Annotated in this window: 42 protein-coding genes and 5 pseudogenes (1 of these 47 running past the window's edge); 37 read left to right on the forward strand and 10 right to left on the reverse strand. The window is 67.7% G+C overall.

Annotated elements, in window-relative coordinates:
* The first annotated feature begins 97 nt into the window (after positions 1-97).
* Positions 98-1,034: pseudogene (rsmI, locus tag IMZ29_RS08885) on the forward strand (16S rRNA (cytidine(1402)-2'-O)-methyltransferase).
* A 276-nt stretch (positions 1,035-1,310) separates the two neighbouring features.
* Positions 1,311-2,813 carry an exopolyphosphatase gene (gene ppx, locus IMZ29_RS08890; RefSeq protein WP_216183090.1) on the forward strand — a complete coding sequence of 501 codons (1,503 nt, stop codon included), beginning with the start codon at positions 1,311-1,313 and terminating at the stop codon, positions 2,811-2,813.
* A gap of 31 nt (positions 2,814-2,844) precedes the next feature.
* Here the strand turns inward: ppx and IMZ29_RS08895 are convergent, their stop codons facing one another.
* The gene (locus IMZ29_RS08895) at positions 2,845-3,303 is read right to left on the reverse strand and encodes a SixA phosphatase family protein (protein ID WP_216182928.1); all 459 of its coding nucleotides are present in this window, start codon (positions 3,301-3,303) and stop codon (positions 2,845-2,847) included.
* 188 nt (positions 3,304-3,491) lie between these two features.
* Between IMZ29_RS08895 and queA the strand changes: the two genes are divergently transcribed.
* The 5 genes from queA (at position 3,492) to secF (ending at position 9,115) form a co-directional block, all read left to right on the forward strand.
* The gene (gene queA, locus IMZ29_RS08900) at positions 3,492-4,559 is read left to right on the forward strand and encodes a tRNA preQ1(34) S-adenosylmethionine ribosyltransferase-isomerase QueA (RefSeq protein WP_253206987.1); all 1,068 of its coding nucleotides are present in this window, start codon (positions 3,492-3,494) and stop codon (positions 4,557-4,559) included.
* 61 nt (positions 4,560-4,620) lie between these two features.
* Positions 4,621-5,781 carry a tRNA guanosine(34) transglycosylase Tgt gene (gene tgt, locus IMZ29_RS08905; protein WP_216182932.1) on the forward strand — a complete coding sequence of 387 codons (1,161 nt, stop codon included), beginning with the start codon at positions 4,621-4,623 and terminating at the stop codon, positions 5,779-5,781.
* A gap of 59 nt (positions 5,782-5,840) precedes the next feature.
* A complete protein-coding gene (yajC, locus tag IMZ29_RS08910) occupies positions 5,841-6,182 on the forward strand; it encodes a preprotein translocase subunit YajC (protein ID WP_216182934.1) in 342 nt (113 codons plus the stop codon).
* A gap of 124 nt (positions 6,183-6,306) precedes the next feature.
* Positions 6,307-8,172, forward strand: coding sequence for a protein translocase subunit SecD (gene secD, locus IMZ29_RS08915; RefSeq protein ID WP_216182936.1), 1,866 nt, complete (start codon positions 6,307-6,309; stop codon positions 8,170-8,172).
* Between the two features lies 1 nt (position 8,173).
* Entirely contained in the window at positions 8,174-9,115 is a 942-nt protein-coding gene (gene secF / locus IMZ29_RS08920) for a protein translocase subunit SecF (RefSeq protein ID WP_216182938.1), read from the forward strand.
* An 85-nt stretch (positions 9,116-9,200) separates the two neighbouring features.
* Here the strand turns inward: secF and cml are convergent, their stop codons facing one another.
* Both cml and IMZ29_RS08930 read right to left on the reverse strand, forming a co-directional pair.
* Positions 9,201-10,394: a CmlA/FloR family chloramphenicol efflux MFS transporter gene (gene cml / locus IMZ29_RS08925; protein WP_216182940.1), complete on the reverse strand. Its 1,194-nt coding sequence runs from the start codon at positions 10,392-10,394 to the stop codon at positions 9,201-9,203.
* Between the two features lie 176 nt (positions 10,395-10,570).
* The gene (locus IMZ29_RS08930) at positions 10,571-13,120 is read right to left on the reverse strand and encodes an MFS transporter (RefSeq protein WP_216182942.1); all 2,550 of its coding nucleotides are present in this window, start codon (positions 13,118-13,120) and stop codon (positions 10,571-10,573) included.
* 132 nt (positions 13,121-13,252) lie between these two features.
* Between IMZ29_RS08930 and IMZ29_RS08935 the strand changes: the two genes are divergently transcribed.
* From IMZ29_RS08935 to IMZ29_RS08945, 3 genes are read left to right on the forward strand one after another with little or no spacing between them, the layout of a single operon-like run.
* On the forward strand, positions 13,253-15,247 hold the full coding sequence (locus IMZ29_RS08935; protein ID WP_216182944.1) for a SpoIIE family protein phosphatase: 1,995 nt from the start codon (positions 13,253-13,255) through the stop codon (positions 15,245-15,247).
* Positions 15,244-16,437, forward strand: coding sequence for an ABC transporter substrate binding protein (locus IMZ29_RS08940; RefSeq protein WP_216182946.1), 1,194 nt, complete (start codon positions 15,244-15,246; stop codon positions 16,435-16,437). Before IMZ29_RS08935 ends, IMZ29_RS08940 begins: the two co-directional genes overlap by 4 nt.
* A gap of 15 nt (positions 16,438-16,452) precedes the next feature.
* Complete coding sequence (locus IMZ29_RS08945; protein WP_216182948.1) at positions 16,453-16,992, forward strand: DUF2799 domain-containing protein; 540 nt, start codon at positions 16,453-16,455, stop codon at positions 16,990-16,992.
* A gap of 33 nt (positions 16,993-17,025) precedes the next feature.
* Here IMZ29_RS08945 and IMZ29_RS08950 read toward each other — a convergent pair whose 3' ends face one another.
* A complete protein-coding gene (locus tag IMZ29_RS08950; RefSeq protein ID WP_216182951.1) occupies positions 17,026-18,522 on the reverse strand; it encodes a glutamate-cysteine ligase family protein in 1,497 nt (498 codons plus the stop codon).
* A gap of 258 nt (positions 18,523-18,780) precedes the next feature.
* On the opposite strand from IMZ29_RS08950, the pseudogene IMZ29_RS08955 reads away from it, so the two are divergent.
* From IMZ29_RS08955 to IMZ29_RS09010, 12 genes and pseudogenes are all read left to right on the forward strand, one after another.
* Positions 18,781-20,871: pseudogene (locus IMZ29_RS08955) on the forward strand (3-hydroxyacyl-CoA dehydrogenase NAD-binding domain-containing protein).
* A 43-nt stretch (positions 20,872-20,914) separates the two neighbouring features.
* Entirely contained in the window at positions 20,915-22,093 is a 1,179-nt protein-coding gene (locus tag IMZ29_RS08960; RefSeq protein ID WP_216182953.1) for an acyl-CoA dehydrogenase family protein, read from the forward strand.
* Between the two features lie 13 nt (positions 22,094-22,106).
* Positions 22,107-23,258 carry an acyl-CoA dehydrogenase family protein gene (locus tag IMZ29_RS08965; protein WP_216182954.1) on the forward strand — a complete coding sequence of 384 codons (1,152 nt, stop codon included), beginning with the start codon at positions 22,107-22,109 and terminating at the stop codon, positions 23,256-23,258.
* A gap of 429 nt (positions 23,259-23,687) precedes the next feature.
* Complete coding sequence (locus IMZ29_RS08970; RefSeq protein ID WP_216182956.1) at positions 23,688-24,644, forward strand: ABC transporter permease; 957 nt, start codon at positions 23,688-23,690, stop codon at positions 24,642-24,644.
* Positions 24,644-25,540: an ABC transporter permease gene (locus IMZ29_RS08975; protein WP_216182957.1), complete on the forward strand. Its 897-nt coding sequence runs from the start codon at positions 24,644-24,646 to the stop codon at positions 25,538-25,540. Before IMZ29_RS08970 ends, IMZ29_RS08975 begins: the two co-directional genes overlap by 1 nt.
* Before the next feature lie 32 nt (positions 25,541-25,572).
* Positions 25,573-27,273, forward strand: coding sequence for an ABC transporter substrate-binding protein (locus IMZ29_RS08980; RefSeq protein WP_216182958.1), 1,701 nt, complete (start codon positions 25,573-25,575; stop codon positions 27,271-27,273).
* A gap of 2 nt (positions 27,274-27,275) precedes the next feature.
* Positions 27,276-28,361: an ABC transporter ATP-binding protein gene (locus tag IMZ29_RS08985; RefSeq protein ID WP_216182960.1), complete on the forward strand. Its 1,086-nt coding sequence runs from the start codon at positions 27,276-27,278 to the stop codon at positions 28,359-28,361.
* On the forward strand, positions 28,354-29,391 hold the full coding sequence (locus tag IMZ29_RS08990) for an ABC transporter ATP-binding protein (RefSeq protein WP_216182962.1): 1,038 nt from the start codon (positions 28,354-28,356) through the stop codon (positions 29,389-29,391). Before IMZ29_RS08985 ends, IMZ29_RS08990 begins: the two co-directional genes overlap by 8 nt.
* A 7-nt stretch (positions 29,392-29,398) precedes the next feature.
* Complete coding sequence (locus IMZ29_RS08995) at positions 29,399-30,322, forward strand: alpha/beta fold hydrolase (protein ID WP_216182965.1); 924 nt, start codon at positions 29,399-29,401, stop codon at positions 30,320-30,322.
* On the forward strand, positions 30,319-30,984 hold the full coding sequence (locus tag IMZ29_RS09000) for an alpha/beta hydrolase (protein ID WP_216182967.1): 666 nt from the start codon (positions 30,319-30,321) through the stop codon (positions 30,982-30,984). Before IMZ29_RS08995 ends, IMZ29_RS09000 begins: the two co-directional genes overlap by 4 nt.
* Positions 30,981-32,285, forward strand: coding sequence for an MFS transporter (locus IMZ29_RS09005; RefSeq protein WP_216182969.1), 1,305 nt, complete (start codon positions 30,981-30,983; stop codon positions 32,283-32,285). Before IMZ29_RS09000 ends, IMZ29_RS09005 begins: the two co-directional genes overlap by 4 nt.
* A 20-nt stretch (positions 32,286-32,305) precedes the next feature.
* Positions 32,306-34,078: a long-chain-fatty-acid--CoA ligase gene (locus IMZ29_RS09010; protein ID WP_216182971.1), complete on the forward strand. Its 1,773-nt coding sequence runs from the start codon at positions 32,306-32,308 to the stop codon at positions 34,076-34,078.
* Here IMZ29_RS09010 and IMZ29_RS09015 read toward each other — a convergent pair.
* On the reverse strand, positions 34,068-34,832 hold the full coding sequence (locus IMZ29_RS09015) for an SDR family oxidoreductase (RefSeq protein ID WP_216182973.1): 765 nt from the start codon (positions 34,830-34,832) through the stop codon (positions 34,068-34,070). The two genes, IMZ29_RS09010 and IMZ29_RS09015, sit on opposite strands and share 11 nt — an antisense overlap.
* Positions 34,833-34,972: 140 nt before the next feature.
* Between IMZ29_RS09015 and IMZ29_RS09020 the strand changes: the two genes are divergently transcribed.
* Together IMZ29_RS09020 and IMZ29_RS09025 are read left to right on the forward strand one after the other, a co-directional pair.
* Positions 34,973-36,220 carry a TetR/AcrR family transcriptional regulator gene (locus IMZ29_RS09020; RefSeq protein WP_371820186.1) on the forward strand — a complete coding sequence of 416 codons (1,248 nt, stop codon included), beginning with the start codon at positions 34,973-34,975 and terminating at the stop codon, positions 36,218-36,220.
* An 85-nt stretch (positions 36,221-36,305) separates the two neighbouring features.
* The gene (locus IMZ29_RS09025) at positions 36,306-38,471 is read left to right on the forward strand and encodes a TonB-dependent receptor domain-containing protein (protein WP_216182974.1); all 2,166 of its coding nucleotides are present in this window, start codon (positions 36,306-36,308) and stop codon (positions 38,469-38,471) included.
* A gap of 64 nt (positions 38,472-38,535) precedes the next feature.
* On the opposite strand, the gene IMZ29_RS09030 is transcribed toward IMZ29_RS09025, so the two are convergent.
* Together IMZ29_RS09030 and gabT are read right to left on the reverse strand one after the other, a co-directional pair.
* Complete coding sequence (locus tag IMZ29_RS09030; RefSeq protein WP_216182977.1) at positions 38,536-39,996, reverse strand: NAD-dependent succinate-semialdehyde dehydrogenase; 1,461 nt, start codon at positions 39,994-39,996, stop codon at positions 38,536-38,538.
* A 10-nt stretch (positions 39,997-40,006) separates the two neighbouring features.
* Positions 40,007-41,277 (reverse strand): annotated as a pseudogene (gene gabT / locus IMZ29_RS09035) (4-aminobutyrate--2-oxoglutarate transaminase).
* A 240-nt stretch (positions 41,278-41,517) separates the two neighbouring features.
* Here gabT and pdxR point away from each other — a divergent pair.
* Positions 41,518-42,879, forward strand: coding sequence for a MocR-like pyridoxine biosynthesis transcription factor PdxR (pdxR, locus tag IMZ29_RS09040; protein ID WP_443083795.1), 1,362 nt, complete (start codon positions 41,518-41,520; stop codon positions 42,877-42,879).
* A 114-nt stretch (positions 42,880-42,993) separates the two neighbouring features.
* Here the strand turns inward: pdxR and IMZ29_RS09045 are convergent, their stop codons facing one another.
* A complete protein-coding gene (locus IMZ29_RS09045) occupies positions 42,994-43,626 on the reverse strand; it encodes a LysR substrate-binding domain-containing protein (RefSeq protein WP_371820187.1) in 633 nt (210 codons plus the stop codon).
* Between the two features lie 170 nt (positions 43,627-43,796).
* Positions 43,797-44,027: pseudogene (locus tag IMZ29_RS23265) on the reverse strand (helix-turn-helix domain-containing protein); the annotation flags it as partial.
* Between the two features lie 133 nt (positions 44,028-44,160).
* On the opposite strand from IMZ29_RS23265, the gene hpaH reads away from it, so the two are divergent.
* From hpaH to IMZ29_RS22685, 10 genes and pseudogenes are all read left to right on the forward strand, one after another.
* Positions 44,161-44,964, forward strand: a complete 804-nt coding sequence (gene hpaH / locus IMZ29_RS09050) for a 2-oxo-hept-4-ene-1,7-dioate hydratase (protein WP_371820188.1) — start codon at positions 44,161-44,163, stop codon at positions 44,962-44,964.
* A complete protein-coding gene (hpaI, locus tag IMZ29_RS09055) occupies positions 44,964-45,749 on the forward strand; it encodes a 4-hydroxy-2-oxoheptanedioate aldolase (protein ID WP_216182982.1) in 786 nt (261 codons plus the stop codon). The genes hpaH and hpaI overlap by 1 nt, the downstream gene beginning before the upstream one ends.
* A 70-nt stretch (positions 45,750-45,819) precedes the next feature.
* Positions 45,820-47,298, forward strand: a complete 1,479-nt coding sequence (locus IMZ29_RS09060) for an aldehyde dehydrogenase family protein (RefSeq protein WP_216182984.1) — start codon at positions 45,820-45,822, stop codon at positions 47,296-47,298.
* 9 nt (positions 47,299-47,307) lie between these two features.
* Positions 47,308-48,234: a DODA-type extradiol aromatic ring-opening family dioxygenase gene (locus tag IMZ29_RS09065; RefSeq protein WP_216182986.1), complete on the forward strand. Its 927-nt coding sequence runs from the start codon at positions 47,308-47,310 to the stop codon at positions 48,232-48,234.
* Entirely contained in the window at positions 48,231-49,178 is a 948-nt protein-coding gene (locus IMZ29_RS09070) for a fumarylacetoacetate hydrolase family protein (protein WP_216182988.1), read from the forward strand. Before IMZ29_RS09065 ends, IMZ29_RS09070 begins: the two co-directional genes overlap by 4 nt.
* Positions 49,175-50,158 carry a 2-dehydropantoate 2-reductase gene (locus IMZ29_RS09075; RefSeq protein ID WP_216182990.1) on the forward strand — a complete coding sequence of 328 codons (984 nt, stop codon included), beginning with the start codon at positions 49,175-49,177 and terminating at the stop codon, positions 50,156-50,158. The genes IMZ29_RS09070 and IMZ29_RS09075 overlap by 4 nt, the downstream gene beginning before the upstream one ends.
* Before the next feature lie 2 nt (positions 50,159-50,160).
* Positions 50,161-51,606 carry an aldehyde dehydrogenase family protein gene (locus IMZ29_RS09080; protein WP_216183094.1) on the forward strand — a complete coding sequence of 482 codons (1,446 nt, stop codon included), beginning with the start codon at positions 50,161-50,163 and terminating at the stop codon, positions 51,604-51,606.
* Between the two features lie 110 nt (positions 51,607-51,716).
* Positions 51,717-52,160, forward strand: coding sequence for a MarR family winged helix-turn-helix transcriptional regulator (locus tag IMZ29_RS09085; protein WP_216182992.1), 444 nt, complete (start codon positions 51,717-51,719; stop codon positions 52,158-52,160).
* A gap of 552 nt (positions 52,161-52,712) precedes the next feature.
* A pseudogene (locus IMZ29_RS23270) lies at positions 52,713-52,886 on the forward strand (MBL fold metallo-hydrolase); the annotation flags it as partial.
* A gap of 23 nt (positions 52,887-52,909) precedes the next feature.
* Positions 52,910-53,677: an MBL fold metallo-hydrolase gene (locus IMZ29_RS22685; protein WP_253206989.1), complete on the forward strand. Its 768-nt coding sequence runs from the start codon at positions 52,910-52,912 to the stop codon at positions 53,675-53,677.
* A gap of 65 nt (positions 53,678-53,742) precedes the next feature.
* On the opposite strand, the gene IMZ29_RS09100 is transcribed toward IMZ29_RS22685, so the two are convergent.
* Positions 53,743-54,852, reverse strand: coding sequence for a hypothetical protein (locus IMZ29_RS09100; RefSeq protein WP_216182995.1), 1,110 nt, complete (start codon positions 54,850-54,852; stop codon positions 53,743-53,745).
* A gap of 469 nt (positions 54,853-55,321) precedes the next feature.
* On the opposite strand from IMZ29_RS09100, the gene IMZ29_RS09105 reads away from it, so the two are divergent.
* Both IMZ29_RS09105 and IMZ29_RS09110 read left to right on the forward strand, forming a co-directional pair.
* Positions 55,322-56,284 carry a Bug family tripartite tricarboxylate transporter substrate binding protein gene (locus IMZ29_RS09105; protein ID WP_253206990.1) on the forward strand — a complete coding sequence of 321 codons (963 nt, stop codon included), beginning with the start codon at positions 55,322-55,324 and terminating at the stop codon, positions 56,282-56,284.
* A gap of 66 nt (positions 56,285-56,350) precedes the next feature.
* A protein-coding gene (locus IMZ29_RS09110; RefSeq protein WP_216182996.1) for a sulfatase family protein crosses the window boundary here: on the forward strand, positions 56,351-57,671 show its 5' portion. The gene runs 14 nt beyond the window's last position; only the first 1,321 of its 1,335 coding nucleotides appear in the window; it begins with the start codon at positions 56,351-56,353; its stop codon lies beyond the right edge, outside the window.

Raw genomic sequence — 57,671 nt, forward strand, 5'->3', positions numbered from 1 at the left:
CGGCGCCGGCGCGTGCCTGCGCTGCCAGGGCGTAGAGCAAGGCCTCGCCCTCGGCCGGTGCCGGCGCGCGCTTGCGCGGCACGGTTATGCTCTGTCCATGACGACACACGACGCTTCCGATTCCGCACCGCCGCCGGCCGCGCAGGCGTGGGCGACGATGGCCCGCCAGGTGGCCGGGCAGGACTGGCCCGCCGCCGCGCTGTACGTGGTGGCCACCCCCATCGGCAACCTGGGCGATCTGGGGCTGCGCGCGCACCAGGCGCTCGCGCGCGCCGATGTGATTGCGGCCGAGGACACCCGCACCACGCGCGCCCTGCTCGACGCCTGGGGCATCGGCACGCCGCTCATGGCCGCGCACCGCCACAACGAGGCCACCGCCGCGCAGGCGATCGTCGCCCGGCTGGCCCAGGGCGAGCGCGTGGCGCTGGTGTCCGATGCCGGCGCCCCCCGCCGTGAGCGACCCGGGCGGACGCATCGTGCGAGCCGCCCTCGACGCCGGCCATCGCGTCGTGCCGATCCCGGGTGCGAGCGCGGTGATCACCGCCCTCATGGCCAGCGGCGTCACGTCGGACGAGAATCCGGCCTTTGCCTTCGCGGGCTTTCCGCCCGCCAAATCCGCGGCGCGCCAGGCGTGGCTCAAGCCGTGGGCGGCGCTGCCTGCGCCGGTGGTGATGTACGAATCGCCCCACCGGCTCACCGCCACGCTCGCGGACCTGCTTGCGCTCTGCGGGCCGACGCGCGCGGTGACGATCGCCCGCGAGCTCACCAAGCGATTCGAGGAGATCGCCACGGTGCCCCTGGGCGACGCGGCGGCCTGGCTTGCCGCGGAACCCCGTCGCGGACAGGGCGAGTTTGTGCTCATCCTGGCCGAGGCGCCGGCCGCCGATACCGAGGCCACGGACGCCGACGAGGTGCTCAGGGCCTTGCTGGAATCGGTCAGCGTGCGCGATGCGGCGCGCATCGCGGCCCGCATCACCGGGGCGCCGCGCGACACGCTGTATGCGCGCGCACTCGCCCTGCGAGACGCGGGGTGAGCTCGGCCCCGCGCGTTCGCCTGCGGCGCACCACGCGGCACGCGACACTGGCAGACACAAGGGTGCGGCGTGGTCCGCCTGGCCAACGGACTCGACATCAGCATTCGACAAGGCACGCGACAGCCTCCGGCAAGGGCAAGGTCTGGATCATGCCTTGGTGGCTCGACGCGTGCGCGCCCGGTGCGTGCTTCCTGTCACACCCATGCCGCGCCAGCTTGCCCTACACTTTCCCTTCAGCTTGTCCTCCGGCCTGACGGCCGGCCGTCTCTCATGCCCATGAAACACCTGCTCGCCGGGGTCGACCTCGGTTCCAACAGCTTTCGCCTGGCCATTGGCCGCGTCGTCACGGATGACGGCGCGCCCCAGATCTACCAGGTCGACCGCATGAAGGAAACCGTGCGTCTGGCCGCCGGTCTGGATGCCGACCAGAATCTGGACGAAGCCACCATCGCGCGCGCGGTCAGCGTGCTGGAGCGATTCGGCGAGCGACTGCGCAGCTTTCATCCGGACAGTGTGCGGGCAGTCGCCACCAACACGTTCCGGGTGGCGCGCAACGTGGCCGAGCTGCACGCGCGTGCCGAGGCGGCGCTGGGCTTTCCGATCGACGTCATCGCGGGGCGTGAAGAAGCCCGTCTCATCTTCGCCGGCGTCGCGCACTCCCTGCCGAGCGCGCCGGATCGCCGCCTCATCGTCGACATCGGCGGCGGCTCCACCGAATGCATCATCGGCGCGGGCTTTGAGCCTGAACTGCTGGAATCACTGCCTATCGGTTGCGTGAGCTACAGCCGGCGCTTCTTCCCGGACGGGCGTATCGACGCCGATCGCATGCAGCGCGCCGAGCTCGCCGCCCGCCGCGAAGTCCAGACCATCGCGCGCGCCTACCGGCGCCATGGCTGGCAACAGGCTTTCGGCTCCTCGGGCACGGCCAAGGCACTGGCGGCCATCCTGCCTGCCACTGGCCTGAACGAGGGCGGCATCACCGCGCACGGGCTGGCCGTGCTGCGCGAGCGCCTCATCACGGCGGGCACCGTCGATGCCGCCAAGCTCCTGGATCTGAAAGCGGATCGCGCTGCCGTCCTGCCCGGCGGGCTGGCCATCATGCGCGCGCTCTTCCAGGAACTCGACATCGAGACCATGCAGTCGGCGGACGGGGCACTGCGCGTTGGCGTTCTCTACGACCTCCTGGGCCGGGACGCCGAGCAGGACAAGCGGCACGACACCGTGCGCCAGTTCATGACCCGCTATGAGGTGGACAAGGCCCAGGCTGCGCGCGTGCGCGAGACGGCGCTGGCGCTGTATGCCGGCATTGCGGGCGAGGCACCCGCGGGCGCGGACCCCACGGTGGGCAACCTGACGCAGTTGCTCGGCTGGGCCGCCGATCTGCACGAGTGCGGACTCTCGATCTCGCACAGCGGCTTTCACAAGCACGCGGCCTACATCCTGGCCAACGCTGACATGCCGGGCTTCTCACGCTCCGAGCAGCGCCTGCTCGCCGCCTTCTGCCTGGGCCAGCAAGGCAAGCTCAGCAAGCCGGAGCTCGCGCTCACCACGGAATCGCAGTGGCGCGCCCTGCTCTGCCTGCGGCTGGCGTGCCTCTTGTGCCGGCGCCGGGAAGACCTGGCCGAGACGCCCGTGCGCCTGCATGGCAAGGGCAAGGCCTTCGAGATGCAGGCCGATGCGCAATGGCTGAACGAGCACCCGCTGACGGGCTACTGCCTTGCCGCCGAAGGCGACGAATGGAAGAAGGTGGGCCTGTCGCTGGGGCTGGCGGCCGCCTGAGGGCCGGCCGGCGGGCGCACGGCCCGAGTGCTCAGAGCAGATCCGGATCGACCACGGCGCGCACCACGGTGCTGCGCCCGTCGTCGTCTTCCGTGGGAGAGGCCAGCCACCAGATGCCGCCACGGCGCACGGACCAGTGCCGGGCTTCGCCCGTCATCAGCTGGGCCGCCACCCGGCCGAGCGTGGGCTGGTGGCCCACGACCAGCACCGTGCCTGTGCCCTCGGGCTGCCAGCCCGCCGCCTGCAGCAAGGACTGCGGCGTGGCGTTCGGCGCGAGCGCCTGCAACACGTCGTAGCGACGTCCGAGCGCGTCCACCGTCTCACAGGTGCGTACCGCCGGGCTCACGATGACCCGCGTATCGTTGGGCAAGCGCTCGCGCAACCAGGCACCGCCGCGTTCTGCCTGGGCACGGCCGCGGGGCGTGAGCCGCCGCAGCATGTCGTCGGTGCCGTGTTCGGCTTCGGCGTGGCGCCAGAGGATGAGGTTCATTGCAGCTCGCAGGTCAGAAGACATCGGTGGCCGCGGCGCGTGGCTGCGGGTCGTGTTTGGCCGGGATTGTATGCCGAGTGTCCGCGCGGGCCGCATACCCCGCGCCCACGTCGCCTCACGCTAAAATGGCAGGTTGCCCGCCCCGTTCCGCCATCCTTTGCCGGCGCCAGCCGCGCCCCTCCTCGCCCATGACCGACAGGCCCACGACCGACAGGCTCACCCTGGCCGACTTCCACTACGATCTGCCCGCCGAGCTGATCGCCCAGCATCCGCCCGCCCATCGCGGCGCAAGCCGGCTGCTGCACCTGGACACCACGGGCGCCCTGCACGACCGCCAGTTCGCCGACCTGTCCGGCCTCGTGCAGGCGCACGATCTTCTCGTCTTCAACGACACGCGCGTCATCAAGGCGCGCCTGCGCGGGCACAAGGCGAGCGGCGGCAAGGTCGAAGTGCTGGTCGAGCGCATCCTCGAAGACAACCGCGTGCTCGCGCATGTGCGCGCCAGCAAGTCGCCGCCCGCCACGAGCAAGATCCGGCTGGCCGACGCCTTTGACGTCACGGTAGTGGGCCGCCAGGGCGATCTCTATGAGCTGGCGTTCCCGTCGCCCGTGCTCGAACTGCTCGATGCACACGGCGCCACGCCACTGCCGCCCTACATCACGCACGCGGCCGACGAAGACGACGACGCCCGCTACCAGACGGTGTATGCCCGCGAGCCGGGCGCCGTGGCCGCCCCCACCGCAGGCCTGCATTTCGACGACGCCATGATGGCCGCGCTGGCCGCGCGCGGCGCCGAGCGCGCCTTCGTCACCCTGCACGTGGGCGCCGGCACCTTCCTGCCCGTGCGCGGCGGGGATCTCGCCACGCACGTCATGCACAGCGAGCGCTATACCGTCCCGGCCGAGACCGTGGACGCCATTGCGCGCGCGCGCACGGCCGGCGGGCGCGTCATTGCCGTGGGCACGACGAGCGTGCGCGCCCTGGAATCGGCCGCAGCCGCCGTTGGCGCCCCCGGGCGCGTCCCGGCGCGCGCCCACCAGGCCGACACCCAGCTCTTCATCACGCCGGGTTATCGCTTCCAGGTCGTCGACGCCCTCGTCACGAATTTCCACCTGCCCGAGTCCACGCTGATGATGCTCGTGTCCGCCTTCGCCGGCATGGAGCCCATCCGCCGCGCCTACGCCCACGCCGTCGCCCAGCGCTATCGATTCTTCAGCTACGGCGACGCCATGCTGCTCGAAGCACCGGCCGCCTGACCCCGGCCCAGAGCCCGCGCCCAGCGGCCTGCCTTTCGCGTCCCGACTTTCGCCCTCGCCCATGACCACCCCGATCGCCTCCTCCTCCCGCCCCGGCCTCGCCTTCGAGCTGCTCGCCACGGACGGCGCCGCCCGGCGCGGACGCATCACGCTGAACCACGGCGTGGCGCACACGCCGATGTTCATGCCCGTGGGCACGTACGGATCGGTCAAGGCCATGGACCCGACCGATCTGACGGCCATCGGCTCGCAGGTGATCCTGGGCAACACCTTCCACCTCTGGCTGCGGCCTGGCACCGAGATCCTCGACGCGCACGGCGGCCTGCATGGCTTCATGCAATGGTCGGGCAACATCCTCACGGATTCCGGCGGCTTCCAGGTCTTCAGCCTGCAGGGCATGCGCAAGATCACCGAGGAAGGCGTGAAGTTCGCCTCGCCCATCGACGGCGCGCGGCTCTTTCTCACGCCCGAGGGATCCATGCGGATCCAGCGTTCGCTCAATTCGGACATCGCGATGGTGTTCGACGAGTGCACGCCCTACATGATTGGCGATCGCCCGGCCAACACGGACGAAGCCGCGCGCTCCATGCGCATGTCGCTGCGCTGGGCGCAGCGCTCGCGCAACGCCTTCGAGGAACTCGGCAATCCGAACGCGCTCTTCGGCATCGTCCAGGGTGGCATGTTCGAGACGCTGCGCGACGAATCGCTCGCCGGCCTGACGGACATCGGCTTTCATGGCTACGCGATCGGCGGGCTCTCGGTGGGCGAACCCAAGGAAGACATGCTGCGCATCCTAGCGCACGTGGCGCCCAAGCTGCCCGTGGCTGCCCCGCGCTACCTCATGGGGGTGGGCACGCCGGAGGATCTGGTCGAAGGCGTGGCCAACGGCGTGGACATGTTCGACTGCGTCATGCCCACCCGCAACGCGCGCAATGGCTGGCTCTTCACCCGCTACGGCGACATCAAGATCCGCAACGCCCGCTATCGCGCCGACACCCGTCCGCTGGACGAAAGCTGCGCCTGCTCGACCTGCTCGCGCTATTCGCGCGCCTACCTGCATCACCTGCAGCGTTCCAACGAAATCCAGGGCGCGCACCTGAACACGTTGCACAACCTGCACTTCTATCTGCAGATCATGCGCGAGATGCGTGAGGCCATCGAGGCCGGCACGTTCGCGCAGTGGCGTGCGCAGTTCGCGAAGGACCGCGCGCGCGGGGTCTGAGGCGAGGGATTTACCCGCTACAATCGGCCGTTTGCGTCAACGATTCCAAGGATTTCCCGATGAGCCTTACCCAAGTTTCCCAGACCGTCATGGCCCAGGCTGCCGGCGGCGAGAGCGCGCTGATGGGCATGCTGCCCATCATCCTGATGTTCGTGATCCTCTACTTCCTGATGATCCGTCCGCAGATGAAGCGCCAGAAGGAACACCGCAACATGGTGGCGGCCCTCGGCAAGGGCGACGAAGTGATCACCGCGGGTGGCATCGTTGGCCGTGTCACGGACGTGAAGGACAACTACGTGACGCTGGAAATCGGTGGCGATGCTGCTCGCCCGGTCGAAGTGACGATGCAGAAGGTTGCCGTCCAGACGCTGCTCCCCAAGGGAACCATCAAGGCGCTGTAACGCACCAAGTGGACTCGGACAGACGCCCGCCGGGCGCCTGTCCCCGAGCCACTGTCCCGTCCCGCCCGGGACGGCTTTGCCTGGCTGACCTCTCGCCGGGCCAGTCGTTTGCAGGAACTCTTCTGTGAATCGTTATCCCCTCTGGAAGTACATCATGGTGGGCGTCGCCCTCGTGGTGGGCCTCATCTACACCCTGCCGAATTTCTTCGGTGAATCCCCCGCCGTCCAGGTCTCGAGCGCGAAGACCACGGTGCGCGTCGAAGCGCCCATGATGGACCGGGTGGAGCAACTCCTCACCCAGGCCGGCATCCCGCACACGGGCGTGCAGTTCGACCAGAACGGTCCGGTGGGCAGCGTGCGCGTGCGCTTCGAGAGCACGGACCTGCAACTGCAGGCGCGTGACGTCATCGAGCACGGCCTGAATCCGAATGCCGCCGACCCATCCTACACGGTGGCGCTGAACCTGCTGCCGGCCTCGCCAGCCTGGCTGTCCGCCCTTGGCGCCAACCCGATGTACCTGGGTCTGGACCTGCGCGGCGGCGTGCACTTCCTGCTGCAGGTGGACATGCGTGGCGCCCTTCAGGGCCGCTACGAGACCATCGCGAGCGACGTGCGCAATGCCCTGCGTACTGCCAACGTGCGTGCCGAGAACGTCGAGCGCGCCGGCAACGCCGTGAACATCACCGTGGCCTCAGGCGATGCGGCGCGCGTGCAGGATGCCCTGCGCACCCAGATCCCGGATCTGCAGCTGCAAGCCGCGCCCCAGGGCGAGCGTACGCAGTTCACCGGCACGCTGAGCGAAGCCGCGGTGCGCAGCGCCCAGGAAAACGCCCTGCGTCAGAACATCGCCACCCTGCACAACCGGATCAACGAACTCGGCGTGGCCGAGCCCGTCATCCAGCAACAGGGTGCCGACCGCATCGTGGTCCAGCTGCCGGGCGTGCAGGACGTGGCCCGTGCCAAGGAAATTCTCGGCCGCACGGCCACCCTGGAGATCCGTCTGGTGGACGACTCCCCGGCCGCCCAGGCTGCGCTTGCGGGCGGCACGGTGCCCTTCGGCCTGGAACGCTATGAAGACACCGGCGGCATGCCGCTGCTCGTGCGCCGCCAGGTCATCCTGACGGGCGAGAACCTGCAGGATGCGCAGGCCGGTTTCGATGATCGTCAGCAGGCCGCCGTGCACCTGACGCTGGACGCCAAGGGCGCGCGGATCTTCCGCGACGTCACGCGCGCCAACATTGATCGCCGCATGGCCATCATCCTGTTCGAGAAGGGCGTGGGCGAAGTCGTCACCGCCCCCGTCATCCGCACGGAAATCGGCGGTGGCCGCGTGCAGATCTCGGGCAGCATGAACACCCGCGAGGCCAATGACCTGGCCCTGCTGCTGCGGGCCGGCAGCCTGGCCGCCCCGATGGAAATCATCGAGGAGCGCACGATCGGCCCGAGCCTGGGCGCGGACAACATCAGCAAGGGCTTTGACGCCACGCTGTGGGGTTTCGTCGCGATCTCCGTCTTCATCATCGCCTACTACGCGCTCTTCGGCGTATTCTCCGTCATCGGCCTGACGGTGAACCTGCTCCTGCTCGTCGCGCTGCTCTCGATGCTGCAGGCCACGCTCACCTTGCCGGGTATCGCGGCCATCGCCCTCACGCTGGGCATGGCGATCGATGCGAACGTGCTCATCAACGAGCGCATCCGCGAAGAGCTACGCGCGGGGGCCACCCCCCAGCAGGCCATCCACCTGGGCTTCGAGCGAGCGTGGGGCACGATCCTCGATTCGAACGTCACCACGCTGATCGCAGGCGTCGCCCTGCTGGCCTTCGGTTCGGGCCCGGTGCGCGGCTTTGCCGTCGTGCACTGCCTGGGGATCCTGACCTCGATGTTCTCGGCCGTCGTCGGCGTTCGCGCCGTGGCCAACCTCTGGTATGGCCGCCAGCGCAAGCTCAGCAAGATCTCGATCGGCTCGGTCTGGAAGCCCAAAGGAAACTGACATGGAATTCTTTCGCTTTCACCGCTCGATTCCATTCATGCGGCATCGGCTGATCCTGAACCTGATCAGTCTGGCCGTTTTCGTGGTGGCCGTGTTCTTCATCGCCACGCGCGGCTTTCACCTGTCGATCGAATTCACCGGCGGCACGGTAATGGAGGTCAACTACCCGCAGGCCGCCCCCCTCGACGAAGTCCGCACGGTCATCTCGGGCATGGGCTATTCGGACTTCCAGGTGCAGAATTTCGGCACCTCGCGCGATGTGATGATCCGCCTGCCGGCCAACGCCGACGTGGGCGCGGCTGCGCAAAGCCAGCAGGTCATGGCCGAGCTGCAGAAGGCCAGCCCCGAGGTCGAGATGCGACGCGTCGAGTTCGTCGGCCCGCAGATCGGCCAGGAGCTCGCCTACGACGGGCTGCTCGCGCTGCTCTTCGTGGTCGTGGGCATCGTGATCTACCTGGGTCTGCGCTTCGAATGGAAGTTCGCAATCGCTGGCATCGTGGCCAACCTGCACGACGTGGTCATCATCCTGGGCTTCTTCGCGTTCTTTCAGTGGGAGTTCTCGCTGGCCGTGCTGGCCGGCGTGCTCGCCGTGCTGGGGTACTCGGTGAACGAGTCCGTCGTCATCATGGATCGGATCCGCGAGAACTTCCGCAAGCAGCGCACCGCCACGGTCGAGGAAACCATCGACAGCGCCATCACGCAGACGATGTCGCGCACCATCATCACGCACGCGTCCACGCAGCTGATGGTGCTCTCCATCCTCTTCTTCGGCGGCGCCTCGCTGCACTACTTCGCCCTGGCCCTGACCGTCGGCATCTGGTTCGGCATCTATTCGTCGATCTTCGTCGCCGCGGGCCTGGCCATGTGGATGGGCGTCAAGCGCGAAGACATGATCAAGCCGATCAAGAAGGACAACGAGGGCGCTCTGGCCGAAACGCCCTGAGCCACGTCCTGTCCTCCTGAAGAACGGCGCCTGCGGGCGCCGTTCTTTTTTGCGCGAACCCCTTTTGCGCGAGCCCGTGCGCGCCTCAGCCCGCGACGCGGCGCGATGCGGCCAGACCGGCCACGGCCAGCGCCGGCATGACGACGGCGTACGTGGCGAGCGGCCAGGGCGTGTCACCGCCCAGCCCCAGGGTCGCCGCCGTGCCGACCACCACCACGATCACGCTCTGCACGGCGTAATAGCACGCGACGGCCAGGCCTGCCGTCTCGTCGAAGGCGCGCAGCGCCCCGCTGGCGGTCACAGACACCATCAGCACGATACCCACGGCAATGACGCCCATCGGCAGCACGAAGCCAAGCCACGCGCCAGGCCACGACAAGGTGGTCACGGCCAGACAGCACGCACCGCCCATCATCGTCGCTGCACCGCGCACCAGGCAACCTGGAATGCCCCAGCGGGCAAGCGCACCGCCCGTGAAGCGGGTGGTCACGATCATGACACTGGCCACGGCGCCAAAGATGACGCTGAAGGCAAGCGGTGACAGCCCGGCCCCGCTGATCAGCACGCGCGGCGCAGTCGAGAAGAACACGAAGAATGCGCCCATCGCTGCGCTGAACCCCACGGTATAGATCCAGAAGTCGCCGTGGGACAGGACGGCGCGCAGGCTGGCGCGCGAAGCGCGGCAGCGCCGCTCGCGCGTCTCCGGCCAGTGCCGACCCGCCCGCCCGAGCGCGAGCACACCCAACAGGCCCAGCAGGCCGAACACGGCACGCCAACCCCAGGCCTGGATGACGAACGCCCCCAGGATCGGGCCCAGGGCGGGCACGAACGCCAGCATGGCGCTGAACAGCCCGTAGATCGTGGCGCTCTCAGGCAGGTCTGCATAGACATCGCGCACGGTCGCGAAGGTGGCCACCAACGCAGCCGACGCGCCCAGGGCCTGCACCACGCGCCACGCAAGGAATGCCGTCCCGGTCGTCACCAGCGCCAGGGCCAGGGAGGCGAGGACAAAGAGACTGCCACCCGCCAGCAACACGGGGCGCCGGCCGATCCGGTCTGACAGCGGACCGAACACCAGTTGCCCCAGACCCAGCATCAGGAGGTAGAGCGACAGGGTGAGCTGCACCGTGGCAGCCGAGGCGCCCAGCGCCTCCGGCATGACCGGCACGGCGGGAAGGTACACGTCCATGGCCAGGGAGGCCAGGAGATCGAAGGGTGCCATCAACACCACGGTCGATGACAGGGAATGCGCCCAGACAGGGCGGGAAGAGACAGACATGACGAAGCATCCGCACAGAGAAGGATTCTGGCGGCGATCTGCCTGGACAGTCAGTGATATCGAAGGCCATCGCCGCAACGACTTACAGCACAGCGTCGTTGCGGCTCAGCGTTCTGCGGAAGGCCCGGCTCCCATGGGTGGCGACTCGCGGTTCGGAATGTGTCCGACAGCTTACCTCAGGCCTCCACCCGTTGCGGTTTGCCCGGGGCCACGGCCACGAACACGAGCGTGGCCAGCAGGTAGAAGACACCCGTGATCGCCAGGCCATGGGCCGTGCCCACCACAGTAAAGAGAAAGCCCACGAAGAGCGGCCCCACCATCTGGCCGAACTTGTCGGCCGCGCGCATCACGCTGGTGGCCGAGCCCGGCCCGTAGCGCTGCACGTTGGGCAGTGACAGCATCCAGACCGTCTGCGCCGCGCCGCTCCAGCAACTGCCCAGCGCCAGCAGGAACACAGCCAGCGAGACGGCGAAAAGGCTGTTGTCGACGTAGAGATAGACCATGCCGGCACTGCCCAGCAGCCCGCCGAGCACGATGAGCGGCTTCTTGCGGGCCGTGCGGTCCACCACCCGGCCTATGAAAGGCCCGAGATAGATCATGCACAGGCCGTAGAGCATCAGCACGCGCCCGATGCTGGATGCGCCCACGCCCTGGGCCTGCAGGTACAGCGGGAGCGCGAAGTACAGCAGCCCCACCTGCGCCACCGAGAACGGCACGACGCTGCCCGCGAGCAAGGCGCCGAAATCCCGGCTGAAGATCAGGCGCACGAGCTCGCGTCGGCGGCTGCCGGGACGCACCGGCGCGCGCCCCGCCTCTGGAAGCGGCGCCCGCACGGGGCTGGCCACGGCCTCGGCAGCCGCCGGCATGCGACCGAGACGCCGTTGGCGGCTGGCGAGCCAGAGCACGCCCACCATGGGCAGCACGAGCAGCGCGGCGCTCGCGATGAACACGGGGCGATAGCCCGCCTGATCGGCCAGCATGGCACCCACGGCAGTGCCGGACAGATGACCTGCGAAGAGCCCGGCCAGCAGCCAGGCCATGTTTCGGCCACGGAACACCGGCGAACTGCGGGTGACGACGAACCCCTGCAAGCCCATCCACGCCAGGCCGTAGCCCAGACCTACGAAGGCCCGGGCAAGCACGAAGGTCTCCAGCGTGTGCGCAATGCTCGCGACGAGTGCGGCGCCCGCAGCGAGGAGCAGCCCGCACAGCACCGGCAAGCGCCAGCCGCGACGATCCGTCAGACGCCCGGCGAGCAACGCCCCCACCAGACCGCACAGCATCTCGGCCGACAGCGGCAAGGCCATCAGCAGATCGCGCGGCAGCGAGAGAAAGCTGGCGGGCAGCGTGCCGGCGTAGAGCGGGATGAAACTCAAGGGCAGCGCCCAGGCAAAGAGAAAGCCGAACATCACCGGGCGGGCGATGCGCGCGACGCGCTCGGCCCGTGCCACCGGGCCGCCCGGCACGAGGCCCGTGACAGGCGCATCCGTGCCGCGTGCCCGCGTCATCACCACCGCCAGCAACAGGAACAGCTCGAAGGCCGTGATGGCCGAGATCAGGGCCACTGTGCCCGCATCCAGGACCCGGGAGCGCACCCCGGCGGCGATCACGGCGGGGTCGAGCCGGATGTCGAGCGTACCCGCCGGCTCACGAGCGCCGTCGACGGCGCGGCTGAGCGGCAGCAGGATCATCATGTCGTCCGCGCCCGAGGATGCTGCGGCCGCCGTCTCCGATTCGCCGGCGCGGGGCAGTGTTCCTGCCCCATCGGCCGCAGCCAGCGTCCGACCATCCCTGTCGATCAGACGCAGGCTCTGCACGGCCGGCATCTCCCGCGACAGCCGAGAGAACATCGTGTCGATGCCGCGCACGCGCGCCATGTCCACGCCCATCTCCATGACGCGTTCGAGATCGCGCTGGGTGCGTTCGGCCAGCATCATCACATTGCCACGCGTGGCCTCCAGCCAGGCCGCACGGAACGACGTGGTGGCATCCAGGGCGTAGACCCCCTGTGCAATCAGCATGGCGGCCAGCGGTAGCGCCAGACGCCACCCGGTGAGCACGCCGGCAGCCGGCGCGGCCACACCCAGCACGCCGAAGACCAGGGCGAGCACGAGGACGGCAGCGCCGGTGGTCATCGCCAGCACCCCGAGGCTGCGCTTGAGGAAGGCCGCCTCACGCTCCGCTTGCCCGCCATCGTCCACCCAGACACTGAGCACGCCTTCGGCAGGGCCGGGGCCAGCCTGTAGCGGCACGGCCACGGCGATCAGCGCCTGGCCGTCGTACAGCACGGCATCGCCCCCCAGCCGGCGCAGACCGGTGCCCGGTGGCGGCGTGAGCGCCGGCGCGGCAGCCACGGCTTCCAGATCCGTGTCGGGTGGCGCGGTCTGACCCAGCGCGGCCAGCGTGAAGCCGTCGGGCAGTACGACTTGGGCATGCAACACGTCGGGCTGGTCACCCAGGCTGCGCTCCAGTACGCGTTGCAGGCCAGAGAACTGGGCGAGCGGCTTGCCCAGCCGCAACCCCGCCTCGATCGAGGCCGCCGCATTGCGCGTGAGCAGCTCGACCCGCTCGGCGGTAGCGCTGGTGGCAAGACGGCTGTAGGCCGCCAGGCTCAGCAGGCCGATCAGGGCCTGGGCCAGGACGAGAACGATCAGGCAGGCCCCAATCAACTCGAGCGTTGCCAGCCGGCCACTGGGTGCCGACTCCCTGTTGGACGCACGAGTCATACGAGGTCTTTCCTCTTGTTAGCATTGGCTACATGAAAATATAATCGAGGATTGATTCGCGGCATGTCGTCAGAACACGACAGGTCATGTCGGAGAGGTAGCTGCAGGATGGCGATATCGCTCAGAACGCGTGTGTTCTTCCTTCTGGCCGCGATCCTCGCGCTGCTGGCTGCCTTCGTCATGCTGGTCTCGCAGCGGGCCGTGACCAGCACCGTCTACCAGACGGAAGCCCGCGGCACCACGAACGTCCTCGATCTCGTCGCCGCCGATGTGCGTGAGCGCTACAGCCAGCTGCTGCGCGAGAAGATCGTCAGCATCCGCGGTTACCGCGCCCGGCTCCAGGCCCACGGCGCCATCGTCGAAGACACCCTCGCCACCTTCGCCCAGCTCGCCGACGAGTCTGCCCTGGGCCCGATCGGTGCACGCGCGCTCGCGCTCGACTGGCTGCGCCGGCTGGGCGAGAACGACGGCATGGAAGTCTTCGTGTATGACCGCAGCCTGCGCGTGCTCGCCGCGGAATCGGATGCCATGCGCGGCGCCAGCCTGGCCGGACTGCGCGATGTGAAGGGCGAAGTCTTCGCTCCCTTGCTCTTCGCCCGCCCGGGTGCGGAACGCTTCGCGGTGTACGGCTGGCCGCCCGGCGCGCAGGAGGCCAGCACGCAACTGGGCTACTTCCGTCACGTGCCCGCCTGGGACTGGGTCGTTGCAGTCACCCTGCCGGCAGACGCCGTCGAAGCCGCGCTCGCCGCCAAGCGTGGCGAGATCGCCGATGCGGTCAACACCACGGCGCAGCGCCTCACGCTCGCCCGCAGCGGATTCCTCTTCGTCTTCGATGACGCCGGCAGGCTGATCGCCCCGCCGCCCGCGCATGGCAGGGCGCTGCTGGGTGCAGCAGATACGCCGGACGGCCTGCTCGCGCGCATCCGCGCAGCCGCCACGGATGCGCCGCTGAACCAGATGCCGTTCTCCCCACCCGGCGATCCGAACGAGGTCTGGGAAATTTCCGCGACGCACGTCAAGGCCCTCGGCTGGTATGTCGCCTCGGCCGTGCCCCGCAGCGATCTGGTCGCTCCGGCGCGCGCCCTGCTGCGCCAGCAAGGCCTGGTCTTTCTCATCGCCCTCGCCATCGCCCTGGCCCTGGCCTGGGTGTTTGCCTCGCGCCTGGTGCGCCCGCTCAACCTGCTCACCGCCTACGCTCGCGAACTGCCCGACGGCGAGCTCACCGAACCGCGCCCGGTGCCCCCCGCCATCGCCGCCCTGCCCGAGCGGCATCGCGACGAGGTGGGTCGTCTCGCCCGCACCATTCTCTTCATGGAGCGCTCCCTGCATGCCAACGTGCAGCGGCTGATGCGCCAGACGTCCGAGCGCGAGCGCATCGAGAGCGAGCTCTCGATTGCGCGCGACATCCAGCTCGGCCTCCTGCCACTCAAGCTCGAGCCCCACGTCACCCGCCACACGGATCTCTTCGCCAGCATGACCGCCGCCAAGGAAGTGGGCGGCGATCTCTACGATTACTTCATGCTGGAGGATGGCCGTCTGTGCTTCGTGATCGGCGACGTCTCCGGCAAAGGCGTCCCGGCCGCGCTCTTCATGGCGATCACCCGCACGGTGATCCGCTCGGCCGCAGGCCAGGCCAACCGCCCGGGCGCGCTGATGCAGATGATCAACGACCGCCTGGCCGAGAACAACCCCAATCTGATGTTCGTCACGCTGTTCCTGGGCATGCTCGATCTGAAGACCGGTGCGCTCGCCTATGCCAATGCGGGCCATCCACCGCCCTGGTTGATCGAGAACAGCCGCGTGCGCCTGCTCACGGGGCGCAGCGGCCCGGCCTGCGGCATTGCCCCGGAGTGGACGTACGAGGAGTTCGCCACGCAGCTGTCGCCGGCCGCACTGCTGATGGGCTACACCGATGGCATCACGGATGCCGAATCCACGCAGGGCGCGCTATACGGCGACGAACGCCCGGCGTGCCTGCTTGCGGCGCTGCCCGAGAACACCGGCAGCGAAGCCGCCATCCGCGCCCTTCTCGAGGACGTCCTGCGCTTTGCCCAGGATGCCGAGCAGGCCGACGACATCACGCTCATCGCCCTGCGCCACCTCATCCCGCCAGAGGACGCTCCATGACTTTCCGACAACGCCTCGTCGCCACCGGACTCGCCCTGGCCTTGGTGCTGGGCGGCACGGGCGCGATAGCCACGCTGGCCCCAACCGCCCACGCCGCCAGCCCGACCGTCTACCCGGTCACGCCGGTGCGCACGCCGCAAGGCGAGCCCTGGCGGATCGGTTACCTGCAGGGCGGCGATTACGCTGACTACCCCGTCATCCTCGTGGCCATCGTGCGTGGGCTCATGACGCTCGGCTGGGTGCAGGAGATGCCGCTGCCGGATCCTGCCACCCACTCCGCCGCGCAGATCTGGGCGCATCTGGCCACGAATGCGCAAAGCGAGTACCTGCGCTTCGTGCCGGACGGCTTCTATACCGCCGGCAACTTCGACGCCGCCCAACGCCCTGGCACACGTGAAGCGGTCTATGCGCGCGTGAACGGCAAGCGCGACATCGACCTCATGATCGCCATGGGCACCTGGGCCGGCCAGGACATGGCCAATGGCCCCGTGAGCGTGCCCACCATCGTCGCTTCCACGAGCGATCCGATCGCCTCGCGCATCGTGGCGAGCGCCGAGGACAGCGGCCACGACCACATCCATGCGAAGGTCGAGCCCGACCGCTACCAGCGCCAGTTGCGGCTCTTTCACGACATCGTGCCTTTCCAGACACTGGGCATCGTCTACGAGAACACCCCAGAGGGCCGCACCTTCGGTGGTGTCGACGCCGTCGAGGACATGGCGCGCACGCTGGGCTTCACCGTGACCCCCTGCCACGCGCCCTTCAACAATGTCCCTACGGCCGAAGCCGAACGGCTCGCGGCCGAGTGCTACACCCAGCTCGCTCCCACCGTGCAGGCGGTCTATCTGACGGTGCACCGCGGCGTCACGTCCCAGTCTCTCGGGCCCATCGTCGAGTCCTTGCTCAAGGCCGAAGTGCCGAGCTTCTCGATGCTCGGCTCCACCGAAGTCCAGCGTGGCGTATTGCTCAGCATGGCGCAGGCCGGCTATCTGCCCGTCGGGCTCTTTCACGCCGAGACCATGGCCCGCATCTTTCACGGTGCCAAGCCGCGCGAACTGAGCCAGGTCTGGCTCTCGCCCGCCGAGATCGCCATCAATCTGAAGACCGCCGAGCGTATCGGCTTCGATCCGCCCATCGACATACTGCTTGCGTCGGACGAGGTGTACGACACCATCGGCGACAACGACTGACCGGAGACCCACCCCATGCCCCTGCCTCTGCGTACCCTCTGTCTGGCTGCCAGCCTTGCCGTGCTCGGCGGCTGCGCCAGCATGTCACCTCAGGAATGCCGCACCGCGGACTGGTACGAGAAAGGTCGCTCGGATGGACTGCACGGCGAGTCGCGCGCCTACTTCGAAGATCACGTGAAGGCGTGTGCCGAAGTGGGCGTGCAACCCGACGGCGCAGCCTACCGCCGCGGCTGGGATCTCGGCATCCAGTCGTTCTGCACGCCGCAGAGCGGCCGCGACACCGGCCGTGCCGGCCGCTACTACAGCAGCGGCACCTGCCCTGCCGCGCTGGAGCCCGCCTTCGAGCGCGAATACCGCCGCGGGCGCGACGTCTACACGGCCCGCCAGCAGCTCGATCAGGTTCGCAATCGCCAGCAGAGCAAGCAGAGTGACCTGGACCGCGCCAAGGACGACGGCGTGCGCGAGCGCCTGCGCCGCGACCTGCGCGATCTGGATCGCGAAGCGAACCTCGCGCGCGACAACCTGGATCGCGCCGAACGTCGTCTGTACGACTGATTCGTACGACGGATGCTGTCCGACTGCGCGCGTTCAGGCTGCCGAACGCCCGGCCGGCCAAGCGCTCGGCGCGATGATGCCGTGGTTCTGCACCACCGCCTGCAGACGGCTCGCGGCATCGCCCGTGGCACTGCGCCAGGTCTGCAACAGCCGATCGGCAGCCGTGCGGCGATGCAGCCAGGTCCACTCGGCATAGTCGAGCCAGGGCTGGTCCACCGGATCCAGACCTGTGCGCGCCACGGCCAGGACCTCGCCGGCAAGCGCATGCACCTCGGCATCGGCCAAGCCATGCACCATGGCACGCTCGCGCAACCTTGCCAGGCGGGCCCATCCCCAGGCTGAGACGAGTGCCTGCGCCTGCGCCAAGTTTCCCAGCAATCCGGCCTGCAGGGCGGACGGCGCAATCGCCGCCGTGCGGGCAGCCTCCCAGCCCATCTCCCGGACGCTGGCCGGATCACAGAAGGTGGCCCCCGGCACCCGCCCCTCGATGTAGCCATCCACGGTGCACGCCTCGAACAACCGCTCGATGCCGTCCTCTTGCGCGAGCGCAGACAGCAGCGCCGGCACGCTGGGCAATTGCCCGAAGCGGAAGCGATAGCGCGCATCCAGGAACGGGGCGAACTGCAAGTATTCGAAATGCGTACTGTCGGGCACGACGAGCGTCAGCGTGCCGTCGACGCAGTGTTCGGCCGGCCAGACCTCGCCGGCCAGGAAGTCGAGCACGCTAGGATCCCCCATCACACGGCATGCAGGGGCGCCCTTGTAGTCTCGCGTGACGAGAGCGGGCACCGTCTGCATGGCCGTGCCGTCGCCGTAGGCCCAGCGGAAATACGCGCCCAGCGTACCGAAGGGACGCTCGGGCAGTTGACTGAGCCGGCGGTCACCCGCGTGGCGCGCGTTCGCGAACATCCGGGGCCAGATCGTCAGCCGATTTTCCAGGCGTCCCGTTTCTTGCCCACCTTCCAGGGGGCTGTTGGCAAAGAGCCCGATGAAAGCGGGTGCCAGGGCGAGCATCACGTCCAGGGCCTGCGCGGCCTGGGCCACGGGCACGGCCGTCGTCGGGCCGTTCTGCGCCTTGGCGTCGATGCCGACGCGGTGATTCCAGCCGCGGTGCCCGACCCAGTCGTCGTAGATGGGCTTGGGCGCACGCACCGTGCGATAGAAGTCGTCGTCGAGGCGGCAGTGCGGATGTTGCGCGGCATTGAGCACCACTGCGCCCTCGTCGGCGAGCGAGGCGAGCACGTCGTCGAGCTCCACGCTCACGAGCGCATCGAGACGGCCCAATGCGCCGGCGCCACCCGGCAGGGGCCCGAGCGCGCTCTCCAGGTGGTTGAAGCCGTTGTCCAGACCGCTGTCGCCGGTGTCGGTGATCACGGCAACCGCACGCCCGGCCATGGACTTCACCACGGGATGCTGACCGCGGCGCTGTTTGCGCTGCGCCATGGCCTCGAAATAATCCTGCACGGTATGGCTGGCGCCCGAGTGCCCGTCGGCGACCACCATCTCCATTTCCAGGCCGAGCTTGAGCATGGACAGCACCGCCAGAATAGATAGGCCTAGGCCAGAAAGTAGCGCAGTGTTACACAGCCGGCGTGGGGCATCAATCCCTCTTTTGGGGGATACCCCAAGTACGCGTGACCGCTCCGCCGTCGCTTACAAATCTGGTTCTGCACAGCAGAACTTCGTACTCACGGAATGCAAAACGCTCTGATAGGATCGACTTCAATCAAAAAGACGGTATGTTCTGCATGGCAGAACTGAAACCGTCCCACCGAGGAGACACCGGTCATGGCTGCTGCACGCGTGGAGATCCATCACGGCATTGCCGTGATTCCGTTGGACAACCCGCCCGTCAACGGACTGTCGCATACCTTGCGCGACGCCACGATGACAGCCCTGACGCAGGCGCAGGCCGACCCGGCCGTCTCTGCCGTCGTGCTCATTGGCGCGGCCCAGGACTTCTCGGCAGGCGCGGACATCCGGGAATTCGGCACCGCCGCTGCAGGCCAGGCGCCGCGACTGCCAGCGCTCATCGCCGCGATCGAGGACAGCCCCAAGCCCGTGATCGCGGCCATTGCCGGCAGCTGCCTGGGCGGCGGTCTCGAACTTGCCCTCGGGGCTCACTTGCGCGTGGCCCTGGCCGACGCACGGCTGGGCCTGCCGGAGATCCACCTGGGTCTGATCCCGGGCGCCGGCGGCACGCAGCGCCTGCCCCGGCTGCTCGGCATGGCACGCGCCCTGAAGATGATGCTCAGTGGCCAGCCCCAGCGGGCGAGCGCCCTGGCCGACACGCCCCTGCTCGATGCCGTCGTGACCGAGGACCTGCAGGGCGCCGCGCTCACGCTGGCCCGGGAGGCCGCCGCGGGCCAACGTGCCTGGCGCCGAACGCGCGACGTCCCGCTCGACGTGGCTGAAGCGCAAGCCGCACTCGCGGCAGCGCGCGATCGCCTGCCGCCCCCCGAGCGCAGGGCAGCCCGCCCCTGCGGCGTGCCTGGACGCCGCCGCGGCAGGCCTCACGCAGTCCTTCGAGGACGCCTTGCAGACCGAACGCGACGCCTTCGTGCGACTCATGGATACGCCCGCGTCCCGCGCGTTGCGCCACGCCTTTGCCGCGGAACGGGCGGCCGGCAAGATTGCCGATCTTGCCCCCGGCACGCAGGCGCGCCCCGTCACTCGCGTCGGCGTGATCGGGGCAGGCACCATGGGCGGTGGCATCGCCATGAGCCTGCGCGACGCGGGCATCCCCGTCGTGCTCCTGGAAACCACGGCGCAGGCCCTGGAGCGCGGGCTCGCCACGATCCGGCGCAATTACGCAGCCAAGGTGGACAAGGGCACGCTCACGCCCGCCGCCTTCGAGGAGCGCCTGGCCGGCATCACCGGCACCCTGGACGATGCCGCACTCGGCGACGTCGATCTCGTCATCGAAGCCGTATTCGAGGACATGGGCGTGAAGGAGCAGGTGTTTCGCCGGCTGGACGCCATCGCCGGCCGGGCGCCATCCTCGCGTCCAACACGTCAGCCCTGGACATCGACCAGATCGCGGCTTTCACCGCGCGTCCGCAGGACGTGATCGGCCTGCACTTCTTCAGCCCGGCCAACGTCATGCGTCTGCTCGAAGTGGTGCGGGGTGCGCGCACCGCCGACGACGTGCTGCTCACGGCCATGACGCTGGCCCGGCGCATGGGCAAGGTGGCCGTGGTGTCCGGCGTGTGCGAAGGCTTCATCGGCAACCGCATGGTGGGCCGTTATGGCGCGGCCGCGGCTGATCTCATCAACCAGGGTGCCCTGCCGCAGCAGGTGGACGGTGCGCTGCAGGATTTCGGCTTGAAGATGGGCCCGTATCGCATGGGCGACCTGGCCGGCCTGGACATCGGCTGGGCTGGCCGCAAGCGCCGCGCGCAGGCCAATCCCGCCGCCTATCGGCGGGTGGTGGCCGACGTGCTCTGCGAAGCCGGCCGATTCGGCCAGAAGACGGGCGCGGGATGGTACCGGTATGCGCAAGGCAGCCGTGAGCCACTGCCGGATCCCGACGTCGAGGCCATGATCGCGGCATTCCGCACGGAGCACGGCATCACGCCGCGCCGCGTCGAGGATGCCGAGATCGTCGAACGCTGCATCTATGCCCTCGTCAACGAAGGCGCCCGCATCCTGGAGGAAGGCATCGCTGCGCGGGCCTCCGACATCGACGTCGTCTACCTCAACGGCTATGGCTTCCCGCGCCACCGGGGCGGCCCCATGCAGTACGCCAACGAGGTCGGCCTGCCTGCCGTGGTGAAAGCCCTGCAACGCTTTGCCGACACCCCGGGTGCAGACCGTGCCGCCTGGACGCCCGCCCCGCTGCTCGTACGTCTGGCCGAGGAGGGCCGCACGTTCGCCTAGCGGCACCTGCCCGCCCCCTGATGTGCCACCAAGGAGACCCTGGATGGATCTGGACTACACCGCGGCCGACGAGGCCTTTCGCGACGAAGCCCGGCAGTTCCTGCGCGAGCACCTGCCTGCCCATCTGCAGCACAAGATCCTGACCCGCCAGCGCCTCACACGCGACGAGGCCATCGGCTGGCAGCGCCTGCTCAACCAACATGGACGGGTCGCACCCGGCTGGCCGGTGCAGTACGGCGGCACGGGCTGGAGCCCCCTGCAGCGCCACATCTGGGCCGAGGAATGCGCACAGGCCGGCGCGCCGCCGGTGCTTGGCTTCGGCGTGAATCTGCTCGCCCCCGTGCTCATGCACTTCGCGAGCGAAGAACAGAAGCGCCACTACCTGCCGCGCATCCTCAACGCCGACGACTGGTGGTGCCAGGGCTATTCCGAACCGGGCGCGGGCTCTGACCTCGCCTCGTTGAAAACGCGCGCCGTGCGTGACGGCGACCACTACGTCGTCAACGGCCAGAAGACCTGGACCACGCTGGCCCAGCACGCCAACATGATGTTCTGCCTGGTGCGCACGAGCACCGAGGGCAACCGGCAATCCGGGATCTCCTTTCTCCTCATCGACATGACCACGCCCGGCATCACCGTGCGCCCGATCATCACGCTGGATGGCGCACACGAGGTCAACGACGTGTTCTTCGACGACGTGCGCGTGCCGGTGACCAACCGCGTGGGCGAGGAGAACCAGGGCTGGACGTACGCCAAGTTCCTGCTCGGACACGAACGCACCGGTATCGCCGCGATTGGCCACTCCAAGCGCGAGATCGCCAGGCTCAAGCGCTTTGCCGGCGAGCGCCGCGTGAACGGCAAGCCCCTGGACGAAGATCCGGTCTTCATGCGCCGCGTGGCCGATGTCGAGATGGAGTTGATGGCGCTGGAGATCACGGCACTCTCGCTGGTGGCCGAAGGCGCCAGCCAGAAGATCGGCGCCGAGGCGTCCATCCTGAAGATCACTGGCACCGAGATCTCGCAGGCGATCAGCGAACTCTTTCTCGAAGCCGCAGGCCCTGCCGCCCTGCCCTGGCGCACCGAGGCCAGCGACACGAGCGCAGACGACGACGGCGCGGCCGCGCTCGCTGCTCACTACTTCAATCTGCGCAAGATCACGATCTTCGGGGGCTCCAACGAGATCCAGAAGAACGTGATCGCCAAGATGATTCTCGGACTCTGACCGGAGACACCTCATGGACTTTCGCTACGACGACGAGCTTGTGCAGTTTGCCGACAGCGTGCGCCGCTGGGCCGCAGAGCGCTACAGCTTCGACACGCGTCGCACCATCCTCGCCTCGGCCACCGGCACGAGCGACGACGTGTGGCGCGGGCTGGCCGATCTCGGCGTGCTTGCGCTGCCCGTGCCGCAAGCCCACGACGGCCTGGGGGCGCGCGCGCTGGACCTGCTGCCCCTGCTGACGGAACTCGGGCGCGGCATGGTGGCCGAGCCCTGGCAGTCGACCTGGCTAGCCGCCCGTGTCCTGGCGCTCACGGGCGGGCATCCCCTGCTGTCGGCGGTTGCGACCGGCCAGGCCGTGCTGGCATGCGCGTTCGCCGAGCCTGCGGCGCGGCACGATCTGCTCGAGGTGCGCACGAGTGCCACGGCCAAGGGTGACGGCTATGTGCTTCAAGGCCACAAGAGCGCCGTCGCGCACGGCGCCCAGGCCAGTCACCTCGTGGTGAGCGCACGCACCGGCGGCGGCCCGCGTGAGCGCGACGGCATCAGTCTCTTCCTGGTCGCGGCCGACACGCCCGGGCTGCGGACGACCGATAGGCCGAGCCTGGATGGCCAGCGGGTTGCCAGCGTCGAGCTCGACGCCGTGCGGGTGCCGGCCAGCGCCCGACTGGGCACCGCGGGCCAGGGCTGGGCGGTGCTGGAGGCGGCCACAGACTACGGCTGCGCGCTGCTCTGCGGCGAGGCCATCGGACTCATGACGCGCATCAACGACGACACCCTTGCCTACCTCAAGACGCGTCAGCAGTTCGGCCAGCCCATTGGCAGCTTCCAGGCCTTGCAACACCGCATGGTGGACATGACCACGCACCTCGTGCAGGCCCGTTCGATCACGCTGCTCGCGCTGGCCAGCGTGGACGGCCAGGACGAAAGCGTGCGCCGGCGCCATGTGTCAGCGGCCAAGGCACGGGTGGGCAAGGCCATGCGCTATGTCGGGCAGCAGGGCATTCAGCTGCACGGCGGCATGGGCATGACCGACGAGCTCGCCATGACGCACGCGGTGCGCCGCATGGCGGCAATCGAGCTCACGCTGGGCGACACGGATCACCACCTGCGTCGCTTCATGGCCGAAAGCCAGGCCCCGGCTGCAGCCCTGCAGGTGGCCGCGTAGCACGCAAGACGGCTTGGCGTTAACCCTGGCTAGACGTCGAGTTAGAACCGACGGTACGTGTGATAGAGTCAGGACGTGGGACTCGCGACGTGCACGTAGAAGCACGCGCAACGCTGGCAGGCCGCATCCGCGTGTCTGTCAGCGACAGCGGTCCGGCGCAATGCCGCACCGCAAGACGACAGGAGACAGGCATGACCCAGCACCCTGCAGCCCCCGCCCCATCTCGACTTCTCGGCAGCCGCCCCGCACCCGCCTAGGCGGGCCCGTGGGCGCGCTGCGCGCCCTGCACCATCCCCCGGCCTCGCTGGCCGGCACGTTTCCGGCAACCTGAACGGAGGGCACGGCCATGGCCGCTCGTCGTCGAATGACCAGAATCGATTCCAGGGTATGTAGGCGCATTCCGGAAGATAACTTTCTCGGGAGGCACGTATGAGTGGCTACGCCTGGCGCCGGCTCGCCTCGCTCGCGCCCACCCTGTTCTTCGCGAGCATCATCGTCTTCATGTCGGTGCGGCTCATCCCGGGCGACGTGATCGATCTCATGCTAAGCGACAACGGCATGACGGCCGACCCGACGGCGCGGGCCAAGCTGCTCGCCGCCCTCGGCCTGGACCGCCCCATGTGGGCGCAATACCTGAGCTGGAGCACGGACATCGTGCTGCGCGGGGATTTCGGCACCTCGCTCTGGACGGGCACTTCCGTGACCCAGACCTTGCTCGAACGCATGCCAGTCACCCTCGAGCTCGGCCTGCTCTCCCTGCTCGTCTCGCTCACCGTGGCCATTCCGATCGGCATCTTCGCCGCGATCCGGCAGGACACGGCCATCGACTATGTCACCCGATCGCTGTCCATCCTGCTGCTCGCCATTCCGAGCTTCTGGCTGGGCACGCTCGCCATGGTGCTGCCCTCGATCTGGTGGGGCTGGACGCCCGAGATCCGCTACGTGCCCTTCTTCACGGATCCGATGCACAACCTCTCGCAGATGCTGCTGCCGGCGATCATCCTGGGCACCTCGCTCGCGGCGATCACCATGCGCATGACGCGCACGATGATGCTCGAGGTGCTGCGCCAGGACTACATCCGCACGGCCTGGGCCAAGGGGCTGAGCGAGCGGCGCATCGTGATCCGGCATGCGCTGCGCAACGCGTTGATCCCCGTCGTGACGCTGATCGGTCTGCAGGCGCCCATCCTCATCGGCGGCGCCGTCATCCTCGAGCAGATCTTCGTCATCCCGGGCATTGGCCTGCTCCTGCTCGATGCGGTGAGTACGCGTGACTACCCCATCGTCACGGGCGTCTTCCTGGTGGTGGGGCTCCTCGTGATGCTCATCAACCTGCTCATCGATCTCAGCTACGGCTGGCTCGATCCCAAAGTGAGGTATGGCTGATGAGCGCCGTCCTGCCTACTGCTGCCGCCCGTACCGCGGGTGCGCCGCCCGTGCCCGCCGGGTTCGTGCGCCGGCTCTTTCGCGACAAGCCCCTCGGCGCCTTCGGTGCCGTGGTCTTCGTGCTCTTCCTGCTGTGCGGGGCCTTCGCAGACATCCTCGCGCCCTACGGCCTGAACCAGATCAGCCCGCTCAACCGCTTGAAGCCGCCCTCGTGGGAGTACCCCTTCGGCACCGACTTCCTGGGCCGCGACATGCTCTCGCGCACGTTGTTCGGCGCGCAGCTCTCCGTCATCGTCGGGGTGTCGGCTGCCGTGCTCGCCACGGTGGTCTCGGTGGTGATCGGCGTGGTGAGCGGCTATGCGGGCGGGCGGCGCGACATGGTCACGCAGCGCTTCGTCGATGCCTGGATGAGCTTTCCCGATCTCGTCATCCTCATCGTCATCGTGTCGGTGTTCGGCCCGGGCATGCCGCAGATCATCATCGCGCTGGGCCTGCTGATGGGCATCGGCGGCTCGCGCATCATCCGCAGCGCGGTCATCTCGGTGCGCGAGAACATGTACGTGCATGCCGCCAAGTCGCTGGGCGCCTCGACGGGCCGCATCCTGTGGCGGCACATCCTGCCCAACATCATGCCGCCCATCATCATTCTCTTCACCACCCGCGTGGGCGCGGCCATCCTCGCCGAATCTGGGCTGTCCTTCCTCGGACTGGGCGTGCCCCCGCCCGCCCCCACCTGGGGCGGCATGCTGTCTGGCAGCGGCCGCAGCTATCTCTTCCAGGCCCCCTGGCTGGCCATCGTGCCGGGCCTGTGCCTGACCCTCGTCGTCTACTCGATCAACGTGTTCGGCGACGCCTTGCGCGATCTGCTCGATCCGAGAATGCGCGGCACGCGATGAACGTCGCCGCCACCCCTACCCAGGAGACCCGCATGACCCCTGTCCGGACCCGAATCGCCCTGCGTTGCCTGCCGCTGGTGGCTGCCCTTGCCCTGGCCACCGGTGCGCACGCCGCCGAGACGCCGCGCCACGGCGGCCACCTCGAGATCATCAACTACTACCCCACCCTCAATGCGCTGACCTGGGATCCGGCGGATTTCGTCTGGAAGATCAACAACGACGCCGGCCACATCTACGAATCGCTCTTCGCGGGCGACCTGGACAAGGCCCAGAGTCGCGGCGGCAAGTACAACTTCGAGCCCGATGCCTGGCTCGCGACCGACGCCATGCGCGGCGAGCTCGCCGAAAGCTGGGAGGTCAAGCAAGACCCGCTGCGCGTGGAGATCACGCTGCGCAAGGGCGTCATGTTCCCCGCCAAGGAAGGGGTGATGGCCGCGCGTGAGCTCACGGCCGAGGACGTCGTCTACAGCTTCGAGCGCGCGAACAACAGCCCGCGCAAGGTGCCGGGGTACTTCGATCACGTCGACCGCGCCGAGGCCACCGGGCCGCACTCGGTCACGTTCCACATGAACAAGTTCAACGCCGAGTGGGACTATCGCTTCGGCTACGGCTACTACGCCCAGATCTATCCGCGCGAGGTGGTGGAGAAGGGCATCTCCGACTGGCGCAACATCAATGGCAGCGGGCCCTTCCGGCTCACGGCCTACACGCAGGGCAATGCCGCGCGCTATGAGCGCAACGCGGATTACTGGGACACCACCACCATCGGCGGTGAGTCCTACAAGCTGCCCTTCATCGATTCCTTCACCTACCGCACCGTGAAGGACGAAAGCACGCAGCTCTCGCTGCTGCGCACGGGCCGCGTGGACATCATGGAGCAGATTCGCTGGAGCGCGGTGGACGAACTGAAGAAGAGCGCACCGGATCTGCAGTGGCGGCGCTCGCTCATGCATGCGGGCTACCTGCTCGCGCTGCGCAATGACGCCAAGCCTTTCGACGACGTGCGCGTGCGGCGCGCCATGAACATGGCTGTCAACAAGCAGGAGATCGTCGACGCCCTGTATCAAGGCAATGCCCAGAAGCTCGCCTTCCCGCTGCATCCGGACTACGTGGGCTACTACGAGCCGCTGGAGAACATGCCCGACAGCATCCGCGCGCTCTTCGAGTACAACCCGGACGAGGCCAAGAAGCTGCTCGCCGAGGCCGGTTACCCCAAGGGCTTCAGCTTCAAGGCGCAAGTCTGCGCCTGCAATACCTCGCACATGGAGTTGATGCCGCTCTTGGCCGCGTACTACGAGCAGATCGGCGTGAAGATGGAGATCGTGCCGATGGAGTACGCCGCGTACTTCGGGGCCATGAATGCCTCCACGCACACCGCGGCCTACATGCACCAGAAGGGCCACAGCAACCCGACCACGGCGCTGCGCAACAGCTTCACCAAGGGCGATCCCTGGAACGTGTCCAAGTGGCACAACGAGGACTTCGAAGCGGGCATGGCCAAGGTCTTCCTGGAGCAGGACGAGACCAAGCGTCAGGAGATGATGCGCGAGCTCTCGCGCATGGCGCTGGAGGATGCCGCCTATGTGTACCTGCCGACGCCCTACATCTATCGCGCCTGGTGGCCGTGGGTGAAGAACTATGACGGCGAGCTGCGCGCCGGCGCCGTCAAACCCGGTCCGATCTACGCCCGGATCTGGATCGATCAGGATCTCAAGAAGAAGATGGGGTACTAGCCATGCGATTGCCCTTCCTGCGCCGCTTTGCCACGCCCCCCACCGGCCGGCTGCTGCCGTCCGGCACCACGGGCGCGGAGCCCTCGCCCGACACCGTCACGCCCGGCGCGCCGGAGCCTCCCCTCCTGCGGGTGCGCGATCTCGTCACCTGCTTTCGCACCGAACGCGGCACGGTGCAGGCGGTCGATGGCATTTCCTTCGATCTCGCCGCGGGCGAGACCCTCGCGCTCGTGGGCGAATCCGGCTCCGGCAAGAGCGTCACGGCGCTGTCGTTGCTGCGCCTGATCCCCTCGCCGCCCGGGCGCATCGAAAGCGGCCAGATTCACCTGGAAGGCGAGGATCTGCTCGCCCTGGACGAGGCGGGCATCCGCCGCGTGCGCGGGAACAAGGCGGCCATGATCTTCCAGGAGCCGATGTCCTCGCTCAACCCCGCCATGACCGCCGGCATGCAGGTGGCAGAGCCGCTCAACCTGCATCGGGGCATGGCCTGGGACGACGCGCTCGCGCGCGCCACGGAGCTCTTTCGCGAGGTGCGCATTCCCGACGCCGAGCGCCGGGTGAACGATTTCCCGCATCAGTTCTCCGGGGGCATGCGCCAGCGCGTGATGATCGCCATGGCGCTCGCGTGCCGTCCCCGGCTCATCATCGCGGATGAGCCCACGACGGCCCTGGATGTGACCGTGCAGGCGCAGGTGCTCGACATTCTCAAGTCGCTCACCGAGGAGACCCGCTCGGCGCTCATCCTCATCACCCACGACCTGGGTGTGGTGGCACGCTACGCCGATCGCGTGGCTGTCATGTATGCCGGGCGCATTGTCGAGATCGCGCCCGCGCGCCAGCTGTATCGCGCGCCGCGCCATCCCTATACCCGTGGCCTCATGGCGTCCGTGCCACGGCTGGACGCGCACGCCGACGAGCGCCTGGTGCCCATCGAAGGCCAGCCCCCGGATCTGGCCAACCTGCCGCCGGGCTGTGCCTTCGCCCCCCGCTGCCGACTCGCCATGCCGCGCTGCCGCACCGAGCGTCCTGCGCTCGAAGCCGTCTCCGCCGATCACTTCAAGGCCTGCTTCGCCGATGCCCATGCCTGAACTCGCCCCAGCCCCCCAGGCGCCGCACGGCGCGCCTCTCCTCCAGGTGGACGATCTCGCCGTCCACTTTCCCATCACCCGGGGCGTGTTCGTCCAGCGCCAGGTGGCCGCCATCAAGGCGGTCGACGGCGTGTCCTTTCATGTGCGACGCGGCGAGACGCTCGGCCTGGTCGGCGAAAGCGGCTGCGGCAAATCGACCACGGGCCTGGCGGTGCTGGGCCTGTCGCCCGTCACGCGCGGGCGCATCGCGTTCGACGGCCAGCCCCTGGCCGACATGGACAAGGCCGACGTGCATCGCTTTCGGCGGCGCGCGCAGATGGTCTACCAGGACCCGTATGGATCGCTCAACCCGCGCATGCGCGTGGCCGACATCGTGGGCGAGCCCTTGCGCATCCACGGCTGCACGGGCGGGCGCGACGCCTACCGCAAGCGGGTGGCCGAGCTGCTGGAGCTCGTCGGCCTGCTGCCGCAGATGGCCGAGCGCTATCCGCACGAGTTCTCCGGTGGCCAGCGCCAGCGCATCGGCATCGCGCGCGCCATCGCGCTGAACCCGGATCTCATCGTCTGTGACGAGTCGGTCTCGGCCCTGGACGTCTCCATCCAGGCGCAGGTCGTCAATCTCTTCATGGACCTGCAACGCGAGCTGGGTCTGACCTACATCTTCATCGCGCACGATCTGGCGGTGGTGCGCCACATCAGCAACCGGATCGCGGTGATGTACCTGGGCCGCATCGTCGAGGTGGCGGATCGCGACGCGCTCTACGACGATCCCCAGCACCCTTACACCGTGGCCCTGCTCTCAGCGATCCCGGTGGCGGACCCGGCGGTGGAGGCGACGCGCGCCCGTGTGAAGCTCACCGGTGAAGTCCCGAGCGCGCTGCGGCCGCCCTCGGGCTGTCGCTTCCACCCGCGCTGCCCGCATGCCATGCCGGTCTGCCAGCAGGAAGATCCCCCCCTGCAACCGGTGGCGGGCAGCGACCGCCTCGTCGCCTGCCATCTGCGTCACCTGCCCACTGCGGGCCATGCCTAGGAACCCCATGCCGTACGACGACGAGATTACCCGTCACGTCTTTCCCGGCGCCCGCGCGCCGGATCGCCAGCGCCGCATCGAGGCCAACGGCATCACGCTGGCCACCTACGAATGGGGTGCGGCCGACGCGCCGCCGCTGCTGCTCGTGCACGGGGCCATGGACTTCGCGCGCACCTTCGATGGCTTCGCGCCGCTGATCGCCGACGCCGGCTACCGGGTGGTGGCCTACGACCAGCGCGGCCACGGCGATTCGGACCACACCGACCTCTACAGCTGGGTGGCCGACGAGCGCGACATGCTCGCCGTGATCGATGCCACCACACGCGAGCCGTGCCCCGCGATCGGTCACAGCAAGGGCGGCTCGATGCTCGCCCACGCCATCCAGGCGCTGCCCCACCGCTTCACGCGCTTCGTCGCACTCGACGGCCTGCCCTACCGCAGCAAGCATCCCGAGACGGCCATGCGTGAGACCAAGTCCATGACAGCCGAGAAGATCGCCGACTGGCTGGATCACCGCCATGGCGCGGACCGGGCCGTGCGCAAGCCCGGCGCGCTGGAGGATCTCGCTCGCCGACGGGCCCGCATGAACCCGCGCCTGTCGCACGAATGGCTGTGCTATCTCGTCACGCTGGGCGCGCGGCGCGATCCGGATGGCTGGCGCTGGAAGATCGATCCCACCCTGCGCTCGGGCGGCTTCGGCCCGTTCCGATCGCGCTGGATCACGGATCGGCTGCCGGGCTTTCCCATCCCCATGCTGGCGGTGTTCGGCACGGTCACCGAGCCCATGGGCTGGGACGTCACCGCCGACGAGCTCGCCCCCTGGCTGCCGTCCAGCACCCGCATCGAGGTCATGCAGGACACCGGCCACTTCATCCACATCGAGCGGCCGCAGGACACCGCGGCGCTCGTCATCGATTTCCTGCGCGCATGATCGAGTACCTGCAGCACAATCGCATTCGCCTCGCCCTGCACACGCTCAAGCCGGGTCCCGGGCGCGCCCTGCTCCTCCTGCACGGCCTGGGCGAGCGCGCGCCGCGCACGCTGCCCGCCGACTGCGCCGGGTGGCCCGGCGCGGTGCATGCCCTGGACTTCACCGGCCACGGAGAATCCCAGATCCCGCGCGGCGGCGGTTATACGTGCGAGCTGCTGCTCGCCGACGCGGACATCGCGCTTGCCCGCCTGGGCGAAGCCACAGTCTGCGGTCGGGGCCTGGGCGGCTACATCGCCCTGCTCCTGGCCGGCGCACGCCCGCAGGCCGTGCATGGCGCCATCCTGCGCGACGGGCCTGGGCTGTCGGGCGGTGGCACGCATACGAAACATCCCTACATTCCTGTGGTCGACACCAGCCGCGTCGGCGCGCCCGACCCCTTCGCCCTGGCGGATCTAGCCACGGACGCCCGCCCGCCGAGCTACGCCGCCCACTACGCGATGCTCGCCGACATGCGCTCGCCGCTGCCGCGCCCGGTCACCCTGTGTGCGCGCGAACAGCCCGAATGGCTCGTCGCCGTCACCGCTGCGCTGGGCCTGGAGTGGACGGCCTTCGACGATGCCTTGCAAGCCTACGCGCACGCGCCACACGGCCAACCATCATGAAACCCCTCGCTGCGCCCGAGACTGTCCCGGGTGCTCTGACCGAGCGCGCCTATCGCGCCCAGGTGCTGCGCGATCTGAAGCGCAACTACATCGCCAACCTCGCGCACGGCATGCTGGGCATGACGGGCTTTCGGCTGGTGAGCGCACCCACCTTCGTGCCGGCCTACATCTACCTGCTGTCGGGCTCGCAACTGGCGGTGGGCATCGCCCTCTCGGCGCAGTTCCTCGGCATGGCCATGTCGTCCATCTGGGGAGCCACGCTGATCGAGCATCGTCATCGGGTGATGCCGATGGTGTATCTCGTGGGCTGGCTGATGCGCGCCCAGATTCTCGGGCTTGCGGTGTCGGCCTGGCTGCTGGACGGCGCCGCCGCGCTGGTGGCGGCCTGCCTCTTTCTCGGCCTCTTCGGCTTCTTCGGCGGCATGCAGGGGGTGAGCTTTCACTTCCTCATGTCCAAGGTGATCCCTGTCAACAAACGCGGGCGCCTGACCGGCATGCGCAATTTTCTGGGCGGGCTCGCGGCAGCGGCCGTGGCCTGGGCAGGCGGTCGCTACCTGGTGGAGCATCAGGCCTTCGGCAACGGCTATGCGAGCACCTTCTTCGTCGCCTTCATCCTGACGAGCCTGGGCATCAGCGCATTGAGCTTCGTGCGGGAACCGCCTTCGCCGGACGTCCATGGCCGCCGCCCCTTCCTCGGCAGCCTGCGCGAGCTGCCGGATCTGCTGCGCGCGGATCCGGCCTTCACTCGATTCTTCATCGCCCGCGCCCTGGCCGCGCTCGGCATGGTGGGCGTGCCCTTCTACGCGATCTACACCGGGCGCTTTCTCGCACTCACCGGCACCTCGCTCGCGGTGCTCTCGCTGTCTTTCCTGCTCGCACAGACGGTCAGCAACCTTGCCTGGGGCCGGCTCGCCGATCGCCGCGGCAATCGCGCGGTGTTCCTCGCCAGCGTGAGCCTCTGGGCCGCCGGCACGGCATTGCTGCTGGCCAACGACACCCTGGCCGGCTTCGCGCTGGCCTTTGCCGCCCTGGGCGCGGGGCACGGCGGCTTTCAGCTGAGCGCGCAGAATCTGGTGCTGGAGTTCGGCACGCGCGCGGACCTGCCCATGCGCATCGCCGTGTCCGACACCGCCTGCTACGCGATGATGGCCACCGGCCCGATCCTGGGTGGCGTCATTGCCGAGAGTGCCGGCTTCATTCCCCTCTTTGCCATCGCCATCGCCGTCAAGGTGCTCGCGCTGGCCGCCATCCTGCGGGTGCCCGAGCCACGCTTTCGCACCCAGCCCGCCCGCCAACCCTGATCTGCCGCCCGGAGATTCGCATGGACGATCGCGCCTACCCCGAATTCAGCTCGCGCTACCCGCTCTTGCTCACCACGCTCATGAAGCGGCCCGTGGCGCTCTATCCCGAGCAGATCGGCGTGGTCTACCGCCATCACCAGACGGGCCACTACACCCGGCTCACCTGGCGGCAGTGGCACGAGCGCGTGTGCCGACTCGCCAACGCGCTGACCGGCCCACTTGGCGTGCGCCCCGGCGCGCCGCCCGCCCTGGGCGATCGCGTGGGCACCATGGCCTTCAACACCCACCGGCACCTGGAGCTCTACTACGCCGTGCCTGGCGTGGGCGCCACCTTGCATGCCATCAACATCCGGCTCTCGCCCGAGCACGTGGCCTACACCATCCGCCACGCGCAGGATCACACCCTCTTCGTGGACGACACGGCACTGCCGCTGCTGGACGCCATCTGGGACAAGGTGAGCGACGTGGTTCGCCAGGTGGTGGTGATGTCGGACGACCCCGGCCTGCCGGCCTCCCGCATCCCGGGCCTCATCGCTTACGAAGACCTCATCGCCGCCGAATCCGCCGAGCACGCCTGGGCCTATCTGGACGAGAACACCAACGCCACGCTGTGCTACACGACCGGCACCACCGGGCTGCCCAAGGGGGCCGTCTTCACGCACCGCCAGCTCTACCTCATGGCCCTGCATTCGCTGGCCGCGCAGAGCATGTCCAACACCCCGGCGCACAGCACGCAGGAACGTCTGGGCGAGAACACGGTGCCGCTGCTCAACACACCGCTCTTTCACGCGCACGGCTGGGGCGCGCCGTTCACCTCCGTGTTCTGCGCGCAGAAGGTGGTGCTGCCCGGCACCTTCACCGTGCAGGGCTTCTGCGAGCTCGTGCAGACAGAGAAGGTGACTTCTGTCGGGGTGGTGCCCACCATTGCCGCCATGCTCGTGGCCTACCCCGAGCTGCACCGCTATGACCTCTCCAGCCTCACCCGCGTGGGCGTGGGCGGTGGCGCGCTGCCGCTGGGCCTCAAGGCCAAGCTCGAGAAGCTCCTGCCGAGCTTCCAGGTAAGCTCGGGCTATGGCATGACCGAGACGGCGCCCGTAGCCATCACGGCCTTCGTGAAGAAGCACATGGTGGACTGGGGCAAGGCGCGCGTGGACGAGATGATGGTGAAGACCGGCATCCCCATCCCGGGCCTGGAAGTCCAGGTCGTCGACGAGAGCGGCCGCCCCGTGGCGCGTGACGGCCAGAGCATCGGCGAGATCGTCATGCGCGGGCCGTGGGTGACGGAGCGCTACTACGAGAACGCCGAGAAGACGGCCGAAGTCTGGCACGACGGCTGGTTCCACACCGGTGACATCGCCACCGTGGATTCAGAAGGCATCATCGTGATCGCCGACCGCATCAAGGACGTGATCCGCAGCGGTGCGGAGATGGTGCCTACCGTGCTGCTGGAGAACCTGATCGCCATGGCGGATTTCGTGCTGGAGGCCACGGTGGTGGGCGTGCCGGACCCCATCTGGGGCGAGCGCCCCCTGGCGCTGGTGCAGATCCGTCAGGGGTTCGATGCCACCGAAGCGGACGTGGTGGACTTTCTCGTCGAACACGGCGTGCGCACGGGCAAGATCACCGCGTGGATGGTGCCCAGGCTCGTGGCGCTGGTGGACCAGATCCCGCGCACCAGCGTGGGCAAGTTCGACAAGAAGGCCGTGCGGGAGCGCATCGACGAGTTCGTCGCGCTCGCTCGCGAAGTGCCGCCGCGCGAGGCGGCGGACGCGCCTGCTGCGATCAGATCGTGACGCCGCCGTCGATCACGATGGACTGCCCCGTGAGGAAGGTGGCGGCCGGCGAGGCCAGGAACACGGCGGCTCCGGCGATCTCGTCGGGCTCGCCGATGCGGCCCAGCGGCGTGGTGGCCGTGCGGCGCTTCAGGGCCTCCGGGTCCTCCCACAGCGCGCGGGCAAAGTCCGTGCGGATCAGGCCCGGCGCGATGCAGTTCACACGGATGTTGTGCTTGCCATACTCCACCGCCAGATTGCGCGCGAGCTGGAAATCTGCCGCCTTGGAGATGTTGTAGGCACCAATGACCGGCGAGCCGCGCAGCCCGCCGATGGAGGAGACGATGATGATGGATCCGTCCTTGCGCTCGATCATCTGTGGCACGGCCATCTGGATCAGCCAGTGATTGGCGATCACGTTGTTCTCGAGGATCTTGCGGAACTGATCGTCCTCGATGCCGCCCAAGGGGCCATAGTAGGGATTCGAGGCCGCGTTGCAGACGACGGTGTCGATGCGGCCGAAGCGTTCCTGGGTGGTATCCACGAGCCGGCGCAGATCGTCCTTGGACGAGATGTTCGCCGGCACGGCGATGGCGGTGCCGGCGCCATGCCGGGCATCGATGGCATCCACCACGGCCTGGCAGGCGTCCGCCTTGCGCGAGGAGATGACGACCTTGGCACCCTGCTCGGCCATGCGTTCGGCAATGGCCTTGCCGATGCCACGGGACGATCCGGTGATGATGGCGACCTTGCCATCGAGCGAGAACAACGACATGGGAATCCTCCGGGTGTTCGCCTCATTGGCGCGCGGCGGAGGCGAACTGATTATTCGAATCTTCGGGTTGACCGCGCTTTCCTGCGAATGGTGAACCAAGATACCCTATCATTCAAGGCATACCGAGTTTTTTATCGACCGTGTCCAACGCCCTGATGACCCAGACCACCCGCCCGCAGAGCCCGCGGTTCCAGGCCAAGCGCGATGCCATCCTGGATGCCGCCGCCAGCCTTTTCAACCAGATGGGGGTCAAGGGCGCGACGCTGTCCGACATCGCCGCACGCGTCGGTCTCATCACGACGAGCGTCACCTACTACTACCGGCGCAAGGAGCAGCTCGCCACCGCGTGCATCCACCGCACCATCGAGGCGCTGGCCGAGACGACGCGTGCCGCAGCCGAGGCGCCGGGGCTGGATGCGCGCATCCACGCCTTCTTTCGTGGCCATGCCGCACGGCTGGCAGACACCGCGCGGGGGACGACGCCCGCGCTCGTGCAGCTGAACGATCTGCGGGCGCTTCCGGATCCGTACTTCCAGGAAGTGTCCACGGCCTACACCACCCTCTTTCGTCAGGTGCGCGCCCTGATCTCAGCGCCTGATGCACCCGTGGTGCCGCGGGCCAACCTGAACGCCCGCGCGCATTACGTCCTGTCGATCTCGCACTGGATGCGCACCTGGACGCACGACTTCGACGCCGACGAGTATGAACGCATGGCCGATCGCGTGAGCGACATCGTGCTCCATGGCATCGCGGCCCCCGGCACGTCCTGGCAGGACGCCGACGACGCCGCGCCGCACTGGGCACTCGTCGATGAGCCGCAGGCCACGGCGGAAGCCTTTCTGCGCGCGGCCTCCGAGCTCGTGAACGAACAGGGTTACCGCGGCGCCTCCGTGGACAAGATCTCCGCGCGCCTGAACGTCACCAAGGGCGCGTTCTACCACCACAACGACAACAAGGAAGACGTGGTGCTGCGCTGCTTCGAGCGCACCTTCCACGTCATCCGTCGCGCCATCGAGGCCTCGCGCACGGACGGTGGCAACGGCTGGGAGCGCACCTCGGCCATCGTGCGGGCACTCGTGGCCTTTCAGCTCTCGCCGGCCGGGCCGCTGCTGCGCATGGGCGCCACCACCGTGCTGTCAGATCTGTCGCAGCGTCTGGACGTGATGGCCGACATGCGCCGTGTCACCCAGCGCATCGCCGGCGACATCGTGGACGGCATGATCGACGGCTCCGTGCGCCCGCTCGATCCCTTGCTTGCCGCGCAAGTCGCCACGGCCACGATCAACAACGCGTCGGAATTGCGCGACTGGGTGAGCCAGGCATCGTCCGAGAATGTGCCGCGCCTGTTCGTGCGGCCCATGCTGCTGGGCTTGCGCAGCGCTGCCTAGCGTTCTTGGCGCAAGGCGGACCGATGCCGCCGGACAGTACCAGCCCCGTATGATGCAGGGTCTCGATCTTGCTATCCGACGCGCCATGCCTCCCTACGCCAAGACGCGCCATCGCGCTCCCGCCGCCCTCCTTCTCGCCGCACCAGCCCTGTGCCTGGCCCAGGCGCAACCGCAACCGGCCACTGCCGCGGGAGGTGCCTACGCCGGCACGCTGGCCCCGGTGGTGGTGAGCAGCACGCGCACAGAAACCATCGTGTTCGACACGCCCGCCTCGGTGGACAGCATCGATGGCGACACCATGCGCGATCGGCAACCACAGGTGGATCTCGCTGAGAGCCTCACGGGTCTGGCGGGCATGCAGATCCAGGATCGCCAGAACGACGCACAGGATCTGCAGATCTCCATCCGCGGCTTTGGCGCACGTTCGAGCTTCGGCGTGCGCGGCGTGCGGCTGTACGTGGACGGCATTCCCGCCACCATGCCGGACGGCCAGGGCCAGACGTCGAACATCGAGATCGCCACGACCGATCGCGTGGAAGTGCTGCGCGGGCCTTTCTCCGCGCTCTACGGCAATGCCTCGGGCGGCGTGATCCAGGTGTTCACGCGCGACGGCGAACGCCCGCCATCAGTGGGCGCCTCCTTCGCGGCAGGCAGCCACGGCATGCGGCGCTACGGCCTGACGGCGCAAGGCGCCAACGACACCGGTGCGGGTGTGTTCGATTACACGCTCGGGGTCAATCGCACCACCACGGATGGTTATCGGGATCACAGTGCCTCGCGCCGCAACCAGGCCAATGCCAAGCTCAATCTGCAGCTGGACGACGACCGGCGCCTGACGATCATTGCCAACCATGTCGACCTGTCCGCGCAGGATCCGCTGGGCCTCACGCGCGCGCAGTTCGACGACACGCCCCGCGTGGCGCCGCTGGCGCAGCAGTACAACACCCGCAAGACGGTGCGCCAGACGCAAGGCGGCTTGCGCTACGAGCACCGGGTGACAACGGACGACACGCTCTCGGCCATGCTGTACGTGGGTACCCGTTCGACGCAGCAGTTCCTCTCCATCCCCCCTGCCCCGCAACAAAGCCCCCTTCACGCGGGCGGCGTCATCGACCTGGAACGCGACTATGCCGGGGCGGATCTGCGCTGGACGGCCGAGCGTCAACTGGCCGGCCAGGCGCTCACCCTGATCGGCGGCGTGGCCTATGACCAGATGCGCGAGGATCGCCAGGGCTATCTGAACTATGTGGATACGCCGGCCGGCCGCGAACTGGGCGTCATGGGCGCGCTGCGCCGCGACGAGACCAACCGCGTCCGCAATCTCGATCCGTACGTTCAGGGCTCGTGGGCCTTCGCGCCGCGCTGGACGCTGGACGCCGGCGTGCGCTGGAGCCACATCCGCTTTCGCTCCAACGATCACTACATCGTCGGCGTGAATGGGGACGACAGCGGCGATGCACGCTATCGCAAGCTCCTGCCCATGGCCGCGCTGCGCTTTGCCGCCACCGAGGACCTGAACCTGTATGCGGCCGTGGGCCGCGGGTTCGAGACGCCCACCCTCAACGAGATCTCGTATCGCGCGGATGGCCAGGCAGGCCTGAACTTCGACCTGCGCCCGGCCACCAATACCAGCGTGGAGTTGGGTGCCAAGGCCGCGATCGCAGGCGGCACCCTCACCGCCGCCGTCTTCCAGACCCGTACGGAAGACGAGATCGTCACGGCGGTGGCGAGCGGCGGGCGCTCGACCTTCCAGAACGCGGGCCGCACGCGCCGCCATGGCGCCGAGCTCAGTTGGGCCGGCGCGCTGGTCGGCGACTGGCAGCTGCGGGCCTCGTATGCGTGGCTCGATGCGCGCTATCGCGACGACGTGTGCGCGCCCGCAGCCTGCGGGCAGAACCCTATCGTGAGCGGCAACCGCATTCCCGGTATTGCCCGCCACACGGCCTTCGCCGCGCTCGACTGGGCGCCGCCCGAGGGCTGGCGCGCCGGTGTCGACGTGCGCTATCAGGATCAGGTGTTCGTCAACGACGCGAACGAGGATGCCGCGCCATCCTATCTGGTGGCGGGTGCGAGCGTGGGCTACCGCTGGCGCCAGGGCCCGTGGTCGTGGGATGCGTTCGGCCGAGTGGACAACCTCTTTGACCGCAAGTACGCGGGCTCGGTCATCGTCAACGACGGCAACGGCCGTTTCTTCGAATCCGCGCCGGGTCGCAACTGGAGCGCGGGCATGGGCGCGAGCTACGCGTTCTAAGCCAGAAAGCGTACGGGGGGCGGGCCGGTGCCCCGGCCCGCCCCCCGCGTTTCTGCACGGCGTATCAGAGCTGCACGCAGAGATACTTGAGCTCGAGGTATTCCTCGATACCGTGGCGTGAGCCTTCGCGGCCCAGGCCGGATTGCTTGACGCCACCGAACGGTGCCACTTCGTTGGAGATGAGGCCGGTGTTCACGCCGACCATGCCGTACTCCAGCGCCTCGCCCACGCGCCACGTACGCGCCTGGTCCCGCGTGAAGATGTAGGCCGCGAGGCCGAAGATCGTATCGTTGGCCTGGCGCACCACGTCGGCTTCGTCCGTGAAGCGAAAGAGCGGTGCTACCGGCCCGAACGTCTCTTCGCGCGCGCACAGGGCGTTGGCAGGCACGTCGGCCAGCACGGTGGGCGTGAAGCACGTACCGGTGTCGCCCGCACGCGTGCCCCCCGTCAGCACCTTCGCGCCATGCGCCAAGGCGTCGGCGATGTGTTCCTCGACCTTGCGCACGGCGGCCTCGTTGATGAGCGGGCCGTGCGTGGTGCCCTCGGCCATGCCGTCGCCCACGCGAAACTTCTCGACTTCGGCCACGAGCTTGCGCGCCACGTCGTCGTAGATGCTGTCGTGCACGTAGACGCGGTTGGCGCAGACGCAGGTCTGGCCCGCGTTGCGGAACTTGGAGGCGATGATGCCGGCCACGGCCGCGTCGATATCCGCATCCTCGAACACGATGAGCGGCGCATTGCCGCCGAGCTCCAGCGAGAGTTTCTTGATCGTGTCCGCTGACTGGCGCATCAGCACGCGCCCCGTCTGGGTGGAGCCGGTGAAGCTCAGCTTGCGCACCGCATGGCTGGCGGTGAGCGTCTCGCCGATCTCGCGCGGCTGGCCCGTGATCACCTGGAACACGCCAGCCGGCACGCCGGCTTCGAGCGCCAGCACACCCAAGGCCAACGCGGTGAGCGGTGTGGCTTCAGCGGGCTTCACGATCATGGTGCAGCCGGCCGCCAGCGCGGGGCCGACCTTGCGTGTGATCATCGCCGCCGGGAAGTTCCACGGCGTGATCGCCGCGCATACCCCGATCGGCTGACGCAGCACCAGCAGCCGCTGGCTGGCCACCGTCGGCTGCACGATCTCACCGTCGATGCGCCGAGCTTCCTCGGCAAACCACTCCAGGAATGAGGCGGCATACGCGATCTCGCCCTTGGCTTCGGCCAGTGGCTTGCCCTGCTCAGCCGTGAGGATGCGGCCCAGGTCGTCCTGGTGCGCGAGCATCAGATCGGACCAGCGGCGCAGCACCTGGCTGCGCGCCTTGGCCGTGCGGCCCGACCACTCGGCCAGCGCGGCTTCGGCGGCAGCGATCGCCGTCTCGGTCTCGACCGCGCCCAGGCTGGGCACGCGAGCGAGCGTCTCGCCCGTGTAGGGATCCATGACCTCGAGCGTGGCGCCCCCCGACGGGGCGTACCAGCCGTCGCCCAGCAGGCAGGCCTCGCGCAGGAGGTCGGGACGGGAAAGTGTCAAACGTTGGGACATATCAGTCTTCCTAGGCCTCGAGGGCGCGGGCGAGGATATCCAGGCCCTTGTCGAACTGCGCGTCCTCGATCGTGAGGGGATACAGCAGGCGGATGACGTTGCCGTACATGCCGCAGGATAGCAGCAGCAGACCCTGATCCAGGGCGCGCTGGAGCACGCCCTGCAGGAAGGCGGCATCCGGCGCGCCCGTGGCGGGATCGCGGAATTCGATCGCGAGCATGGAGCCCAGCCCACGCACCTCGCCATCGCGGGCACCCGCGTGGCCACGTCCTTCAGGCGCGCCGTGGCACGTTCACCCAGCGCGGCGGAGCGCGCGCATAGATCCTGGGATTCGATCACGTCCAGCACGGCGTGCGCGGCCGCCACGGACAGCGCATTGCCGGCGTAGGTGCCGCCCAGGCCGCCCGGGGCTGGCGCATCCATGATCTCGGCGCGGCCGCTCACGGCGGACAGCGGCAGACCGCCCGCCAAGCCCTTGGCCATCGTGATCAGATCCGGCTCCACGCCGTGATGCTGCATGGCGAAGAGACGACCGGTGCGGGCGAAGCCCGTCTGGATCTCGTCGGCGATGAAGACGATGCCGTGCTCGTCGCACAGGCGGCGCAGGCCTCGCAGCAGCTCCGTGGGCGCCACGTTGAAGCCGCCCTCGCCCTGCACAGGCTCGACGATGATGGCGGCCACGCGCTTGGGGTCGACGTCGGTCTTGAAGAGCTGGGCCAGGGCTGCCAGCGAGTCGGCAGCGGACACGCCGTTCAGCGCCGAGGCGAAGGGCACGTGGTAGACCTCGCCCGGGAAGGGACCGAATCCCACCTTGTACGGCACGACCTTGCCCGTGAGCGCGAGACCCATCAGCGTGCGGCCGTGAAACGCGCCACCGAAGGCGACGACGGCGCTGCGGCCGGTGTGTGCGCGAGAAATCTTGATCGCGTTCTCGACGGCTTCGGCGCCGGTGGTGAAGAACGCGGTCTTGTTGGTGCCGCCGATCGGCACGCGCTGGTTCAGACGCTCGGCCAGCGTGATCGGGCCTTCGTACGGCACGATCTGGAAGGCGGTGTGCGTGAAGTGCTCAAGCTGCTCGCTCACGGCCTGGACGACGCGCGGATGGCGGTGACCGGTATTGAGCACGGCGATGCCGGCGGCGAAGTCGATGTACTCGCGCCCTTCCACGTCCCACAGCGTGGCGTTCTGCGCGCGCGCGGCATGGAAGTCGCACATGACGCCAACGCCACGCGGCGTGGCGGCCAGACGGCGTTGCTTCAAGGAATCGTTCGTGAGGGACATGGGGCAGGCTCTCGGCAGGAAAGAAGGATGACGGCATTCTGCGCGCCCATTGGCCCCTTGCATAAGGTCCACTTAGTGCAACCGCATGGTGCCAATGCGACCGTCCGACTAGAATGCGCCATGCAATCCGTCTGCGCCGACCTCGTCCTGCAACGCCTGGACCCCGACCCCGCTTTGCCGCGCAACCGCGCGCTGTACGCCTGCCTGCGCAGCGCCATCCTCGATGGCACGCTCGCGCCGCTGTCGCGCTTGCCGGCCTCGCGCGATCTCGCCCGCGAGATACGGCTCTCGCGCAACACCGTCATGCACGCGTACGACCAGTTGCTTGCCGAGGGCTACGTGCTCAGTCGCGTGGGCAGTGGCACCTTCGTCGCGGCCACCGCGCCGGACCGACTCCTCGACACCCCCTCCGCTCAGGCAGCTGCCAGCCCAGGACATGCGGCAACAGGTCTGTCTCAACGTGCTCGCAACCTGCTCGCGCAACCCGCGGCATCGCTCTGCCAATGGGGCGCCTTCATGCCCGGCGTGCCCGACGTCACGCAGTTTCCCAACCGCCACTTTGCGCGGGCCCTCTCGCGGCTCTGGCGCTCGCCCGACCCGACGCTGCTCACCTACGGTGCTGGCGGTGGCCACGCGGCGCTGCGCGAGGCGCTGACGGCCTATCTGCGCGTGGCGCGGGGCGTGCACTGCGAGCCCGGACAGATCCTCGTCACCGAAGGGGTGCATCAGGCCATCGACCTCGCGGCCCGCATGCTGGCCGACGTGGGCGATGCCGCGTGGGTGGAGAACCCCGGCTACTGGGGCATTCGTCAGGTGCTGCGCATGAACGGTCTGCACGTGCAGGGCATGCCCGTGGACGAACACGGCATGCGCTTGCCGGAAGACGGAACCGATGCGCCGCGTCTTATTGTCGTCACCCCCTCGCACCAGTATCCGTTGGGCGCCGTGATGAGCCTGCCACGTCGGCAGGCGCTGCTGGCCTTCGCCCGTCGTACGGGCGCCTGGGTGCTGGAGGACGACTACGACAGCGAATTCCGATTTGGTGGCCACCCCGTGCCCGCCGTCCAGGGCCTGGAGACGGACGCGCCGGTGATCTACATCGGCACCTTCAGCAAGACGCTCTTTCCCGGCCTGCGCGTGGGCTACATGGTGCTGCCTGTGGCGCTGGCCGACGCCTTTCGCAGCGCGCACGCCGATCTCTACCGTGAAGGCCATGGCATGACGCATCTGGCGCTGGCAGAGCTGCTGCAAGAAGGCCACTACGCAGCGCACATCCGCCGGATGCGCGTGCTCTACGGCCGCCGGCGCAGCCTGCTCGCCCGGCTGATCCGCGAGCATCTGGGCGACGCCTATCTGGGGGAACACAACAGCAACGCCGGCCTGCACTTGATGCTGCGGCTGCCCGATGCCGTCGACGACGCCGCCCTCACCCAGGCCTTGCAGGCCCGGGGCATCCTCACGCGGCCACTGTCACGCTACTACGTGGGATCGACGGGTGCCCGCGGCCTGCTGCTGGGGTATGCCAGTGTGCCGGAGCCCGAGATCGTCGCCGGCTTCTGGACGCTGCGCGATGTCTTGCGCACTGGCGCAGGTATCCCGTAAGGCACTGACCATGCTGCCCAAGCTGCGGCAGATCAGGGATTCCAGTTCGATCCGGAGGGCGGCGGCGGGAGTCCCTCCTTCCAAGCCTGCGCCAAAACGCCGTGCTTGCAAGGCCTACATCCTAGCCGGGCGGGCTGTCGGGCGACCCAGCCGCCTGGCCCAAGCCTTGAGCGCGGTTTCGAGAAACTGGGCAAATCCCTCTGCTGCCGGCGACAACGAGCGCCCCTCTGGGCGGTACAGACAGACGTCGCGGACGGTTTCGGGGTCGACGACCCGCTGCATGCGCAAACCGAACGTCTCCGCCAACGTCCGCACATAAGCGGGCGCCAGGGTGGCGGACCGGCCCTGCGCTGCGATGCCCAGTGCCGTGGAGATGTTGTCGACGATGTCCACTGGCGCCACGCGTTCGTGCTCAGGGACGTTCAGGCGCATGCGCTCGACACTGATCTCGTGGTCGCGGCCAGCCGCGACGAGCGGCTCGTCATGCAGTTCCGCCCAGCGCAGGCTTCGGCGGGTGGCCAGCGTATGGGTGGGCGCACACCATAGCACCCAGGGGCTATGAAACAGCGTTTGCGAGCGCACGTCACGTCCCGTGGCCCGGTCCGGCCCCACGGCGATGTCGACGTCGCCGGAGGCCACGCTGTCGACGAGCCTCTCCACCGCGACGTCACACACCCGCACCACCACCTTTGGCAACCGGGCCGCGTACTGGTGGATCGCCTCAGGCAACGCCGTCGCCGCCAGCACCAGGGCGCGCCCACGCGAACCAGCCCCGACGCACGGTTGCGCACGTCGTCAGCCGCAATCTCGGCGGCACGAACATGGCGCAACACGGTCTCGGCAGAGGGCAGGTAGTCCCGTCCAGCGCTGCTCAACTCCACGCGCCGCGTTGTGCGCTCCAGTAAGCGAAAGCCCACGGTGGCTTCGAGTTCGGCCACCAGTTGGCTTACCGCCTGGACGGTCAGGCCCATGCGCGTCGCAGCCGCGCTGAAACTGCGCAGTTCCTCGACCAGAACGAAAGCTTCGAGCTGGCGCAGCGTGAGTCGCGTCAGCGGCATGGCGCAAAGCCTGCAAGGACGAGTGTCTTGATTTCCATTGAGGACCCGTAAAGACTGCACGCCTGTGGCCAGTGCGCCAAGGAATGGCATCGAATTCGGTCGATTATCAAGACAAGCTTGAAAACTGTCAAAAAACGCATGATTGTGCTACGTGCGGTGATCTTCAACAATGTGGCGCAATGCCATCGCCAACGACAACGACAACGACATCAGGAGACCGACAGTGCTTGACCCCGTCCTTTACACCCAACTCGCAAAGGAGCTTCAAGCCGCCGAGGCCTCGCGCGTGCAGATCGAACAGTTCTCCCGCCGGTATGCGGGCATGACAATCGACGACAGCTACGCCATTCAGCGCGAATGGATCCGTCTGCAGCGCGAGGCGGGGCGCCGCCCTGTGGGACGCAAGATCGGACTGACCTCACGCGCGATGCAGATCGCCGCGCAGATCACCGAACCGGACCACGGCGTCCTGCTCGACAGCATGGTCCTGCGCGACGGCGCCGAGATCGAGGCATCCCGGTTCATCGTCCCCCGCTTTGAAGTGGAGCTGGCATTCGTTCTGGGCCGACGCCTGCAAGGGCCGAACGTCACGCTGTGCGACGTGCTCAACGCCACCGATTACGTCGTGCCCGCGCTGGAACTGATCGACGCGCGCATCGAGCAGTTCGACCGGCATACGAAGGCACCCCGCACGGTGCTCGACACGATCGCGGACAACGCGGCCAATGGCGGCATCATCCTCGGCGGGCGTCCCATGAAACCCGACGCGGTGGATTGGCGCTGGGCGGGCGCTCTGCTCTTCAAGAACGGTGTGATAGAGGAATCCGGGCTCGGCGCAGCCGTGCTCAATCACCCGGGCAATGGCGTTGCCTGGCTGGCCAACAAGATCGCTCCCTATGGCGAGAGCCTCGACGCCGGCGACATCGTGCTGGGCGGCTCGTTCACGCGTCCGGTCGCCTGCGCAGCCGGCGACACCTTTCACGCGGACTATGGCCCGCTCGGCTCCATCTCCGCGAGGTTCATCTGATGCACACGCCGACCAATTCCTTCAAGCAGCGACTGCAACACGGCGAGCCGCAGATCGGACTTTGGCTCGGCCTGGTCGACAGCTGCGCGGCAGAGCTTTGCGCGACGGCTGGGTTCGACTGGCTGCTGATCGACGGCGAACACGCGCCGCACGACCTGCGCACCATGCTGGCCAGCCTTCGAGCCATCGCGCCCTACGCCAGCCAGCCGGTCGTGCGTGTACCCCATGACAATGCCGCGCTGATCAAGCAGGTACTGGAAATCGGCGCTACGACGTTGCTCGTGCCCATGGTCGAGACCGCGCAACAGGCACGCGACCTGGCGCGCGCCGTCCGCTACCCCCCGCAAGGCATCCGCGGCGTCGGCAGCGGCCTGGCTCGATCGTCGCGCTGGAATGACTATAGCGACTACCTCCACGCTTCGAACGATCGCGTGGCGCTGCTCGTGCAGGTGGAGACCGTGTCTGCCCTGGAGCACCTCGAAGACATTGCCGCCGTGGACGGTGTCGATGGCGTCTTCGTGGGGCCGGCTGATCTCGCGGCGTCCATGGGGCACCTCGGCGGCGCCGGTCACCCCGACGTGCGCGCCGCCGTGGAGACGGCGATTTCCCGCATCATCGCTACCGGCAAGGCCGCCGGCGTGCTGACGATCGACGAAACGCTGGCTCGCCAGTACCTCGACCTTGGGGCCACCTTCGTGGCGGTGGGCGTGGACACCACGCTCCTGGCGCAGGCGGGCCGGGCGCTCGCCAAACGCTTCATTACCACAGCCAAAGCTGCCGGCTAAGACAACGCACGCCGCAGCTCTCTCGTCTGGCGCCGGGCTGCGGCGCCCGCCACCCTCGACTGGAGAGGACATGCCTTTACCCAACCACGTGCACGTCGCCGGATACGACGTGTGCACCGACCACTACATCAATGGCAAGCGCGTGACCAGCGACAGCCATTTTGAAATTCACTGCCCGATCGACCAACGCCGGCTCGGCGAAGTGGCCGAAGGCCGCGACGAGCATGTCGAGGCGGCGATCCAGGCGGCCCAAGCTGCCTTTCCCGCCTGGAGCGCTCTGACGGCCGCCGAACGCTTGCCGTACCTGCAGCGCTATGCCGAAGAAATTGGCAAACGTGCCGAGATGCTGTGCACGGTCGAAAGCAACGATGCCGGGATCCTCCTGTCGCGGATGCGTCACGGCGTGGTGCCGCGCGCCATGCAGAACATCCTGTGGTTTGCGCAACACGCGCTTGATCTGCAGAATCGCCCGATCGATACGGAGCAGGCGCATCACCTCGTCAGACACGATCCGGCCGGGGTGGCCGTCATCATCACGCCGTGGAACGCGCCGTTGATGCTGTCGACCTGGAAGCTCGGGCCCGCGCTGGCCGCTGGCAACACCTGCATCCTGAAACCGCCCGAGTGGGCGCCGCTCACCTGCTCGATCCTGGCCGATGCAGCCGACGCTGCCGGCCTCCCGGCAGGCGTGTTCAATGTGGTCCAGGGCATCGGCGCGACCACGGGCGCGGCACTGGTGCGCGACCCGCGGGTGGCCCGGATTTCCTTCACTGGTAGCGTGCCCACAGCCAAGCTGATCGCCCAGGCCGCAGGCGCGAACCTCGTGCCCTGCAGCCTGGAGCTGGGCGGCAAGAGCCCGTTCATCGTGCTCGAGGACGCTGACCTGGATGGTGCTGCCGCGACGGCCGCGCTGATGTACCGCAACGCAGGCCAGGTCTGCCTGGCCGGCACACGCCTTCTCGTGCATCGCGGGGTGGCCGACACGTTCGTGGCCAAGATGCGGGCTCTGGTCGAAGGCCTGGTCGTGGGTGACCCCCGCGAGGAAGCGACGGAGGTCGGCCCGATCATTCATCCCAGACAGGTGGAACGGGTCAAAGGCTTTGTCGATCGCGCGGTTGTAGGCGGCGCCACGCTGCTCTGGGGCGGTGGACCGCACCCGTTCGGTGCTCAGTACTTTCAGCCCACGCTCGTCACAGACCTGAAGCAGGACGACGAGATCGTGCAGAACGAAGTGTTCGGCCCGGTCTTGACGCTGCAGACGTTCGACGACGACGACGAGGCGATCGCGCTGGCCAACAGCACGGACTACGGCCTCGGCGGTGTCTGCTATGGCGAAACGACCCACGCCACCGCCCTCGCCGAACGCGTGCGCACGGGCTTCATCTGGGTCAACAGCTTCGGCATCCGGGATCTGGCAGCGCCATTCGGCGGCATCAAACGCAGCGGTATTGGCCGCGAAGGCGGCGACTGGAGCTTCGAGTTTTTCTCGGACATCAAGGATGTCGTGGTCCCCAAGAAGCCGTTTCGCGCAAGCTTTGCGCATCGATAGGAGAACACCATGGGACAGATCGTCGGCGCGGCCCTCGTGTCGCACCACCCCGGGCTGATGCAGTGCGAAGAGTTTCGACGTGCCATGGGCGCGGGCGAAGACTCGGATCTCATCGCCGGTTTCGCCCGCCTGCGCGAGCGCATCGATGCGCTCGCACCGGACGTGGTGATCATCTTCGACAGTCACTGGTTCACGACGGGTTACCACCTCGTCGATGCCTGGGAGAAGTACGAAGGCATGTACATCTCGGACGAGATGCCGTGGTACCTGCACGGCGTGCCGTACAAGTATCGCGGACATCCTGAGCTTGCCCGCGCGATTGAAGTGGTCTCGCGCGAGCGCGGTGGCTACAACCGGGCGGTGAGCCATCCCGACCTGGGCCGGCACTATGCCACGGTCAACCTGATCAAGCATCTGCATCTGGAGCTGTCCGACACGCCGATCGTGACAGTGAGTTCCTGCCAGAACTGCGCCTGGGAACATTTCTTGGAATCCGGCAAGGCCATTGGCGAGGCTATCGAGCGCAGCGACCTGCGCGTGGTCTTGCTGGGCTCGGGTGCGCTCAGCCACAAGTTCAATGAGATCGACTGGAAACCCAAGCACCCGCGGATCTTCCACGAATCGAACGTATCGTCACCGGAGAACATCGCCAGCGACAAGGGTGCGATCGCCCTGATGCAGGCGGGTCGTCACGACGAGATCCTCGCGCGCTGGGACGATGAGTACCGACGCAAGCCCTGGGAAGCCTTCGGCGCGCACTACCTGCAGATGCTGGGCGCCATGGGCGGGGCAGACTGCACGGACAAGGGCGAGACACTGTCCGCCTATGAGAATGCGCGTGGCACCGGCAACATCCATATCTGGTTCGACAGATCGCAAAAACCCGCGGCGGGTGCACAGACGCCTAGCCGCGTGACGGAAGGGGTACAGGCATGAACTTCGAATTTCCTTTCCAGACACTTCCCGCTGTCATGCAGGGGCCGCGCATCGAACGCCGCCGGGTCCTGATCGGTGGCAGCGCACACTGGGGCACGATCATCGAGTCCGGAGAGCACGCGGGTAGCCTGCGCCTGGACGACGGGCGCGTCGTCGACGCCGAGGGGCAGTCCTACCTTCCGCCTGTGAATCCGACCAAGATCATTGCGGTGCACATCAGCTACCGCTCGCGCAGCATCGAGACGCGCAACAAGCCCAAACCCACCGACACACCCACGTACTTCACGAAGCCGCAGACGTCCCTGAACGGCCATGGCGGCGAGATCCTCAAGCCGGCCGACTGCGAGTACCTGAACTACGAAGGCGAGTACGCCGTGGTGATCTCGCGCACCTGCCGCAACGTCACGCCGGACGAGGCCTGGGACTACATCGAAGGTTTCTGCCCGGCCCTGGACATGGGGCTGCAGAACTTTCGCGACACCGATCAGGGCAGCATGTTGCGCGTCAAGGGTGCCGACACCCTCCTGCCCATCGGCCCAGGCATCGTGCGCGGCGTCAATCTTTTCGAGCAGACCCTGCGCACCTTGGTCAATGGGTATGTGGTCCAGGAAGCCCACATCGGCGAAGAGACCATCTGGGGCCCACACTACGTGATCGCCGACATCGCACGGCACATCACGCTGTGCCCGGGCGACGTCATCCTGATGGGCACGCCCTGCCATTCGCGCAGCGTGAACGCGGGCGATACGGTGGAATGCGAGATCTCGGGTCTTGGCCGAGTCTCGGGCACGGTCGTCGCCATCGACGCGCCGCGCGCCAGCGCACTGGGCGTCGGTCACGCGCCCACGGACTCGCCTGAGGTCAAGCGCGTCGCCTGCGGCTTTGACGAGCGCGTTCCCGAGCACCTCAAGGACAATCTGAACAAGGCCCGAGGCAACGCATGAAAGTCTGCATTGTCGGCGCGGGCGCGATCGGCGGATGGATCGGCACGCGCCTGGCGGTCACAGGGCAGTGCCAAGTCAGCGCCGTGGCCCGGGGCGCCGTGCTGACCGCCTTGCGCACGCATGGCTGGCGCCTGCAAACCAGCGATGGCTTGCTGCAGGCCCCCGCCGTAGCGACGGACCGGGCACAGGACCTGGGTCCACAAGACGTGGTGGTGCTTGCCGTGAAGGGCCCCGCCCTGTCCGCCGCCGTCAGCAGCGTCGCGCCCTTGCTGGGTCCGGACACGCGGGTGCTGCCGGCCATCAACGGCGTGCCGTGGTGGTTCTGCAACGGGCGCGAGGAAGTCGGTCCCGCCCCCTTGCAGAGCGTGGACCCGGACGGCAAGATCGCCAGCACCATTGCGTTTGAGCATGTCCTGGGCTGCGTCGTCCATGCGAGCACCTCGGTATCCGAACCGGGCCTGGTCGTGCACAAGATGGGTGACGGGCTCGTCATTGGCGAACCGGCTGGCGGCCTGAGCGCACGTGCCCAGGGCATCGCCGAGCTGCTTACCGCCGCAGGCTTCTCTGTCACGCACAGTGCCGACATTCGACGCGACATCTGGTACAAGCTGTGGGGCAACATGACGATGAACCCCGTGAGCGCCATCACCGGCGCCACGGCGGACCGCGTCCTGGCGGATCCGCTGGTGCGGGCTTTTTGCTCTGCGGTCATGAACGAAGCCGCCACGATCGGCGCGCGCATCGGGTGCCCGATCGAGCAGGCGCCCGAAGAGCGCCATGCCATGACGGCCCGACTAGGCGCGTTCAAGACGTCCATGTTGCAAGACGCTGAAGCCGGCCGCCCGCTCGAACTCGATTCGATCGTGGGCGTGGTCCGCGAACTGGGCGAGCGCCTGGGCGTTGCCACACCCAACACCGATGCCCTCCTGGGGCTGACTCGACTCTTCGGTCAGGTCCACGGAATCTATCCCAAGACATGAACATCTTCCCGAACTTCATTGGCGGACAGTGGCACGCCGGCGCCGACGCCACGGACAACGTCAATCCGTCGGACACCCGGGACGTCGTGGGTGTCTACGCGCGTGCCAGTGCCGCAGAAGCCACCGACGCCATCGCAGCGGCGCACCACGCCCTGGCGAACTGTCAAGCGATGACCCCTCAGGCGCGCTCCGATGCCCTGGATGCCGTGGGCAGTGAAATCCTCGCGCGCAAGAACGAACTTGCCGACCTGTTGGCCAGGGAAGAAGGCAAGGCCTTGCCGGACGCGCAAGGCGAAGTGGTCCGTGCCGGTCAGATCTTCAAGTTCTTCGCCGGTGAAGCACTCCGGGTTGCCGGCGAACTCCTCGCCTCCACGCGTCCAGGCATGACCGTCGAGATCACCCGCGAGCCTGTGGGCGTCGTGAGCATCATCACGCCCTGGAACTTTCCCATTGCGATCCCCGCCTGGAAGATCGCGCCCGCGCTGGCCTACGGCAACGCCGTGGTGTTCAAGCCCGCCGAGCTGGTGCCCGGCAGCGCCTGGGCGTTGGCAGAGATCATCAGTCGCGCCGGATTCCCGCCCGGCGCCTTCAACCTGGTCATGGGGCGCGGTCGCGACATTGGTGACGTGCTCCTGTCGGACCCGCGTGTGTCAGCCATCACGTTCACCGGCTCGGAAGGCACGGGTCGCAAAGTTGCCCAGGCCGCGATCGGCCGTGCCGGCGCCATGGCCAAGTTCCAGTTGGAAATGGGGGGCAAGAATCCGCTCGTGGTCCTGGACGACGCGGACCTGCAGACGGCGGTGAACTGCGCCATCAACGGCGCGTACTACGCCACCGGCCAACGCTGCACCGCCTCATCCCGCCTGATCGTCACGAACGGCATCCACGATCGCTTCGTGGCGGCCATGCGGGACAAGCTGGCGACGCTGCCCGTGGGTGACGCGCGCGCGGCGGGAACCGTCATCGGGCCGGTCGTCGATGCCAAGCAACGCCAGCAGGACATCGATTTCATCGCGCTCGGCGCGCGCGAGGGGGGCCAGCTCGTCGTCGGCGGCGAGGCCCTGGAGGTTGTCGATGGCAAGCCTGGCTATTACCTGCGGCCCGCGCTTTTTACCGCAACGACCAACGACATGCGCATCAACCAGGAGGAGATCTTCGGCCCGGTAGCCTGCGTAATCCGGGCTGCGGATGCCGATCACGCGCTGGCCATCGCCAACGACACGCGGTTCGGTCTTTCCGCAGGTGTCGTCACGACATCGCTCAAGCATGCCGCGCACTTCAAGCGACACCTGCAAGCCGGCATGGTCATGGTGAATGCGCCCACCGCTGGGGTGGATCCTCACGTGCCGTTCGGTGGACGCAAGTCCTCCAGTCATGGTCCCCGTGAACAGGGACGGCATGCGGTAGAGTTCTACACCACCACGAAAACGTCTTACGTGCAGCCCTGACGGGTCTCTTCAGGATGAGAGGCGACCAGCTGCCTCAGCGGGGGGCACTCATGTTGAACCATCAGAGCCTGGATGAGCCCTCGAACATCCAGCAGCTCGTTCTTTACCGAATGAGCAAGGTGCTGGCGCTCGGCGGCAGCATCGTCACGCGGCTCTGTGAGGGACAGTTCGGCATCACCCGCAGGGAGTGGAGCGTGCTTGCCGTCCTGGCGCGCGCGCCAAAGATGACCTGGAAGAGCCTCGCCACCCAGTCGGGGCTCGACAAGTCGCGCCTGTCCCGCGGCGTCACATCCCTGGTGCAGAAGGAACTGGCCAGGAAGACGTATCTGGCCGACCGTCAACTGATCCTCGAGATCACGGACAAAGGTCGTGCGCTTTACGCCGAACTGTTTCCGCTCGCCCGGCAGGTGAACCTGGGCTTGTTGCAGGATCTGGACGCGGAAACCCTGGCCTGCCTGGATGCGGCCCTGGTGGCCATGCACGAGCGCGCGCAAGCGCTGGCAGCCGAAATGCCGCTGCCCAAGGCCGAGCGTCGTCTCGGCCGGCAGCGTTGATCCTGCACCTTGCACGCACGCCGCACCAGCCCAGGATCTAGGGTTTCCCTGTGGGTTCATTGATTTGAACAACGCCGAGGAGCCCTCCTACGATGACTGGGCAGCGCTTCGCGCCAGCGAAGCGCTAGCAAACAAGAAGAAGACCTCCGTCGCGCACGCGACGGCGCTTGCCATCGGACACGTTGGATATCCTGGAGCACCCACATGATCACCCCCCCGTTTCGTCGACTCGCCCTCCTGTCGGTCGCCAGCGTCGCACTCGGCACGAGCCTTTATGCCTGCGGCGGCGACGACGACCCCTACACCGTCACAGACCCCGCCGCATTCACCCCCCTGGCGACGAAGCTGCCCGATACCGCGACGGAGTACGACAAGCACATGCAGATCGCCCAGACGGCCTGGGCAAACAACGACGACATCACGGCGCCCCACTGGTGCGCGAATGCCGGCACCGGGCGCAACCCCGCGCTGGCGGACCGAACCGAGATTCCAATCACGGAGCTGTTCGATGGCTTCTACTTCACCGGAACGGTCTCGGTGGGGCAATACGTGATGAAGACGCCCGACGGCGGCTACATCCTGTTCGACACAATGAACAATGCCGCGGACGTGCAGAACATCACCGTGCCGCAGCTGCGCAGCGCGGGGATTGATCCGGCGACCCTGCGAGGCATCGTCGTCACCCACGGACATGGCGATCACGACGGCGGCGCGCCGAACTTCAAGCGCGCTACCAACCGGCAACGACGGTGGTCGGGTCCGCCGACTACAACGCCAACAAGCCCTATCAAGCCACTGTGCAGATCGACAGCGCGGACCCGGCACCCCGCCAGCTCACGATCGCAGGCCAGACGTTCACGGCCATGGCCACGCCCGGCCACACCCCAGGCACCACTAGCCTCATCCTGCCCGTCACCTACAAAGGCCAGCAGCACAAGCTTGCCTACTGGGGCGGCTCGGCGTTCCCGGGGACAGCGGCCGACGCCTTGCTGTACATGCGGGGGGCCGAAGCCATGTTCGAGCAGGTCACGATCCAGAAGGTCGATGGCAGCATCAACTCGCACGCGTTCGAAGACAAGTCCCTGGATCGAATCCGGGCTATCCAGGCCCAGGACGGTATTGCCAACAGCAATCCAATGATCCAGGGCACCGCGAAAATTCAACTCGGATTCGCGACCCTGCGCTCCTGCTCGGCAGCGCAACTGGCCAATCGCGACGCAACCGCGCGCAACCCGGTGTGGCGTCCCACGACGGTTGAGTTCTTCGATGGTGGCTTCGGCGCGACGGGGATGGTCGTGGCGGCTAGGGTGTCGAACTTCTTCGACGTCGTGTCCGATGGCGAGGTGACATTCACCGCCCAGAATGGGCAGACGTGCACTGCCGCCACCGACGCGAAGGGCATTGCCAGCTGCACGATTGGCGCCGCAACCGCAGGCGAGGTCACCGCAGCATTCCAAGGCAGGACGCAAGCCGCCAGCATTGACCTGGTGAGCACCGCCAGTCGCAACGTGCAGTAACGGAATCTGGGGGCCGGGCAACTGGCCCCCCGTGTCGAGCCAAGCGTCCTGGGCAGCCGACGATGTCAGCGCCGCACGGGCAAGGCGGTCGGCAATACGATCAAGTCAGCACCGACCTCTCCAGGGAACGTCACCACGTTGGGTGCGGATTCGAATCCGGGATGCGTCGGATGACCCAGGGTGTCGGCAAGCTCACAAGCGGCCTGGCCGAGGTCGTCCGTCTTCGCGCTGCACGCAAGATGGGGAAGCCGGGAGAACAAGAGCTGTCGCTGCGCCAGTGGCCCTTCTGGTCCGATCAACAACGCACTGACGCTGTCATCCATCGCGGCGGTGGGTACAGAAGGCGAGTCGATGCGTGCCACTTGCCAGGGGATCGGCTCGGCCAATGTCGCTCTCGATACTGCGGCAGCCGCGCACTGTCGCGCCAGGGCAATCTTGCGCAGCACGATGGGGTAGGCAAGCGCCTGAGCGTCGGTGCCGTCCGCATGCCCAGCCTTGGCGATGACCCAACGGAATCTCGCATGCGTCTCCAGCGTCAGCACCTGTGCGAACAACACTTCCAAGGCAACCAGGTTGGCCAAGACACCTTGCGGATCGCCGCGACTCGTGCGCGGATAGAACACGACGGTGTACTCGGCCGGCCCGAGCCGATGTCGTCTGACGATGGCGCCCCCAACCTCGGGGTGCGCTGCGTGCGCCGTCTGCGTGATCAGGGTGAGGTGGGCAGCGCCTGGCCGAGCTTCCCAGCGTCGTGACACGATCGTCGTGGGCGTGAACAAGGCTGAGCCGCCCACTGACTGTCCCCCGGTGGCCGGCAGATAGGTCGTCGACCCATGCTGCAAAGCGTCGCCACCGGGGAACAGGGTGATGGCCGACACGGGCGTATCGCCCTGCCCGGCGGTAAGCGCCTCTGCCTGGCGCGTCACGAAGACGATCCGGCCCGTTTGCATCTGCAAGGTGCGCAAGCCAGTTTCGTCGTCATCCGAAGACGTTGCCGCAAGGCACTCCGGTGTCTGGTCGAATTGGCCTTGTCCGTCGCCGATGCTGTGGATGGCTGCCGCGTGCATGTGATGATGCCGTGCTGCGTGGTCATCACCACAGCCGCTCATGAAGATCGAGCCCGTCGCGAGGGCCAGCAAACCGCAGCCTCGCGCCACGGTCGGCGTCAGCGCCAACGTCGCGTGACTTCCAGCGCAACACTTGCGCGCTCGCCACGGCCACACCCAGGACGTACTTGCCGCTTTCCAGCCCACGACTGCCCCCATGGAATCCACCGCTGGCCACCCCAATGGCATCCAGCGAATCCGCCCCCTTGCAAACACACTGCGGTCGAGCCTCGCGCGGTTGTGATGGCGAACTGCTGGCGCAGGTGCCGCGTGTCACTCTGGACGTGTGATGACGGGCATCGCTGAACCGGCGTGCCAGGGACAGCGCCGTGGCGCTCCTGTGCTCTGGCTGGTGGACTCTACAGGGAGCGGCGCCTGTTGATGAAATCAATGAACAGCAGGGTTTACCCGTCCGGCCTGCGGCCCGCAGGCGGGTAAGCATCGCGTCGAACCAGGGTAAACGAGCATTCGAGTTGATTTGAACAACCTTTCGCCCCCTACCTAAGATTCGGCATCGCTCATATTGCGGAGTTGTTCCATGTCCATGAAGACCACGATGCTGGTTGCCAGCACCCTGATGGCCGCGCTCGCCGCGCCCATGCCATCGTTTGCGCAGGATAAGCCGACGCTCAAAGTGATCGTCGGCTTCCCGCCTGGGGGCTCTGCGGACCTGCTCACGCGCCTGCTTGCCAACGGTTTGCAGAACGACTACACGGTCGTCGTCGAGAACCGCCCTGGCGCTGCCGGGCGCATTGCCCTGAATGCGGCCAAGAACGCCAAGCCCGACGGTCAGACCGTACTCGTCGTCCCCGCCGGGCCCATGGTGGTGTTTCCCCATGCCTACAAGCAGCTGGATTACGATCCCGTCAAGGACTTTGCGCCGATCTCCCTGATCGCACGTACCCAGTTTGGCATCGTGGCCGGGCCCGCGAGTGGGGCCACGACGATCGCCGAGATGATCGCCAAGATCAAGGCCGATCCGCTGTCCGGCACGTATGGAACGCCGGGCTCGGGCACGATGCAGCACTTCCTGGGTGGTATGTTCTCGCAGGCAGCAGGCGTGCCGATGGAACACGTCGGCTTCCAGGGCGGCTCGCCCGCCAACGTCGCCTTGCTGGGTGGGCACATCAACTACAAGTTCGATGTCGTCTCGGAATCGGCCGAACTCCATCGCACGGGCAAAGTCCGCATTCTTGCCGTCGCCGGCGACGAGCGTGACCCCGTGGTGCCCGATGTCCCCACCTTGCGCGAGCAAGGGGTCGACATGAGCGCCTCTGTCTGGTTCGGGATGTACGCGCCAGCCGCAACCCCGCCTGACGTGCGCCAACGCCTCGAGGATGCGGTGGTCGCCGCCCTGCACCAGCCCGAGCTGCGCGAGCGCATTGCCAAACAGGGCTATGAGCCCGTTGGGTCGTCCAGTGCCGAGCTTGCCCAGGTGCAGCAAGCCGACCTCAAGCGCTGGGAAGCCCCCATCAAAGCCTCGGGCGTGGCACTGGACTGATCCCTCGTCGCCACCGCTCGTCTCCTGAAAGCCGCGATTCGCGGCTTTTTCCATGGAATTCTCTGCATGAACAAGCGCCCCAACATCATCTTCATCGTTGCCGACGACCTGGGATTCGCGGACCTGGGCTGCTACGGCGGACGGGCAGCCGCCTTCGGCGGTGTATCGCCCGTTCTCGACGACCTTGCCAGCAACGGCATCCGCTTCCTGGAAGGTTATGCGAATTCGCCGGTCTGCTCGCCCACCCGTTTCGCGCTGATGACAGGCCGCTACCAATACCGCCTGCGCGGCGCGGCTGAAGAGCCGATCAACGCCAAGGCACGTGGCAGCTCGACGCTGGGACTGCCGCCAGCGCACCCCACCGTCCCGTCGCTGCTGCGTGACGCGGGTTACCGGACCGCCTTGATCGGCAAATGGCATCTGGGCTACCCGCCGACGTTCGGTCCCACGCTGTCGGGCTACGACGAGTTCTTCGGCCCGATGTCAGGCGGTGTCGATTACTTCACCCATTGTGGATCCAATGGTCAACATGATCTGTGGATGGGCGCCGAGGAAAGCCAGCAGGAGGGCTATCTGACGGACCTGATCTCTCGCCGGGCCGTCGACTATATCGACCGCGTATCTGCTGCGGATTCGACAGGGCAAACAGCCCCCTTCTTCCTGAGCCTGCACTACACAGCGCCCCATTGGCCTTGGGAGACGCGCGATGACGCCGCGATGGCCCCCGAGGTGCGTTCGAACCTGTTTCACCTTCACGGCGGGAACATCCATAGCTATCAGAAGATGATCCACCACATGGACGAAGGCATTGGCTGGGTGATGCAAGCGCTGCGGCGCCACGACCTGACGCGCGATACCTTGGTCATCTTCACGAGCGACAATGGTGGCGAGCGCTTCTCGGACAACTGGCCCCTGGTGGGAGGCAAGATGGACCTGACCGAAGGCGGGATTCGCGTGCCCTGGATCGCCCACTGGCCCGCCGTCATTCCGGGCGGCGCCACCACTGGGCAGCACTGCCTCACCATGGACTGGTCGGCGACCTGCCTGGATGCCGCGGGGATCACGGCGCACGAAGACTTCCCGCTCGACGGGGTGTCCTTGCTGCCAGTCCTTGCGGATCCCGCGCACAGCATCGACCGGCCCATGTTCTGGCGCATGAATCACCGGAATCAGCGCGCCGCTCGCCATGGCGACTGGAAATATCTGCGCGTGGACGATTGCGAGTATCTGTTCAACGTGACGACCGACGCGCGCGAACGCGCCAACCTTGCCCATCACCATCCCGAGCGCTTCGCGCAGATGAGAGCGGCGTGGGAGGACTGGAATGCGAGCATGCCCGCGATTCCGCCCGACGCGACCGTCAGTCTCGGCTACACGCGTAAAGACA

This window comes from Verticiella alkaliphila (assembly GCF_018904615.1).
Lineage (GTDB): Bacteria > Pseudomonadota > Gammaproteobacteria > Burkholderiales > Burkholderiaceae_B > Verticiella > Verticiella alkaliphila.

What these genes read in the sequence shown, in the direction of transcription:
- IMZ29_RS09085 (WP_216182992.1), top strand. Translation starts at nt 51,717, where the DNA reads ATGAGCAAGGTGCTGGCGCTCGGCGGCAGCATCGTCACGCGGCTCTGT.
- IMZ29_RS09025 (WP_216182974.1), top strand. Translation starts at nt 36,306, where the DNA reads ATGCCTCCCTACGCCAAGACGCGCCATCGCGCTCCCGCCGCCCTCCTT.
- yajC (WP_216182934.1), top strand. Translation starts at nt 5,841, where the DNA reads ATGAGCCTTACCCAAGTTTCCCAGACCGTCATGGCCCAGGCTGCCGGC.
- IMZ29_RS08990 (WP_216182962.1), top strand. Translation starts at nt 28,354, where the DNA reads ATGCCTGAACTCGCCCCAGCCCCCCAGGCGCCGCACGGCGCGCCTCTC.
- IMZ29_RS08960 (WP_216182953.1), top strand. Translation starts at nt 20,915, where the DNA reads ATGGATCTGGACTACACCGCGGCCGACGAGGCCTTTCGCGACGAAGCC.
- IMZ29_RS08985 (WP_216182960.1), top strand. Translation starts at nt 27,276, where the DNA reads ATGCGATTGCCCTTCCTGCGCCGCTTTGCCACGCCCCCCACCGGCCGG.
- IMZ29_RS08980 (WP_216182958.1), top strand. Translation starts at nt 25,573, where the DNA reads ATGACCCCTGTCCGGACCCGAATCGCCCTGCGTTGCCTGCCGCTGGTG.
- IMZ29_RS09015 (WP_216182973.1), bottom strand. Translation starts at nt 34,832, where the DNA reads ATGTCGTTGTTCTCGCTCGATGGCAAGGTCGCCATCATCACCGGATCG.
- IMZ29_RS09030 (WP_216182977.1), bottom strand. Translation starts at nt 39,996, where the DNA reads ATGTCCCAACGTTTGACACTTTCCCGTCCCGACCTCCTGCGCGAGGCC.
- IMZ29_RS08950 (WP_216182951.1), bottom strand. Translation starts at nt 18,522, where the DNA reads ATGCTCAAGCTCGGCCTGGAAATGGAGATGGTGGTCGCCGACGGGCAC.
- IMZ29_RS09105 (WP_253206990.1), top strand. Translation starts at nt 55,322, where the DNA reads ATGTCCATGAAGACCACGATGCTGGTTGCCAGCACCCTGATGGCCGCG.
- IMZ29_RS08940 (WP_216182946.1), top strand. Translation starts at nt 15,244, where the DNA reads ATGACTTTCCGACAACGCCTCGTCGCCACCGGACTCGCCCTGGCCTTG.
- tgt (WP_216182932.1), top strand. Translation starts at nt 4,621, where the DNA reads ATGACCACCCCGATCGCCTCCTCCTCCCGCCCCGGCCTCGCCTTCGAG.
- IMZ29_RS09060 (WP_216182984.1), top strand. Translation starts at nt 45,820, where the DNA reads ATGCCTTTACCCAACCACGTGCACGTCGCCGGATACGACGTGTGCACC.
- secF (WP_216182938.1), top strand. Translation starts at nt 8,174, where the DNA reads ATGGAATTCTTTCGCTTTCACCGCTCGATTCCATTCATGCGGCATCGG.
- IMZ29_RS08895 (WP_216182928.1), bottom strand. Translation starts at nt 3,303, where the DNA reads ATGAACCTCATCCTCTGGCGCCACGCCGAAGCCGAACACGGCACCGAC.
- IMZ29_RS08995 (WP_216182965.1), top strand. Translation starts at nt 29,399, where the DNA reads ATGCCGTACGACGACGAGATTACCCGTCACGTCTTTCCCGGCGCCCGC.
- IMZ29_RS09000 (WP_216182967.1), top strand. Translation starts at nt 30,319, where the DNA reads ATGATCGAGTACCTGCAGCACAATCGCATTCGCCTCGCCCTGCACACG.
- IMZ29_RS09005 (WP_216182969.1), top strand. Translation starts at nt 30,981, where the DNA reads ATGAAACCCCTCGCTGCGCCCGAGACTGTCCCGGGTGCTCTGACCGAG.
- IMZ29_RS09010 (WP_216182971.1), top strand. Translation starts at nt 32,306, where the DNA reads ATGGACGATCGCGCCTACCCCGAATTCAGCTCGCGCTACCCGCTCTTG.
- cml (WP_216182940.1), bottom strand. Translation starts at nt 10,394, where the DNA reads ATGTCTGTCTCTTCCCGCCCTGTCTGGGCGCATTCCCTGTCATCGACC.
- hpaI (WP_216182982.1), top strand. Translation starts at nt 44,964, where the DNA reads ATGCACACGCCGACCAATTCCTTCAAGCAGCGACTGCAACACGGCGAG.
- IMZ29_RS08965 (WP_216182954.1), top strand. Translation starts at nt 22,107, where the DNA reads ATGGACTTTCGCTACGACGACGAGCTTGTGCAGTTTGCCGACAGCGTG.
- IMZ29_RS08975 (WP_216182957.1), top strand. Translation starts at nt 24,644, where the DNA reads ATGAGCGCCGTCCTGCCTACTGCTGCCGCCCGTACCGCGGGTGCGCCG.
- IMZ29_RS08945 (WP_216182948.1), top strand. Translation starts at nt 16,453, where the DNA reads ATGCCCCTGCCTCTGCGTACCCTCTGTCTGGCTGCCAGCCTTGCCGTG.
- IMZ29_RS09065 (WP_216182986.1), top strand. Translation starts at nt 47,308, where the DNA reads ATGGGACAGATCGTCGGCGCGGCCCTCGTGTCGCACCACCCCGGGCTG.
- IMZ29_RS08970 (WP_216182956.1), top strand. Translation starts at nt 23,688, where the DNA reads ATGAGTGGCTACGCCTGGCGCCGGCTCGCCTCGCTCGCGCCCACCCTG.
- IMZ29_RS09075 (WP_216182990.1), top strand. Translation starts at nt 49,175, where the DNA reads ATGAAAGTCTGCATTGTCGGCGCGGGCGCGATCGGCGGATGGATCGGC.
- IMZ29_RS08930 (WP_216182942.1), bottom strand. Translation starts at nt 13,120, where the DNA reads ATGACTCGTGCGTCCAACAGGGAGTCGGCACCCAGTGGCCGGCTGGCA.
- IMZ29_RS09070 (WP_216182988.1), top strand. Translation starts at nt 48,231, where the DNA reads ATGAACTTCGAATTTCCTTTCCAGACACTTCCCGCTGTCATGCAGGGG.
- queA (WP_253206987.1), top strand. Translation starts at nt 3,492, where the DNA reads ATGACCGACAGGCCCACGACCGACAGGCTCACCCTGGCCGACTTCCAC.
- ppx (WP_216183090.1), top strand. Translation starts at nt 1,311, where the DNA reads ATGAAACACCTGCTCGCCGGGGTCGACCTCGGTTCCAACAGCTTTCGC.